The organism is Nocardia exalbida NBRC 100660 (genome assembly GCF_000308575.1).
Taxonomy (GTDB): Bacteria; Actinomycetota; Actinomycetes; order Mycobacteriales; family Mycobacteriaceae; genus Nocardia; species Nocardia exalbida.
In genome coordinates this window covers 173014-230684 of record NZ_BAFZ01000002.1, presented here as the reverse complement: position 1 = coordinate 230684, position 57671 = coordinate 173014, and the positions used below count along the sequence as shown (strand labels likewise).

Annotated in this window: 39 protein-coding genes (2 of these 39 only partly in view); 14 read left to right on the top strand and 25 right to left on the bottom strand. The window is 67.6% G+C overall.

Translation table 11 applies throughout. The annotated features are described in order from the left end of the window. Positions 1-3064: the 3' portion of an arabinosyltransferase domain-containing protein gene (locus ON29_RS01510; RefSeq protein ID WP_040864259.1), read on the top strand. It extends 284 nt beyond the left edge of the window; 3064 of the gene's 3348 nt are visible here — the last part of the coding sequence; its start codon lies off the left edge, out of view; the stop codon is at positions 3062-3064. A gap of 53 nt (positions 3065-3117) precedes the next feature. Here the strand turns inward: ON29_RS01510 and ON29_RS01505 are convergent, their stop codons facing one another. Continuing rightward, the gene (locus ON29_RS01505) at positions 3118-4050 is read right to left on the bottom strand and encodes an NADP-dependent oxidoreductase (protein ID WP_040864258.1); all 933 of its coding nucleotides are present in this window, start codon (positions 4048-4050) and stop codon (positions 3118-3120) included. A gap of 99 nt (positions 4051-4149) precedes the next feature. On the opposite strand from ON29_RS01505, the gene ON29_RS01500 reads away from it, so the two are divergent. Both ON29_RS01500 and ON29_RS36315 read left to right on the top strand, forming a co-directional pair. After that, positions 4150-4551 (top strand): winged helix-turn-helix transcriptional regulator, encoded by a 402-nt coding sequence (locus tag ON29_RS01500; RefSeq protein WP_040864257.1) that lies wholly within the window; start codon positions 4150-4152, stop codon positions 4549-4551. An 85-nt stretch (positions 4552-4636) separates the two neighbouring features. After that, positions 4637-4795, top strand: a complete 159-nt coding sequence (locus tag ON29_RS36315) for a hypothetical protein (protein ID WP_168434190.1) — start codon at positions 4637-4639, stop codon at positions 4793-4795. Between the two features lie 78 nt (positions 4796-4873). On the opposite strand, the gene ON29_RS01495 is transcribed toward ON29_RS36315, so the two are convergent. The 3 genes from ON29_RS01495 to ON29_RS01490 form a co-directional block, all read right to left on the bottom strand. Then, positions 4874-5461 carry a Uma2 family endonuclease gene (locus tag ON29_RS01495; protein WP_040864256.1) on the bottom strand — a complete coding sequence of 196 codons (588 nt, stop codon included), beginning with the start codon at positions 5459-5461 and terminating at the stop codon, positions 4874-4876. Between the two features lie 51 nt (positions 5462-5512). Next, positions 5513-5656: a hypothetical protein gene (locus ON29_RS35530; protein WP_157172625.1), complete on the bottom strand. Its 144-nt coding sequence runs from the start codon at positions 5654-5656 to the stop codon at positions 5513-5515. 140 nt (positions 5657-5796) lie between these two features. Beyond that, a complete protein-coding gene (locus ON29_RS01490; RefSeq protein WP_040864255.1) occupies positions 5797-9162 on the bottom strand; it encodes an arabinosyltransferase domain-containing protein in 3366 nt (1121 codons plus the stop codon). A 184-nt stretch (positions 9163-9346) separates the two neighbouring features. Between ON29_RS01490 and ON29_RS01485 the strand changes: the two genes are divergently transcribed. Further along, the gene (locus ON29_RS01485; protein WP_040864254.1) at positions 9347-9844 is read left to right on the top strand and encodes a peptidylprolyl isomerase; all 498 of its coding nucleotides are present in this window, start codon (positions 9347-9349) and stop codon (positions 9842-9844) included. 68 nt (positions 9845-9912) lie between these two features. Here the strand turns inward: ON29_RS01485 and ON29_RS01480 are convergent, their stop codons facing one another. The 16 genes from ON29_RS01480 to ON29_RS01405 all read right to left on the bottom strand — a co-directional run bounded on the left by ON29_RS01480 (position 9913) and on the right by ON29_RS01405 (position 36159). Next, on the bottom strand, positions 9913-11457 hold the full coding sequence (locus ON29_RS01480) for an acyl-CoA carboxylase subunit beta (protein ID WP_040864253.1): 1545 nt from the start codon (positions 11455-11457) through the stop codon (positions 9913-9915). After that, entirely contained in the window at positions 11454-16739 is a 5286-nt protein-coding gene (pks13, locus tag ON29_RS01475; RefSeq protein WP_040864252.1) for a polyketide synthase Pks13, read from the bottom strand. Before pks13 ends, ON29_RS01480 begins: the two co-directional genes overlap by 4 nt. Positions 16740-16849: 110 nt before the next feature. Beyond that, a complete protein-coding gene (gene fadD32 / locus ON29_RS01470; protein ID WP_040864251.1) occupies positions 16850-18772 on the bottom strand; it encodes a long-chain-fatty-acid--AMP ligase FadD32 in 1923 nt (640 codons plus the stop codon). A gap of 189 nt (positions 18773-18961) precedes the next feature. Beyond that, entirely contained in the window at positions 18962-20005 is a 1044-nt protein-coding gene (locus ON29_RS01465; protein ID WP_083863172.1) for an LLM class F420-dependent oxidoreductase, read from the bottom strand. Between the two features lie 170 nt (positions 20006-20175). Next, positions 20176-21111, bottom strand: coding sequence for a cutinase family protein (locus tag ON29_RS01460; protein ID WP_051174780.1), 936 nt, complete (start codon positions 21109-21111; stop codon positions 20176-20178). Between the two features lie 47 nt (positions 21112-21158). Then, a complete protein-coding gene (locus ON29_RS01455; protein ID WP_040864249.1) occupies positions 21159-21683 on the bottom strand; it encodes a DUF732 domain-containing protein in 525 nt (174 codons plus the stop codon). Between the two features lie 115 nt (positions 21684-21798). Beyond that, the gene (locus ON29_RS01450; protein WP_051174761.1) at positions 21799-23598 is read right to left on the bottom strand and encodes an alpha/beta hydrolase-fold protein; all 1800 of its coding nucleotides are present in this window, start codon (positions 23596-23598) and stop codon (positions 21799-21801) included. A gap of 222 nt (positions 23599-23820) precedes the next feature. Continuing rightward, positions 23821-24861, bottom strand: coding sequence for an alpha/beta hydrolase (locus tag ON29_RS01445; protein ID WP_245548770.1), 1041 nt, complete (start codon positions 24859-24861; stop codon positions 23821-23823). Positions 24862-25749: 888 nt separating this feature from the next. Then, complete coding sequence (locus ON29_RS01440) at positions 25750-26811, bottom strand: alpha/beta hydrolase (RefSeq protein WP_040864248.1); 1062 nt, start codon at positions 26809-26811, stop codon at positions 25750-25752. 303 nt (positions 26812-27114) lie between these two features. Further along, positions 27115-28182, bottom strand: coding sequence for an alpha/beta hydrolase (locus tag ON29_RS01435; protein ID WP_051174760.1), 1068 nt, complete (start codon positions 28180-28182; stop codon positions 27115-27117). Positions 28183-28406: 224 nt separating this feature from the next. Further along, positions 28407-30338 (bottom strand): arabinofuranosyltransferase AftB family protein, encoded by a 1932-nt coding sequence (locus ON29_RS01430; RefSeq protein ID WP_083863170.1) that lies wholly within the window; start codon positions 30336-30338, stop codon positions 28407-28409. A 4-nt stretch (positions 30339-30342) separates the two neighbouring features. Beyond that, entirely contained in the window at positions 30343-31269 is a 927-nt protein-coding gene (locus ON29_RS01425) for a decaprenyl-phosphate phosphoribosyltransferase (RefSeq protein WP_040864246.1), read from the bottom strand. Position 31270: 1 nt separating this feature from the next. After that, positions 31271-31831 (bottom strand): phosphatase PAP2 family protein, encoded by a 561-nt coding sequence (locus tag ON29_RS01420; RefSeq protein ID WP_051174779.1) that lies wholly within the window; start codon positions 31829-31831, stop codon positions 31271-31273. Between the two features lie 74 nt (positions 31832-31905). Then, positions 31906-33840, bottom strand: a complete 1935-nt coding sequence (locus ON29_RS01415) for a glycosyltransferase (protein WP_040864245.1) — start codon at positions 33838-33840, stop codon at positions 31906-31908. Between the two features lie 7 nt (positions 33841-33847). After that, entirely contained in the window at positions 33848-35074 is a 1227-nt protein-coding gene (glf, locus tag ON29_RS01410; RefSeq protein ID WP_040864244.1) for a UDP-galactopyranose mutase, read from the bottom strand. Between the two features lie 362 nt (positions 35075-35436). Continuing rightward, complete coding sequence (locus ON29_RS01405; RefSeq protein ID WP_040864326.1) at positions 35437-36159, bottom strand: SDR family NAD(P)-dependent oxidoreductase; 723 nt, start codon at positions 36157-36159, stop codon at positions 35437-35439. A 108-nt stretch (positions 36160-36267) separates the two neighbouring features. On the opposite strand from ON29_RS01405, the gene ON29_RS01400 reads away from it, so the two are divergent. After that, entirely contained in the window at positions 36268-36900 is a 633-nt protein-coding gene (locus tag ON29_RS01400; protein ID WP_040864243.1) for a TetR/AcrR family transcriptional regulator, read from the top strand. A gap of 49 nt (positions 36901-36949) precedes the next feature. Here the strand turns inward: ON29_RS01400 and ON29_RS01395 are convergent, their stop codons facing one another. The 3 genes from ON29_RS01395 to ON29_RS01385 all read right to left on the bottom strand — a co-directional run bounded on the left by ON29_RS01395 (position 36950) and on the right by ON29_RS01385 (position 40768). Then, a complete protein-coding gene (locus tag ON29_RS01395) occupies positions 36950-37615 on the bottom strand; it encodes a hypothetical protein (protein WP_157172624.1) in 666 nt (221 codons plus the stop codon). A 151-nt stretch (positions 37616-37766) separates the two neighbouring features. Beyond that, on the bottom strand, positions 37767-38525 hold the full coding sequence (locus ON29_RS01390; RefSeq protein WP_040864241.1) for a MerR family transcriptional regulator: 759 nt from the start codon (positions 38523-38525) through the stop codon (positions 37767-37769). 710 nt (positions 38526-39235) lie between these two features. Beyond that, a complete protein-coding gene (locus tag ON29_RS01385; RefSeq protein ID WP_245548768.1) occupies positions 39236-40768 on the bottom strand; it encodes a SpoIID/LytB domain-containing protein in 1533 nt (510 codons plus the stop codon). Between the two features lie 442 nt (positions 40769-41210). Here ON29_RS01385 and ON29_RS01380 point away from each other — a divergent pair, with 442 nt between their 5' ends. Next, positions 41211-43571: an N-acetylmuramoyl-L-alanine amidase gene (locus tag ON29_RS01380; RefSeq protein WP_040864324.1), complete on the top strand. Its 2361-nt coding sequence runs from the start codon at positions 41211-41213 to the stop codon at positions 43569-43571. Positions 43572-43643: 72 nt separating this feature from the next. Here ON29_RS01380 and ON29_RS01375 read toward each other — a convergent pair whose 3' ends face one another. Beyond that, a complete protein-coding gene (locus ON29_RS01375; RefSeq protein ID WP_083863167.1) occupies positions 43644-44483 on the bottom strand; it encodes a Cof-type HAD-IIB family hydrolase in 840 nt (279 codons plus the stop codon). A 155-nt stretch (positions 44484-44638) separates the two neighbouring features. Between ON29_RS01375 and ON29_RS01370 the strand changes: the two genes are divergently transcribed. The 8 genes from ON29_RS01370 (at position 44639) to ON29_RS01335 (ending at position 56334) form a co-directional block, all read left to right on the top strand. Next, positions 44639-45616, top strand: coding sequence for an ABC transporter permease (locus tag ON29_RS01370; RefSeq protein ID WP_040864240.1), 978 nt, complete (start codon positions 44639-44641; stop codon positions 45614-45616). Beyond that, a complete protein-coding gene (locus ON29_RS01365) occupies positions 45613-46533 on the top strand; it encodes an ABC transporter permease (protein WP_040864239.1) in 921 nt (306 codons plus the stop codon). Before ON29_RS01370 ends, ON29_RS01365 begins: the two co-directional genes overlap by 4 nt. Next, complete coding sequence (locus tag ON29_RS01360) at positions 46530-48398, top strand: ABC transporter ATP-binding protein (protein ID WP_051174758.1); 1869 nt, start codon at positions 46530-46532, stop codon at positions 48396-48398. Before ON29_RS01365 ends, ON29_RS01360 begins: the two co-directional genes overlap by 4 nt. A gap of 13 nt (positions 48399-48411) precedes the next feature. Continuing rightward, on the top strand, positions 48412-50097 hold the full coding sequence (locus tag ON29_RS01355; protein WP_040864238.1) for an ABC transporter family substrate-binding protein: 1686 nt from the start codon (positions 48412-48414) through the stop codon (positions 50095-50097). Then, the gene (locus ON29_RS01350; protein ID WP_040864237.1) at positions 50094-51794 is read left to right on the top strand and encodes an ABC transporter family substrate-binding protein; all 1701 of its coding nucleotides are present in this window, start codon (positions 50094-50096) and stop codon (positions 51792-51794) included. Before ON29_RS01355 ends, ON29_RS01350 begins: the two co-directional genes overlap by 4 nt. A 39-nt stretch (positions 51795-51833) precedes the next feature. Beyond that, entirely contained in the window at positions 51834-53504 is a 1671-nt protein-coding gene (locus ON29_RS01345) for an ABC transporter family substrate-binding protein (protein WP_040864236.1), read from the top strand. A gap of 38 nt (positions 53505-53542) precedes the next feature. Further along, positions 53543-54163 carry a hypothetical protein gene (locus ON29_RS01340; RefSeq protein WP_063825230.1) on the top strand — a complete coding sequence of 207 codons (621 nt, stop codon included), beginning with the start codon at positions 53543-53545 and terminating at the stop codon, positions 54161-54163. Positions 54164-54618: 455 nt separating this feature from the next. Then, positions 54619-56334, top strand: coding sequence for an nSTAND1 domain-containing NTPase (locus ON29_RS01335; RefSeq protein ID WP_157172623.1), 1716 nt, complete (start codon positions 54619-54621; stop codon positions 56332-56334). 578 nt (positions 56335-56912) lie between these two features. On the opposite strand, the gene ON29_RS01330 is transcribed toward ON29_RS01335, so the two are convergent. Next, positions 56913-57671, bottom strand: partial view of a nucleotidyltransferase family protein gene (locus tag ON29_RS01330; RefSeq protein ID WP_157172622.1) — the 3' portion only. 414 nt of this gene lie beyond the right edge of the window; 759 of the gene's 1173 nt are visible here — the last part of the coding sequence; the start codon falls outside the window, past its right edge; its stop codon occupies positions 56913-56915.

Here is a 57671-nt window from a genome sequence, read left to right as displayed (position 1 = left end):
GAGCAAAGGTCTGGTGGTCTCGGTCGCCGACGGCGTCCTCTCGGCGGTGCTGCGGGACATCCCGCTGCTGTCCGCGCCGCTGGCGGAGGTCGGGTCCTGCGCGACGATCGGCATCGAGTCGAACGCCGCCGCGACGACCCTCGAACTCACCGGCGTCACCCGCCAGGACGGCACGCCGTTCCGGACCACGATCGGCCGGGACGTGCGACCGCAGCTGGTCGGCGTGTTCACCGACCTGGATGCCGGTCGGCTCGCCGGAGCGCAGGTGCACGCGGACATCGACTCGCGTTTCTCCTCCACACCGACGCCGCTGAAGCTGGCCGCCATGCTCGCCGCCGCTGTGTTCACGCTGATCGCACTCGTCGCACTGCATCTGCTGGACACCACCGACGGGCGCAAAGCGCGGCGGTTCCTGCCCGCGCACTGGTGGCGCGTCACCCCGGCGGACGGCGTCGTGCTGGGCATCCTGGCGCTGTGGCACGTCATCGGGGCGAACACCTCCGACGACGGCTACATCCTGAACATGGCGCGAGCCTCCGAGCACGCGGGCTACATGGCGAACTACTACCGCTGGTTCGCGGTCCCCGAGGCTCCGTTCGGCTGGTCCTACGAGGTACTGGCCTGGATGGCCCGGATCTCCGACGCGAGCCTGTGGATGCGGCTGCCCACCTTGCTCGCGGGGGTGGTCTGCTGGCTGGTGATCAGCCGTGAGGTGCTGCCCCGCCTCGGCGCCCGGGCGCGCCGCAACAAGGTGGCGCTGTGGACGGCCGGGTTGGTGTTCCTCGCGTTCTGGCTGCCCTACGACAACGGGCTGCGCCCCGAACCGCTGATCGCGGCGGGGGCACTGCTCACCTGGTGCTCGATCGAACGCGCCATCGCGACCGGCCGGTTGCTGCCCGCGGCGGTGGCCGTGCTGATCGCCGCGTTCTCCCTTGCGGCGGGCCCGACCGGTCTGATCTGCATCGCGGCGCTGATCGCCGGGTCGCGACCGGTGCTGCTGATCATCATCAAACGTGCGCGCGGTGTGATCCCGGCCCGCACCGGACCCGACGCGGACGCGGCCGCCGCGGGTTCCGCCGAGGCCGCGGCAGCGGTGAACGCTCCCGGGACCGTGCGCAAGACCTCCCGGGCGGCGACGGTCTTCCGGTTCGCCGCGCTGCTCGCCCCCGGCCTTGCCGCGGGCACGCTGGTGCTGGTGGTGATCTTCGCCGACCAGACGCTGTCGACGGTGCTGGAAGCCACCCGGGTCCGCACGATCGTCGGCCCGAACGTCGCGTGGTTCGACGAGCGCACCCGCTGGGATTCGCTGCTCATGCTCTCGCCGGACGGTTCACTGGCGCGGCGGTTCGGCGTACTGGTGATGCTGCTGTGCCTGCTGGTGTGTGTGCTGCAAGTGCTGCGCAAGGGCCGGATTCCGGGCACATCGCGCGGTCCTTCGGTGCGCATTCTCGGCATCGTGTTCGCGTCGCTGTTCTTGATGATGTTCACCCCCACCAAGTGGACGCACCACTTCGGCGTGTACGCCGGACTGGCCGGATCGCTGGCCGCGCTCGCGGCGGTCGCGGTGGGCACCACCGGCATTCGTTCGCCGCGCAACCGCGCGCTGTTCGCCGCCGCCGTGCTGTTCCTGCTCGCCGTGACCTTCACCGGCTCCAACGGGTGGTGGTATGTGTCCAGCTACGGTGTCCCGTGGTGGGACAAGGCGCCGCTGATCGCGGGCAAGGGACTGTCCACGTTGTTCCTCGGACTCAGCGGCGTCGCGTTGCTGATCGCCATCTGGCTGCACTACCGGGAGCCGTATCGGCGCGAGCGGGCGATGGCGCCACGGCGTTTCGACCGGTGGGCGTCGGCGCCGCTGACCGTAGCCGCCGCACTGCTGGTGGTGTTCGAGGTCGCCTCGCTCGCCAAGGCCGCGGCCACGCAGTACCCCGCGTACTCGATCACCAAGTCGAACGTGGAATCGGTCGGCGGGGATTCGTGCGCGCTGGCCAACGAGGTGCTGGTGGAGACCGACACCGCCGATTCGCTGCTGCAACCCTTCACCGGATCACCGGCGGACGGATTGGCCGCGCAGAACAAGGGTTTCACTCCGAACGGGGTGGCGAGCGACCTCACCGCCGACGCCGAGGAGACGGTCTCCGGCGGCGCGAACTCGTTGGACAAGGATTCCGAGAACAAGACCAGCAAGACCACCGGCGCGGGCACCGGAGGCGGCACCACCGCGCAGGCGGGCATCAATGGCAGTACCGTCGCGCTGCCGTTCGGCCTGGACGCGGCGAAGACCCCGGTGCTGGGCAGCTACCAGGACGGCGAGCAGCAGCAGGCGAAGCTGACCACCCAGTGGTACCGGCTCGACCTGACCGACAGCATGCGCCACGACCCGGCCTACCAGGTGCTCGCGATCACCGCGGCGGGCCGGATCCGGTCGGTGGACGCCGACGGCGTGCTCACCTACGGACAGGAACTGCATCTGGAGTACGGCGTCCGCGGCGCGGACGGCGAGGTGCGCACGCTCGGCTCGATCGATCCGCTGGACATCGGCCCCGCGCCGTCCTGGCGCAACCTGCGGGTGCCGCTGGATCGACTGCCGGGGGAAGTGAACGCGGTGCGGCTGGTCGCGATCGACAACGACATCACGCCCAAGCAGTGGCTGGCCGTCACCCCGCCCCGGCTGCCCAAGCTGGCCACACTGAATTCCGTGGTCGGCTCGCAGGATCCGGTGCTGCTCGACTGGCACGTCGGCCTGGCCTTCCCGTGCCAGCGGCCGTTCGACCACAAGGACGGCGTCGGCGAGATCCCGCGGTGGCGCATCCTGCCCGACCGGGTCGGCTCCGACGCCTCCAACGCCTGGCAGGACGACATCGGCGGCGGCCCCCTCGGCTGGACCGGCCTGCTGCTGAAGTCCCAAACCGTCCCCGCCTACCTCGACCACGACTGGGCCCGCGACTGGGGCTCCCTCGAGAAATTCACCCTCTACGCCCCCGACGCCACCCCCGCCACCATCCACATCTCTCCCCGAACCCGTACCGGCCTCGACACCGACGACCCCATCCGCATCCGCTGACCGGCATCCGCTCTCCACGGGTGGCACGGGACATGCGCCACCCGTGGTCGAGGTCACGGGACGAGGACGAGGCGGCCGCGTAGGCCGCCGGAGGCGAGGCGCTTGTGGGCGGCTTCGACGGAGGTGAGGGGAAGGGTTTCGGCTACGCGGAGGGTGAGTTCGCCCGCGTCGACGTGGGCGACCAATTGGTCGAGTTGCGCGCGATCGGCGCGGACCAGCACCGTGCGGACCACGGTTGCGCGCAACGGGATCGGGGTGTTCGGGACGCTGATGGACACGAACCGTCCGCCGCCGCGCACCGCCGCGAGCGTCGTGGGGCCGAGTGCGGCCGCGTCGAGTGCGGCGTCCACTCCGCCGGGGACGAGGGCGCGGACGGCATCCGGCAGGGCGGCCTGGCGCGGCACGAAATCGGTGGCGCCCAACGCGCGGACCGTGTCCTCGTCGGCGGGCGAGGCCGACGCGATCACCCGCACGCCTCGCGCGGCGGCGAGTTCGACGGCGAAGCCGCCGACCGCGCCCGCCGCGCCGGTCACCAGCAGCGTGTCGGTGGGGGCGAGATCCAGCGCGTCGAGTGCCTGGATCGCGGTGAGGCCGTTGAGCGGGATGGTGGCCGCTTGCACCGGAGGCACGGAAACCGGAGCGGGCGCGACGTTTCCGGCCTCCAGGACCACATAGTCGGCCTGCGCGCCGAGCGAGACGTCGAGCCGGTCGCTGATGCCGATCACCGCCTGCCCCACCGTGAACCCCGTGACGCCGGCACCGAGCGCGTCCACCGTGCCCGCGACGTCCCAGCCGACGCCCCATCGGTCGCGCGGCGCGGCGAACGGCGTGCCGCCCACGCCCGCACGCACCATCAGGTCGACCGGATTCACCGTCGCCGCCGCGACCGCGATCCGGATCGCGCCCGGACCCGGTTGCGGCGTCGGCACTTCCACGATCTCCACCTCGGCTTCCGGTCCCGGCCGGTGAACCACTACTGCGCGCATGACGTTCCTTCCTCTCGGCTGTCGACCAACTTACGAGGCGCTACTATCTGCTGGGTAGTAGTTACCCGAGAGTGCGTTAGAGGTGGCGAGGTATCCCCGATGGCTACGAAGACCGCGGCGCAGCGCCGTGAACTGGCCAAACAGCATTACGACGCGTATATCGCCGAGTGCCCGACCCGGCAGCTGCTGGACCGGATCAGCGACAAATGGGTTAGCCTCGTGCTCGCCGCGCTCGCCGAGGGCCCGTTGCGCTACGCCGAACTGAACCGGATCATCGCGGGCGTGAGCCCCAAGATGCTCACCCAGACGCTGCGCGGGCTGGAGCGCGACGGCTTGGTGGAGCGGCGGATCACCGCCGAAGTGCCGGTCCGCGTCGACTACGAACTCACCCCGCTCGGGCACAGCCTCCAGCCGGTCATGAGCGCCGTCAAAGCCTGGGCGGAGGCGCGCATGGACGACGTCATCGCCGCGCGGGCACGCTACGACGGCAGCTTTAAGTAAACCGGTTGTCCGGTCTGAAAATGTGCTCCCACCTGTGGCTAAACATCGCAGGACGAATCGGTTCGATGGCCTTAATCTGATTGCCATGACAACGGCATTCGATGAAATGGATCTGCGCGATCTTGTCGGACTGCTCAGCGAAGAGGAACAACGGGAGCTGCGGCCTGCGGTGCTGCGCGTGCTCGGCCGCCTCCCTTCGCAAGAGGTGCTCCGGCGCGAGCTCGGTCTTCGACTGAAGGTCTGAGCGCCCGGTTCGCACCGGCTGAATACGGCAGGGCCGCCGCGCAGGGTTCACCTGCGCGGCGGCCCTGTGTTCGGGTATTTATCCCGTAGCCAGCTCGCCGAAAGCGACATCGACGGGTATCGGCACGTCCACGGTCAGTCGACGGGTGTGCAAGCACACGAGGTGATACCGGCCTTCGGACAGGCGGTACTCCTCGATCTGCTCGATGCCATCGGCGGGCTCGGTGAGAAAGACGATGAGGTAGACCGGGATACCGGCCGCGGCATATGCGGCTTTCTTCTCCACCGTGTCGGTGTGGTGAGAACTATCGGGAGAAACGATCTCCACTACGAGCACAGTGTCATCGGCATACAACCGTGCGTCGTCGTCCAGACAGCGATACACGACGACATCCGGTCGACGGAGGCTGAGCGGGACGTCGCTGAGCCGGACGTCCACGTCGGTATCGACCATCAAGCACGGCTCCGGCTTCCGCGCCGCTTCCATGTGCGCGGCCATTCGCCTGGCCACGCGATTGTGCAGACGTGATGGACTTTCGCACTTCACGATATGGCCGTCGATTACCTCGATGGTCCGGCAGAACTCAGCGGGCAGCAGATCGTAGTCCCGCGCAGTGATCTGGTCGGGGATCCAGCGGTACCAGTCGCTGGGTGCACCGCTCGTCATGCCCTGAGACTACCGGCAGGCTTGGGCAGATCACGGTACGTATTGCACCGCTCACTGTCCGATGTCGGTCCCTCCGTCCAACTCGTCCCGCGCCGAGTCGATCGCGGCGGCAATGGCGTCGTGTGGGACGCCGGGGCGATCGTCGCCGAACTCGGCCAGCCAAGCCGAGGTCGCGGTCTTTTCGAGCCGAGCCATACGAGGAGTATGCACACCCGAATGTCTACACGCGCACGGGTGGGGTGGCGCGGGCGCCACGCGGCCGCGCCAGGAAAGGACAGGACCGCCGCGCAGGATCAGCGTCCTACGCGGCGGCCCTGTCAAGGTGGTCTGCGCGATCAGAACACCCGCAGACTACCCGGCGACCAGAGCCCGGAACGAGTGGTCGTACCGGTCTCCAGCTTCGCAGGGACGGCGTTGCGGTCGTACTGGTCGTAGCGCTCCAGCGAGCCCCAGTCGCGCGCCCAGTCGTCCTTCAGGTAGGTGGGCACGGTGACCGACTTGGCCAGCATCTGGGAGAAGCCGAGCGGGCCGCCGAATTCCTCGGCCTGCCAGGTGTTCGTCGAGCTGATGGCCAGCGGGCGGTCCGGCAGGATGCGGTAGCCGGGCACCTCGGCCACGCCGTTCTCGTGGTCGAACGGACGCTGGCACGGGAATTGCAGGCCAACCGCCCAGTCCAGCAGGATCGGCTGCTGGGAGCCCAGCAGGCTGTTGAGCGTCTGCAACTTCGGCATGCGCGGCGGCGTGAACGCCAGCCACTGGTCCCCGATCAGGATCGGGTCGTTGGCGACGATGCGCACCGCGTCGGCGTCGGGCGCGATCTCGTCCAACGGCACCCGCAGGTTGCGCCAGGACGGGAACGGGCCGATGTCGCGCGGCAGATAGGTGCCGAGCTTCTGCACGCTGCCGTCGGGCAGGTGCTTGCCGTAGTCGACGGTCAGCGATTGGCCGTACTTCATTGCGCCGGTGTCGTCGAAGGAGAGGATGCGACCGGCGGCCGAGATCACCACCAGCGGCTTGTCCGCCGAACGAGCGGGCAGCCCATACCAGCTCGAGGTGACATTCGCGGGCTGCTGCACACCGTTCTGGTAGCTGCCCAGAATCGGCGTGGTGGCCGGGTCCAGACCGAACGGGAGGGCGACGGTGGAGCCGTTGACGCCGAGCGCGCCCTGACCGCCGCCGGTGCCCGCGCTCTGGCCCTCCGCGAACGCCGCGCCGACCGACTGGGTGGAGGTGTTGCCGGTGCCCGGCTTCACCTCGACACTGTCGGCGGACAGATCGTTGGGCACGCCGTTCGGAGCGAAGCCGACCGGGTCGACGCCGGCCAGCGGGTCGGCCGGATCGGTCGGCGGATGCGCCGGATCGATGATCGGCGCGAGCCTGCCGCCGTTCGGGTCCGGCTCGACCAGCACGTCGTTGGCCAGACCGCAGGTGCTGCCGCCGAGCGCGTCGAAGTTCGACCGCGCCAGCGAGTACGCCGGATACTGCGCGACCGCGCCCTTGACCAGCGAGAGCACCTCGAGCGCGACCATCAGCGCGGCGACCACGGTCAGCGGGATCGCGGCGAACCGGCGGATCCGCCTGCCGCGCGCCGTCTTCGCCGAGGGCTGCGGCGCGGTGTAGTCCTCCCGCAGCGTGTACCAGCCGACCAGCGCCAGCGCCAGGCCGAACAGCATGAGCATGACCGTGTTCGACTGGTAGCCGTGCAGCGAGATGCGCTTGTCGAACCAGGGCACGCCGAAGCTGGACACGTACCAGTAGCCGTTGATGCCGGAGAACGCGATCGCGAGCACGAACAGCAATCCGGCCAGGAAGATCGCCCGGTTCTTGCGGGCCCGCAGGGCGCTCGCCGAGACCGCGACGGCGGTGACCGCCGCCAGCGAGCCCGCGATGCCCGCGTACGCGCCGAAGTGGTGGGTCCACTTGGTCGGGTTGAACATCATGAAGAAGATGGTTCCGAAGACCACGCCCATCAGCCGCCAGGTCGGCCCGCTCGCGATACCCGGCACCTGCCTGCGCCGCAGCAGCACGAGCATGGTGGTGAACAGGCACAGCAGCATCACCAGGAAGGCGAAGCGGCGCGACAGCGAACCGTCGACGGTCTCCACGAACAGGTAGTAGTAGCGCAGGTAGTCCTCGTACCAGGCCAGGTTCGGCCCGGTCACCTGACGCACCCGGTTGGCCTCCTGGATGCCTGCGAAGGTCTGGTCGCTGTAGACCACGGTGAGCACGAGAACGCCCGCCGCGGCGATCGGCGCGAGCAGCGGGAGCGTCGAGCCCCACCGCCCGGCGCCCAGCGCGGCGAAGTGCCGGTGCTTGCGCACCACGATGCGCACCATCGGACGGATACCGGCCAGCAGCGCCGCCACGCACATCAGGCCCGTCGGCGCGGCCGCCAGGGTGAACGCGGCCACCAGGATGGCCACCGCGGCGGGCAGCAACCGTCCGGTCGCGATGGCCCGCTCGATCGACACCCAGGTCAGCAGCGCGCCGAGCGCGACGACCGGCTCGGAGCGCAATCCGTTGTCGAACGGCAGCCAGAACGCCAGGAACACCAGTCCGCCGGTCCACAGCGCCACCTTGCTGGTGCGTACACCGCGGCCGAGGCGGGGCACCACCTCGCGGCTGATCACCAGCCAGCAGAGGATCGCGCAGGCCAGGGCGGGCAACCGCACCCAGGGGCTGGCCGTGGAGATCTCCGAGAAGACCTGGATCACGTAGTAGTACCAGCCGAACGGCGCCTCCGGCACGCCGTACCAGCGGAAGTAGTTGGCCATATAGCCCGCGTGCGGCGCCACCCGCACCATGCTGAGGATATAGCCGTCGTCGGAAGTGTTGGCGCCCGCGAAATGCCACAGCAGCAGCGTGCCGATCACCGCGCCGTCCGCCCAGGTCGGCTTCAGCCAGTTCGCCGGAAGGAACCGGCGGTGGCCGCGCCCGTCACTGCTGTCCAGCCGGGCCAGCGCCGCCAGGGCGATCAGCGTGCACAACACCGCCGCGATCATCGCGATCAGCTTGATCGCGGTCGGGCTGGACGAGAAACGAGTGTCCACCGTCATGTCGAACGACAACCCCGCGGGCGCCGCGCCCTTGAGGTCGGAGAACACACCCACCACCTGAGGCCGCAGATCGCCGCCGAGCTGCCCCTCCACCGGCACGGTCACCAGCTCGGTCGTGCCGGGCGCCGCACCCTCGACCGGCCGCTCCACCTGCTTGGTCAGCCCGGCGAACGCGGCGTAGGTGCGCTCGCTGTCCGAGCTGATGGTCAGCGACGTGCACTCGCCCATGCGGCTGCGGTCGGCCGACACCACCACAGCGTTGCGATCGATCACGTCGACCGAGGTCTCCGAGACCCGCACGAACATCGCCTCCAGCGCGGCCCGGTCGCCCTGCGGCGGCGCGGTGGCCAGCAGCATGCCGCCCCGCTCGGGCAGCTGGGCGATGGTCTCGCACGGAATCGTCGCCTTCAGGTCGATCGGGACCTGCGACATCAGCGGCGCCTGCACGTTGCCGAGCGTCCCGCTCTGCGGCCACTTCAGCACCGCGGTCGTCTGCGTGACCGGCAGGAACGGAGTCGCCAGCGCGAACAGCGCGCCGAGCAGACCGGCGAGCAATGCGATGAGCCGAGCGGTCCGGAAATCGTTCGGGGTCACCACCGGGGCGGCGGGGGGTTTCGTGAGAACAGCGGTTGCGGCGTCGGGCACGGTTGGCAATGCTATCTGCCCGTCTGTCCGCGCGGGCGTCGCGTCGCCGGGAGAAATCGCGGGTCCTCAGTATGTTCGAAGCCGACTGCCAGAATGTTGTGCCGACGGGCCGGAGAAATGGCGCCCGGCGACCAATCGACCCCGTCCTGCTGACCGCTACCGACCACAATGGAAAGGTGGGCCTATGACCAAGGTGAATCTCTCGACGAACTACGGACCGATCGTCCTCGAACTGGACGACCAGAAAGCGCCGAACACGGTGCGCAATTTCGTGGACTACGTGAACGCGGGCCACTACAACGGCACGATCTTCCACCGCGTCATTCCCGGCTTCATGATCCAGGGCGGCGGCTTCGAGCCCGGCCTGCGTCAGAAGGGCACGCAAGCGCCCATCCAGAACGAGGCGAACAACGGTCTGAAGAACAACAAGTACACCGTCGCGATGGCCCGCACCAACGACCCGCACTCGGCCACCGCGCAGTTCTTCATCAACGTCTCCGACAACGACTTCCTCAACCACTCCGCGCCCACCGCGGCGGGCTGGGGCTACACCGTCTTCGGCGCGGTGACCGAAGGCACCGATGTGGTCGACAAGATCGCGGGCGTCGCCACGGCCTCGGCCGGCGGGCACCAGGACGTCCCGGTGAGCGACGTCGTCATCGAATCCGCCACCGTCAGCTGATCATTCGGCGCCCATGACGCGAATCGGGCCGCGCCCCAGCGGGGTGCGGCCCGATCGTGTTCCGCGGCCTACAGCGGCAGCAGGTGATGCTTGCGCGGGTTGCGGGCAATAGCCTTGTCCCGCAACAGCTGGAGCGCACGACGGATTTCCAGCCGGGTCGTCGCGGGCTCGATGACCGCGTCGACGTATCCGCGCTCGGCGGCCACCCACGGGGTCGCCACGGTGGCGTTGTAGAAGTCGATCATCTGCTGGCGGATCGCGGCGCGCTGGTCCTCGGGCGCGGCCTCGATCTGCTTGGCTCCGATCAGGCTGACCGCGCTCTCCGCGCCCATGACGGCGATCCGGGCGGTGGGCCAGGCCAGGTTCACATCGGCGCCCAGTTGCTTGGAGCCCATCACGGCGTAGCCGCCGCCGTAGGACTTGCGGATCACCACGGTGACCTTCGGCACCGACGCCTCCACGTAGGAGAACAGGAACCGTCCGCCACGCTTGATGACGCCGATCTTCTCCTGTTCCACACCGGGCAGGAACCCGGGCGTGTCGACGACGAACACCAGCGGGATCTCGAACGCGTCGCACAGCCGCACGAAATGCGCGGCCTTGTCCGAGGCGCGGGCGTCCAGCGCTCCCGCGTACACCATCGGCTGGTTGGCCACCACGCCGACGCTGCGCCCGTCCACCCGGGCGAATCCGGTGATGACGTTGCGGCCCGCCGACGCGCCGACCTCGTGGAAGGCGCCGTCGTCGAAGATGCGCAACAGGATCTCGTGCATGTCGTACCCGGAGTTGTCGGAGTCCGGGACGATCGAGTTCAGCTCCAGGTCGCTGTCGGTGGTCTCCGGCTCCAGGCCGGGATTCACGACCGGCGCCAGCTCCTGGCAGCTGGTCGGCAGGTAGCCCAGGTAATCGCGCACCCACTCGAACGCGGCCGCCTCGTCCTTGGCCACGTGGTGGATGTTGCCGTACTCCGCCTGGCTGCGCGCCCCGCCGAGTTCCTCGAGGCTGACGTCCTCGCCGGTGACCTCCCGGATCACCTTCGGGCCGGTGACGAACATGTACGCCTCTTCGGTCGCCACCACCACGTCGGTGTTGATCGGGGCGTAGACGGCGCCACCCGCGCACTTGCCGAGGATCATCGAGATCTGCGGAACCAGGCCGGACAGCGGCTCCTGGCGGCGGCCCAGCTCGGCGTACCACGCCAGCGAGGTCACCGCTTCCTGCACGCGGGCGCCGCCGGAGTCGTTGATACCGACCACCGGGCAGCCGACCTTGGCCGCGTACTCCAGGATCCCGGCGACCTTGCGGCCGAACATCTCGCCGACCGAACCGCCGTAGACGGTCTGGTCGTGCGAGAACACCGCCACAGGCCTGCCCTCGACCAAGCCGTGCCCGGTGACGACACCGTCGCCGTAGAGCGCGGCGGGATCGCCCGGTTTGCGTACCAGCGCGCCGATCTCCACGAAGGTTCCCGGATCGAGCAGCATGTTGATCCGGTCGCGGGCGCTGGGAATGCCTTTCTTCGCCCGCTTGGCGATCCCCGCTTCACCCGCGGGCTCCTGCGCCAAATCCAGGCGCTTGCGCAGGTCGGCGAGTTTTTCGGCAGTCGTGCTCACTTGGCCCCTTTCGCCTCGATCGCGGCGAGCTTCGCGGTCAGGTCGGCCCCGATCTTCCCGATCCGCGGTTCGTCGATGATCTGCAGGTGGTCGCCGGCGATGTGGACGACCTCCAAATTCGGGATGTACTCGTCCCAGCCGCCGTTCGGCACCCGGTCGGCGAAGCGTGGCTCGAGCTCGATCATCCCGTCGTGGTAGCGATCGGCGAGGTAGAGCACGACGTTGCCGTCGTAGTGCGTGGGTTGGGTCCGGGCGAGGTGACGGCTATCGATCCACGAGGTGCGCTGGTGTTCTAGCACGCCGCCGGGGATCTTCGCGCCGCTGATCTTGATCAGGTCGCTGATCATCTTGAACTGCTCTTCGTCCGACGCCGCCGCCAGCGTCTCCAGTTGTTCGCGGTCCAATTCACCGTCGACGCCATAGGTCTTCTTGGCGAACGCCTGGTAGCGCTCGATCCGCCGCACGCGCTCCTCGGGACTGTTGTCCTCGCCCTGAGTCGGAATGGCCAGATCGATCAAGCCGACCGTGCGCACGTCCGCGCCCTCGGCGCGGAGCAACTGCGCGGTCTGCATGGCCAGCACCGCGCCCAGCGACCAGCCGTACAGCACGAACGGCCCGTCGCCCTGGATCTTGCGCAGCTCGGGCAGGTACTGGCGCGCCCGCTCCTCGATCGAACCGTCGACCCGCTCGAGGCCGTACATCGGCGTCTCGGCGGGCAGCCGCTTCAACAAGGGCTCGTACACCAGTGTGTTGCCGCCCGAGGGGTGGAACACGAAGACGGGCACCGCGTTCGAGCCCTCCGCGCGCGGCCGCAGCGGACGGACGAAACCGTCCACATCCGCGCCGCTGTCCTGTAGGTCGCGGACGATGTCGGAGAGCTGCTCGATGGTCTCGCAGTCGAGTACGTCGTCGACGGTGACCTCGGCCTTGACCCGTTCGGTCAGGCGCGCGGCCAGTTTCTCCGCGGTGTCCTCGTCCAGGATCGGCAGGGTGTTGAAGATGCCTCCGGCCGATTTCCCGGTGACCACCGCCCAGGTGGCGAAGGTCAGGCGCTCGGCGGCGTCGCGCGGCGGAACGTCGTCCTCGTCGGCGGGTTGCTGCGCGCCGCCGAAGACGGCCGCGGGCGCGGCCGGTGCGACCGGTTGCGTGGCGGGAGTCGCGTCGGCTTCGGCAGCCTTTTCCTGGCTCGCGGGAGCGGGAGCGGCTGCCGCAGGGGCCGAATCCGCCTCGGTCGCAATGGTTTCAGGCGTACCGGCCACCGCGGCGACCGGGTCGGCGCCGGTGGCCAGGGCCGCACGGGCCGTGGCGATGAAATCGGCGTCTACAGCCATCTCGCCCGTGCCGCCCGCCGCCTTGTCGGCAGCCTGCTGGTCGGCCATCGCCTGCACCTCGTCGCGGTGCTCGATCGCGTACCGCAGCACCTTGCCGACCTCGTGCAGGCTCGCGTCCCGCACGGCCTGCACCTGCAGCTGCGGGATGTCGAACTCGTACTCGACCCGGTTCTTGATGCGCATCGCCATCAGCGAGTCCAAGCCGAGTTCCATCAGCGGGATCTCCATCGGAAGATCCTCGACCGCGTAACCCATGGACTCCGCGACGATCAGCGCGAGCCGCTCTTCGACGGTCTGCGTGCCGTTCGGATCCCACCGGTCACCGAAGGTCTCCACGACCTCGAGGTCGGCGTCGCTGCTCGTCTGCGCGGCGATCGCCGGGACCGGCTCGGCCGCGACGGGTTCCGGCAGCGGGGCGCCGGAGGTCACCACGGCGTCGAACACCAGGCGGAAGGCGTTGCCCTCCTTGGCGTGGACCTGCACCGAGGCGCCGCCGGGATGCGGGGTGAGCGTGGTGGTGAGCGTGCCCGCCGCCGGGATCGGCGCGTGCGGAATCGACGCGCCCAGCGAGACGTCGCTGAGCACCTGCGCCGACGCGGCGCGCACCAGTGCGGCGAGATCGGTCACCGAGGACGCCTGGACCTCCCAGACGTGCCTGCCGTCCGGCAGCGCGACGTGCGCGCCGGGCAACCGGCCGTTACCGCCCGTGGCCAGCCGGACATTCGGCCAGTACTCCTTGCGCACGAACGTGGTGCGCGGAATGTCGGCGTACTCACCCGGACCGAGCAGCGAGGACAGATCGACCTTGTGCCCGTGCACGTAGAGCTGGGCGAGCGCGGCGATCACGCCCGCGGACTCGTCCTCTTTGCGCTTGAGCGTGGGGATGAGCTGCGCATCGTGCACGCCCGCGGCGAAGGTGGTGCCCAGTACCTGCATCAACGCGACGGAATTCGGCGCCAGCTCCAGGAAGGTGGTGTGGCCCGCGTCCACCGCGAGCTTCACCGCGTTGGTGAAGTACACGCTGTGGCGCATGTTCTTGACCCAGTAGTCCTCGTCGTGGATCGGGTCGTTGCCCGCGCGGAAGAACTCTTCCTTGTGCACCGTCGAGTACAAGCCGGTCTTCAGCTTGGTCGGCTCGATGCCGGCCAGTTCCGCGGCCAGCTCGCCGAGCAGCGGGTCCATCTGCGAGGTGTGGCCCGCGCCGCGGGTCTGCAGCACCCGGGCGAACTTGCCCGCCGCCTCCACCTGGGCGACGATCGCCGCCACCTGATCCTGCGGGCCGCCGATCACCGTGTTGGTCGGCGCCGCGTACACCGCGACCTCGACGTCCGGGTAGTCCGGCAGCAGGCTCGCGACGTCCTCGGCGCTGTACTCGATGAGCGCCATGTTGCGCACGTCGTCGTCGCTGATCATCTGCTCGCCCTCGCCCATCAGGCGGGAACGGGCGCAGATCACGCGCACCGCGTCCTCGAGCGAGAGACCACCGGCGATGTACGCGCCCGCGACCTCGCCCATGGAATGTCCGACTACCGCGTCGGGTTCGGCGCCGTGCGCACGCAGCAGCGCGGCCAGGCCGATCTGGATGGTGAAGATGCCGACCTGCGAGGTGCCGACGTTGTAGTCCTGGCTGTCGTCCAGGAACAGCTCGCGCACCGAGTATCCGGCCTCGTCCTGCACCAACTCGTCGACCTCGTCGACGGCCCCGGCGAAGATCGAGTTCTCCAGGTAGAGCTGCTTGCCCATCTTGCGGTGCTGCGCGCCGAAACCGGCGAGCACCCACATCGGGCCCATGGCCGCGGGCGCGTCGGCGGTGAAGACGCCCGTACCCGGCTTGCCCGCCGCGATGGCGCGCAACCCGGCGACCGCCTCCTCGTGCGTCTTGGCCAGCACCACGCCGCGCGAACGCCAGTGGCTGCGCTTGGCCAGCGACCGCGCCACGTCGGCGAGCGGGGTCTTCGCGCCCGCCTCGGACTCCAGCCAGTCGGCCAGTTCGGCCGCGGCACGGCGGCGCCGCGAGGGCAGGTAGCCCGAAACCGGCAGGATCTGCGGCAGCGGTTCGGTGCGCTCGGCGGTCCATTCGGCAGGGGGCGCGGCGGCTTCGGCCGCCTCGGCCACGGCGACGAGGGCATCGGACGCCGCGAGCGTGTCGGTGGTCTCCTCCACCGCGTCCTCGTCCAACCGGGTCTCGAGTTCGGAGAACGGAGCCTGGGTGTCGGCCGCGGCGGCAGGTACGTATTCCTGGACGACGACGTGCGCGTTGGTGCCGCCGAAACCGAAGCCGGAGACGCCGATGGTCGCCGTGCCGCTGTAGCGCGGGAACTCGGTGGGCTCGTCGACGACCTTCAGGTGCGCCTGCTCCCACGGAATGTACGGGTTCGGACCGGCATAGCCGATGTTCGGCGGAATGACGTTGTGCTGCAACGACATGACCACCTTCGCCAGGCTCGCCGCACCGGCGCCCGACTCCAGGTGACCGAAGTTGGTCTTGGCCGAACCGAGCAGCGCGGGCCTGTCGGCGTCGCGGCCGCGGCCGACCACCCGGCCGAGCGCGTCCGCCTCGATCGGGTCGCCGAGCAGGGTGCCGGTGCCGTGCGCCTCGACGTAGTCGACCGAGGACGGCGCGATGCCCGCGTCGCGATAGGCGCGGCGCAGCACCTCGGCCTGAGCGTCGGGGTTCGGGGCGAGCAGGCCGTTGGACCGCCCGTCGTTGTTGACCGCCGAGCCCTTGATCACGGCGTAGATCGTGTCGCCGTCGCGCTCGGCGTCGGCGAGGCGCTTCAGCACCACCAGACCGCCGCCCTCGGAGCGGACCATGCCATCGGCGTCCTTGGAGAACGCCTTGATGTGCCCGTCCTTGGCGACACCGCCGTTGGCGTCGAAACCGAGCGTGGCCATCGGCGCGAGCAGCATGTTCACGCCACCGGCCAACGCCAGGTCGGCCTCGCCGCCGCGCAGCGCCTGCACCGCCTCGTGCACCGCGACCAGGGTCGAGGAGCAGGCGGTGTCGATGGACACCGACGGGCCACGGAAGTCGAAGAAGTAGGAGACCCGGTTCGGGATGATCGAGCTGACGCTGCCCATGATCGCGTACGCCTCGGCCGACACCGGCACGTTCGGATCGCGCTCGCTGCCCAGCCCGAGCGCCGCGAGCAGCATGAAGTCGTTGCCCGAGGAGCCGATGAACACGCCGACCGGCTCGCCCTTGAGATCACTGGCCGGAATCCGCGCGTGTTCCAGCGCCTCCCAGGTCAGTTCCATCGCCAGTCGCTGCTGCGGATCCACACGCTCGACCTCGACCGGCGACATGGCGAAGAACTCCGCGTCGAAGCCCTTGACGACGTCCTGGTCGAGGTAGCCGCCCCGGGTGTTCGCCTGCGCGATCGCCTCGGCCAGCTGCGGCTCGGCCAGGAACTCCGACCAGCGTCCCTCGGGCAGCTCCCGGATGCCGTCACCGCGGCCGATGAGGAAATCCCAGGTCGACTCCGGGGTGTCACCCGCGCCGGGCAGCCGGGTGGACAAACCGACGATCGCGATGTCGTGCGCCTCGCCGGGACGGTAGCCCGCGGTGTAGAAGGCGTCGTCCGCGGCTTCCTCCGGAGCTTCCGGCTCGCCGTTGACGATCCGCTCGGCCAGCGAGGCGATGGTCGGATGCTGGTACACGACCGTCGCGTTCAGCATCACGCCGGTCAGTTCCTCGATGTCCCCGCCGAGGGCGATGGCGTCACGCGAGGCGAGCCCGAACTCCTCCATCGGCCGGTCCACGGTGATCTGCTCGATCGCTTGCCCGGTCGCCTCGGAGACCCAGCGCCGCAGCCACTCACGCAGCTCCGCTACCGACATGTCGGTCTGCGCGCCACCCTTCGCGGATTCGGCCGGGGCCGCCGCGTCGGCGCCGGTCTCGACGGGCGTGGTGTCGGTCGTCTGGGTGGGCGTGCCCTCGTTGTCAGCCATCAATTCCTCAAGCTACCTGTGTCCGTACCGGGCGTACCGTGAATTGACGCCCGGCGCGTGGGAAGGTCGGCGCCGAGCGTCGATGGTCGGTCCGAGGCCGCCCCTGGCAATTACTCTTCCGGTGCATCGGGGAAAGCCTGCTGGGTGTAACCACCCCGCAGCGTTCCCTCCAGATAGGCCGCCCGGCACGCACGGCGGGCGATCTTGCCACTGGACGTGCGCGGGATCGACCCCGCGGGCACCAGCAGCACATCTCGAACGGTCACGCCGTGGCGCTGGGAGATCGCCGCGCGCACCGCGTCGGCGATGGGCAGCGGATCGGCCTTGCCCGCACCCGGACCACGCTCGCCGACGACCACCAGTTGCTCGGAGGCGTCGTCGGCGTCGAACGCCAGGCCGGAGTGGCTGCCCTGCTCGAACACCTCCGCCGGGAGCTGGTTGGCCGGCACCGAGAACGCCGCGACGAAGCCGGGCCGCAGCGCGGTGCTGGCTTCCTGCGCGGAGAACTCCAGGTCCTGCGGGTAGTGGTTGCGGCCGTCCACGATCACCAGGTCCTTCACCCGGCCGGTGATGTAGAGCTCGCCTTCGAAGTACACGCCGTAGTCGCCGGTGCGCATCCAGTTCGCATCCGGCTCGGTGCCCTCGGCGTGGCTGCCCTGCGGCAGACGCTCGGTGACCTTGTTCTGGAACGTCGCCGCGGTCTCGTCGGGACGACCCCAGTAACCGATGCCCATGTTGTTGCCGTGCAGCCAGATCTCGCCGACGTGCCCGTCGGGCACCTCACGACCGCCACCGGACTCCACGGACTCCACGGACTCCACATCGATGATCGTCGCCCACTGCGACAGCGCGACATAACCGCAGGACACCTGCGCGATCGCGTCCTCGTGGCCCGGGTCGACCTTCACCATGCGTCCCGCGTTGAGTTCCTTGCGGTCGACGTAGGTGACCTTGGCCTCGTCCTCGGCCTTGGTGGCGGAGACGAACAGCGTCGCCTCGGCCATGCCGTAGCAGGGCTTGATCGCCGTCTTCGGCAGGCCGTAGGGGGCGAACGCCTCGTTGAACTTCTTCATCGACGAGGTGGTCACCGGCTCGCTGCCGTTGATCAGGCCGATGACGTTCGACAGGTCCAGCGACTCGCCGTTCTTCGGCAGGCCACGCGCCGCGGCGTGCTCGAACGCGAAGTTCGGTGCCGCGGCGAAGGTTCCGGCGCCGTCGGAGATCGCCGCCAGTTCCTTGATCCAGCGGTAGGGACGGCGCACGAACGCGCTCGGCGACATGATGGTGATGTACTTGCCGCCCACCGCGGGCAGGATCACCGTCAGCAGACCCATGTCGTGGAACAGCGGCAGCCAGGTGACGCCGCGCGAGTTCCAGTCCAGGTTGATCGCGTCGACCATCTGCAGCAGGTTGGTGCCCACCGCGCGGTGGGTGATCTCCACACCAGCGGGCACCCGGGTGGAACCCGAGGTGTATTGCAGGTAGGCGATGTCGTCGATCGCGATGTCCGGGCGCACCCAGCTCTCGCCGACGCTGTCGGGGATCGCGTCCACCGCGATGATGCGCGGGCGCTGGGCTGCGGGCAGCGAGCGGAAGAACTGGCGGACCCCGGCAGCGGAGGAGCTCGCGGTCAGGATCGCCGAGGGCTCACAGTCGCCGAGCACGGCGTGCAGGCGATCGGTGTGACCGGGCTCGTCCGGGTCGAACAGCGGGACCGAGATGGTGCCCGCGTAGATCGCGGCGAAGAAGGAGATCACGTAGTCCAAGCCCTGCGGCGCGAGGATCGCGACCCGGTCGCCCGGGTTGGTCACCTGCTGCAGTCGAGCGGCCACCGCGCGCAGCCGGATACCGAACTCACGCCACGTCAGCTCCTGCGCCTCGCCGTCGCGCTCGCGCGAGTAGTCGATGTAGCGATACGCCAGGGTGTTCGCGTCGTTCCGGGTGTGCTTCTCGACGTGATCAACCAGGGTGTGATCCTCGGGAATACGGATGTTCCCGGTTTCGTCCAGGTAGTCGTCGAAAGTCTCTTCCATTCCTTCTTCTCCTCCGAGGCACACGCAGCAAGACGGCGAATCGCCGCTATTACCTGTGAGGCCCCGACTCGCTTTCGCCCGCGGGTGCTCCAAGTGCAGAGCCAGCCTGCAGATTTTGTGCGGTCTGCGCGGTGACCGCTTATCGGCTAGATGTACTCAAACCAGAGTCATGTTACAGAGAAGACCGGCTCACTCGTCCCGCAGCAGGGGAATAACGGGGGCGAACGCGTCCATCTGGGTGGGGAATACACCGACGTAGGACATCGAGGTGAGCTGCCGCACACGGCGGATCTGCTCGGCGATCTCCTCGAATGTGCCGATCGCCACGTAGGGCGAGTTCAGGATGTCCTCGACGGACAGCTGAACATCGACTTCCAGGTTCGGGTGCAGTCCCCGGTCCAACGCCGACAACGCCATCTCCGCGGTCTTCTCGCGATCGTCGGTGATCACGACCGCGGTGACGGCCCAGTTCAGTTCGATGTCGGCGAACCGGTCACCGGCGGCCTCCTTGATCAGATTCACCTTTTCCACGGCCTTCTCGATGGTGATGCCGGAGAGCAGGCCCTTGCCGTTCTTGGTGGTCACCGGAACGACGGAGATGATGTCGGCGTGCTTGGCGGCCAGGCGCAGCATCTTCGGACCGCCACCGCCGGTGCAGATCGGCGGGCGCGGGCCCTGCCGCGGCCTCGGGGTGCCTTTGATGCCCCGGACCTGGTAGTGCTTGCCCTCGAAGGTGCACTCCTGGCCGCGCAGCAGCACGTCGAGAATGGTCAGCGCCTCGTCCAGCTTCTCCAGCCGGACACCGGGCGATTCGTAGGCGATGCCCGCGTTGTCGAACTCCTCCTTGATCCAGCCCGCGCCGAGGCCGACCTCGAGTCGGCCCTTGGACAGCACGTCGATGGTCGCCAGGTCCTTGGCCAGCACGACGGGGTGGCGGAAACCGTTCGCCAGCACCGAGGTGCCGAGCCGGATCTTCTCGGTGGCCTGGGTCAGCGCGCCGAGCGCGGCGATCGGCCCGATCTGCTCACCGAGGTGATCGGGCACCACGAAGGTGTCGAAGCCGTATTCCTCGGCCTGCTGAGCGGTCTGCACGAACTTGCGCGCACCGCCCTCCTGCTTGTTTCCCTCGCCGGCCGCCGCGAAGCGGAACGGACGCAACGGAGTGCCCAGCGCGGACAACGCAGCATCCGCGTCACGGCTCGCCGTGGTGGCCGGTGCGGCGGCTTCTGTCATGAACTCATGCTCCTGGCTGTAAGGAAAATACGGGCGCGACGCCCGCCCGGGGTCTGCGCTGCGGTGGTGCCCGGCGTCGCGATCACCAGCGCACTTTACAGCGTGCTACCCAACTCGAGTTGCGCTTGTCACGCCAAGGGGGTGCGGGGTATCTCACGGGCTGTGAATTCTCACGAATGGGCCGGATGCGGCGCTGCCTCGATGAGGCCCGCCGCCCAGTTGGTGGTCCACTGCGTCGCGGTGGTGCCGTCGCCGTCGACGACGTAACTGTTGTAGAGGGTGTGCACCGGGTTGCCCGCCGCCCGGACCAGCGTGTTCACGCTGCCGAGGACGTTCCACGGACTCAGTGCCTCCCGTGGCGCATCGCAGATCAGATCCCCGGGCGCGCACATGGTGTAGGTGCGGTCGGCCAGCGCGCCGAAGCCCCCTTGACGCGGACCCGTCATCGTGATGCCGGGCACGTTCAACCCCTTCAACGCGACTTCGGCACCCACGCCGGGCACCGGTGTGCCGATCTGGATCGCCTGACCCGGGCCGCTCTCGCCGGTGCGGCGTCCGTCGGCGATCAACGTCACGCCGAGCACCAGATCGGCGGGCACCGGGCCGTCGCCCGCGCCGATCCGCGCGGCGACGTCACCCACGATCACCGCACCTTGGGAGAACCCGGCGAGCACGTAGGTGGTCAACGGGCACTCCTGATGCCGTGCGGCCATGGCGTCGACCATCCGCGCCGTGCCCTCGGACCGGCTGTTGTTGTAGGACTGCTGGCCGTCCGGCGGGATCGCGATCGGATTGGAGAACTGCGCGACGTAGGGAACGGTGTACACGTCCACCCGCTCGCTGGGGAACCGCTGGGCGATCGGACCGGAGACGTTGAGCATCAGCGACACCGGGTTCGCGGTGGGATTGTGCGGATCGTCGAAGCTGTTCGACTCCCAGGTGCCGGGCACCGAGATCATCTGCACGTCGGGACAGCTGGCCGGCTGCGAAGTCGGCCGCTCCGGCGGCTTCGGGCCGGGGCCGGGCGGGCGCAGACGCCCCGCCAGCAGATACCACAGCAGCAGGACCACCAGGACGATCAGCAGCACTACGCCGATCACGACCAGACATCCCGCCGGCCTGAACCGGCGGGAGGTCGAACGGGAACGCGAACTCACTGGCAGTACGTGGCGCGAGCGGTGGTGATGTAGATCTGCCCGGCCTTCTCCACCGGCATCTTGGCCGGGTCGAAGGACGGATCGGAACCTGCCATGGCGTTGACGAAGGTCATCAGATCCTGATCGGACGCACCGGCGGCGGTGCCCTGGCAGACGTACGCGCCGATGCTCAGCGCGATGTCCGGGGTGGACGGGGTGACACCCTGCTTGGCCAGCTCGTCCAGGAACCGCTTGTCCTTGTCGGTGAGCTTCGAGGTGTCCGCGGGCGGGACGGCTTCGGTCGGTACCGGCTGCGGACGCTCGGGGGCCACCGTCGTCGTGGACTGCTCCGGCGCGGGAGCGGGCTGACCGGTGTCGGCGGGCGTCGATGCGGCCGGCGACGTCGTCGTCGCCGTCGTGGTGCGGGCAGGCGTCGACGGAGTGCTCGTCGCGGTCGAATCATTGTCGCCGCACGCGGCGAGCAGGCCGGTCGCGGCGAGCGCCACGACTACGCCGAATACCTTTCCACGGGTCCGATGCATGAATTCTTGTCCTCGATCTGTCGCTGAGCGGGGGTCGGGTCGCCCACCAGGCTAGCTGGGTCGGCTTCGCCGCGCCTTCGGCCGGTGCCGTCGGGAGTCGGACGATCCGAGCGTCTCAGAGGCTGTGGACTTCCGGTTTGCCGTCGCGCACCGTGATGAAGCCGCCTTGGAAGTTCTGCTGCATGCCGTCCGAGATGGGGAACTCGTCGCCGGTGGGGTAGCCGAGTTTGCCGTTCTCGTAGCCGGTCTCGCGCCAGGCGTCCAGCACCGGGCCGTTGCGCACCGCCCAGGCGCCGGAGACGGGGCTCCAGTAGATGTTGCCGCCTTCGAATCGGCTGAACCGGCCCAGTTCCTTCAGCGCCTGTTCCTCGTCGACCGGGAAGCCGAGCGGACTGTTCTCGAAGCCGAGCTGGGCGTACTTGCCGAGGATCAGACCCTGGACACGATGCACGCCGGTGGCTCCGCTGTAGTAGAACGGGCCGTTCTCGAAGGCTTGCACGACGCCGTCGCGGCTCGGTGTCTTGATCTCCGGCGCGACCGGATAACCGGCGGGGCCGCGTTCGAACCCCTGCTTGCCCCATTCCTCCAGGATGGCGCCGCGGACCACCTGGGCGCCGGTCTGCGGCGTCCAGTACAGCGAGCCGTTCTGGAAGGACTGGTACTTGCCGCGACCATCGTCCAGCGCGCGCTCCTCGCCGGTCGGCAGGCCGAGCGGTCCGGTGGGTCCCCCTGCCGCCTGGTAACCCGCACCGAACAGACCACCGACCGGATACGCGCCGCTGCCCGGCGTGTGGAATACCCGGCCGCCCGCGAAGTCCTGAGCGGTGCCTCCCGCCACCGCGTACTCCCCGGTGAGGCATTGGCGCAGCCAGCCCGCCGCGGCGGCCACCGGGCCGATCGCACCGCCCGGCTGGCAGTCGGGCTTGCCCTGGTCGACGCCCAGCGCGGAGGCGGCCTGGGCCCAGGACTGGCGCATCTCGAAGTCCCAGTACGGCCAGGAGTGGGTGCCGGACGGGCGATAGTTCACCTGCGCCGGGATGGCCAGCTTGGACAGCTTGGTCACGAAGTTCTGCGAGGTGAGCCGCGCGAGGATCTCCAAACCCATGCCCGCGATATTCGTGCTCACCCCGGGTATGCCGAGGGCCTGGTCGAAGGGGCCGATCGCGCCGCTGCCGCTGGAGATGTAGAGGCTGACGCCCCGCAGCTTGTCGGCCAGCATGTACGGGTCGTGCGCCTCCCACTCCGGTCCGGTCTGCGGACCCCACATGGCGGCGGAGTCGAACCCGCCCGCGTCGCGCATCGCGAACTCGATGGCCTGGGGCATGCCCAGCGTCGTGGTGGTCAAGAAGCCGGAGTACGAGGCGGCGTGCCGCACGAAGCCGGGGTTGCGGGCGGCCAGGAGCATCGCGGCGGTGCCGCCCATCGACAGCCCTTCCATGCCCCGCACGCTCGTCGCCCGCCAATGGCTCTCCAGCAGCGGCGGAAGCTCCTTGGTCAGGAAGGTTTCCCACTTGTAGGTGCGGCCGTTGTCCGGCTCCAGCCAATCGGTGTAGAAGCTGGACTGCCCGCCGATGGGCAGCACGACGGTGACGTTCTTGTCGGCGAAGAAATCGACCGCTCCCGCCTCCTTCGTCCAACCGTTCTCGTCGTCGGTCGCGCGCAGGCCGTCGAGCAGGTACAGGACGGGGAACCGGGCCTCCGGGCGGGCGTTCCAGTCCCTGGCCAGCAGCAACTGCACCTGGATCGGCGCACCCATGGACGGCGAGGTCACCCACAGCGCGACGCGACGGTCGCTGAGCCACTGGACCTTCTCCAGCACGGGCGCGGCCACGGCCACCGTGGGTTCCGCAGCCGCGGGTGCCTCCACGGACGTGCCCGCGGCTAGGGGGACCACCAGTGCGGTGGCGAGCAGCATCAGCCGCTCGCGTGCCGAACGAGCGACGAGACGCCCGCGTATGCCACAGCTACCGCGCGTAATCCCTGCCACAGAAGCTTTGTACTCCCGTTATAGCGACGTTTACGGGAGACACGCGCTGCCTAGCAAACTATGTTCGCTGCCCCGCGATCAGCACTGGCCCCGAACGCAATTCAGGCCGCACCGAAACGGTGCGGCCTGACTGCGAGAAGGTGGATCAGATCACCAGGCGCCGGTGGCGTCCAGGATCATGTTGCGGGAGGCGAACAGCTGGCCCTCCCAGTACTTCCAGGAGTGGGTGCCCGCGGCCGGGAAGTCGAACCGGGCCGGGATACCCAGCGAGCTCAGGCGAGCCTGGAACGCGCGGGTGTTGACCAGCGAGAGGGCTTCCAGAGCCATCGCGTTACCGGTGTTGAACACGCCGACCGCCGAGTTCGGCTGGTCGAACTGACCCGGCAGACCGCTGGCGGCCGAGATGTACATCGGCAGGCCCTTCAGCTGCGGCGCGAACACGAACGGGTCCATCCGCAGCCACTGCGGGCTCCACGGCGCGGCCATCGAGTCGACGTTGAAGCGGCCCGCGTCCAGCATCGCGACGCGGATCGCCTCGCGCATGCCCGGCGCGGAGATGTTCAGGTAGCCCGAGTAGGAGGCGGCGAACTTGAACTGGTCGCGGTGGTAGGCCGCGAGAGCCAGCGCAGCGCTACCGCCCATGGACAGGCCGACGACCGCGTTGTTGGTGCGCGAGACGCCGTAGCCCTCCAGGAAGGCCGGGAGCTCCTTGGTGAGGAAGGTCTCCCACTTGTAGGTGGTCTTCTGGCCGTTGAGGTTCGACGGCGCGTACCAGTCCGTGTAGAAGCTGGACTGGCCGCCGACCGGCATCACCAGGGTGATGTTGTCGTTGCCGAACTGCTGCAGCGCGTTGGTCTCGAACGACCACGCGTTGCGGTCGTCGCGGGCACGCAGGCCGTCCAGCAGGTAGAGCGCCGCGTTACCGCCGCGCGCGGCCCACTGGACCTGGACCTTGATCGGGCCCATGCTGGACGGGACCATCAGGTCCTCGAAGCCACCCGCGGGCGCTCGCAACACCGGCGCGTGCGCCGACGGCGCCGCGGTGGCGAGCGTCGGGGTCGCCAGGCCCGCGGCGATCGGTAGCGCCAATGCGGCGGCACCGACAGCCAGAATTCGATTACGCCAACCGCGAGGCGCGCCTCGTCGTCCCGACTCTGTTCTCTTCGGCGCGGCCGCCCTGCCGAAACGCATGAATCCTGCTCTCTTTCTGCTGTTGTGGTGCCACCTCGCCACCCGAAGGGCGAAGCGGCACCCGTGTTGCCAACGAGACGCGCGTCACGGACATGGTCCCGACAATCCGATCCCCGTGACGGCGCTACAACGATCTGGTCACACTTGCGCTCGCTGGACGATATTCGACGGTCCTGGCTTTAGCAAGATCCGAGGTCTTTCCACTGGCCGAAATCCGTCCGTTTGCGCAAGGTAATGATGCGGTGACCTTATCGCGTTCTCGCGGTGATGTCGTCTTGGATCGCAAGATATTCGCGCTCCTGGCGGGAACTGTCACCGACCCGAGATCTTCGCGATCCCGGCGGCCGGCTCGCCCCCGAACCGGCGCACCGCGCATCCCGGTCGACGACGCGAAGACCCGGCAGGACCGTTGACCGAGATGTGATCGGCCCCGAGATCTGCCGTGATAGCCGCGAGAATGATCGCGAGCAAACAGTTCCAGCTCTGGAGATCCTACAACAGCGATTTCTCAGCAAACGAAACTAGGGCAGTTGCGCCCTCCCCACCCGCCCCTGAAACCCCCCTACTCTGCCCAACCCCCTACCCCCGACTTCGGCTGCCCAGACCCCCCATACCCCCTAGGGCTCACCCCTACGGCACCCCACTCACCGAGAAGCAACACGACTGCACAAACGCGAACAAATGTTCCCGAACTACGGGTGCATCACAAGCGCGAGATCCCCACTCACTCGACCTCCCCGGGCTGCGAGTCATACGAGCGCCGTTGGCGGCCCGGCTCGCGCCGGAGCGGACGAAGCGCATGCGCCGCAGGGGCGAGTCTCGTCCGCTCTGGCGCGAGCCGAAAAGGGGGCCGCGAACATCCAGCGCCGCAGGCGCTGGAAATCCAACTCACCCGATGTTCGCCGACATATCCGGAATCATTCGCATGGCCTCGTCGGACCAGTTGTTCCAGGCATGAATACCGAACGGCGGGAAGGAGTACACGGCGTTGCCGCCACCGAGCGTCGCCATCCGGATCTGGAACGCGCGGGTGTTCGCCAGTGCCAGGCTCTCCAGACCCATGCCGTTGAGGGTGCTGAAGCTGGGCGGGTCGGTGGCCGAGGGCAGGCCACTGGCCGCGGCGATCCACAGGCGGGTGCCGTTGCGGACCAGGTTGGGGGCGAACACGAACGGGTCCATCCGCAGCCACTGCGGACTCCACGGCGGGGCCATCGAGTCGACGTTGTAGCCGCCCGCGTCCAGCATGGCGGCGCGGATCGCTTCGCGCATGCCCGGCGCCGAGTTGTTCAGGTACCCGGAGAACGAGCCGGCGAAGCTGAACTGGTCCGGGTGGTAGGCGGCCATGGTCAGCGCCGCGCTGCCGCCCATCGACAACCCGAAGGCGCCGTTGCGATTCGGGTTGAACCCGAGCCGGTCGCGCAGCGCCCAGCGCAGGTTGTTGGTCAGGAAGGTCTCCCACTGGTAGCGGTAGCTCTTGCCCGGCCCGCCGGCGAACCCGTCCAGCCCGCCGGAACCGGTGCTCGAGCCGCTACCCGCCGGGATGCCCAGGAACTCGCTCGGCGCGATCCAGTCGGCGTAGAAGCTCGACATGCCGCCGACCGGCATGACCACGTTGATGTTCTGGCTCGCCAGGACTTGGGGGATGTTCGTCTCGATTTCCCAGCCGTTCAGCGATTCCGGCGCCCGCATGCCGTCGAGCACGTAGACGACGCGATTGGTGTTGCCGTCCGCCGCCCGTAGGATCCGGGTCTTGATCGGGCCCATGCCGGAATCGACCCAGAAGTCGAAGGCCGCGGGGTCGAAGGCCGCCGATGCCGTGGCGCCGGTGCCCGCGATGGTTGTGCCGAGCGGCAACAGCAGCGCTACGGCGACGCCGAGGGCGGACCGTCGCAACCACGAACCGGATGTTCGAGACCCCTCGGGCCCGCGCTTCCCGCGCGCACTACGCATCACATTCGACCTTTCCCTCGAGCGGCCTCGTCTAGCAAACTTCCAGCGATCAATACCGAGCCTTCATCGGCCACCGGGTCGCAACGTCCACCGAGAAATGGACGAATCGAACTCGGTGCATGTCGTTGGAGTATCAATCGGGAACGAATGCCTTCATGTTGCTGGATGGTGATCCAGACCACAACTACCGAAGCCCGTTTTCTTCGTATTCGTTGCCGAATTACCCCCGGACGATCCGGTAAACGACGAAAAGACCGCTCCGTGCCGTTGGCGCGGAGCGGTCTTTTCGTCGGGATTGCCGAGCTACCCGATGTTGGCGGACAGGTCGGGGATCATCCGGTAGACCTCGTCGGCCCAGTAGTTCCAGTTGTGCACACCGACGGCCGGGAAGTCGTAGGTGACGTTGTTCGCGCCCAGGGTGAGCATGCGGACCTGGAACGCGCGGGTGTTGGCCAAGGCCAGCGCTTCCAGCCCCATCGCGTTGACGGTGTTGAAGCTCAAACCGTCGGCCCCACTCGGCAGACCGCTACCGGCGGAGACCCACAGGCGGGTGTTGTTCGCCTTCAGGCGCGGCGCGAACACGAACGGGTCCATCCGCAGCCACTGCGGGCCCCACGGCGGTGCCATCGCGTCGATGTTGTAGCCGCCCGCGTCCAGCATCGCCACGCGCAGCGCCTCACGCATGCCCGGCGCGGAGATGTTCAGATAGCCGGAGTACGAACCGGCGTAACGGAACTGGTCGGGGTGGTAGGCCGCCAGAGTGAGCGCGGCGCTGCCGCCCATGGACAGGCCGAACACGCCGTTGCCGTTCGGGTTGAAGCCGAGCCGGTCGCGCAGCGCCCAGCGCAGGTTGTTGGTGAGGAAGGTTTCCCACTTGTAGGTGCTGGTCTTGCCCGGTCCGCCCGCGGAACCGGTCAGCAGGCCGGAGCCGGAGTTCGCCGAACCGGTGGACGACGACCCCGCGCTGCCCAGGCCGAAGAAATCGCTCGGACCGTTCCAGTCCGCGTAGAAGCTGGACGGTCCGCCGACCGGCATGACCACGTTGATGTTCCACTTGGTCAGCTCGCGAACGACCTCGGTATCGATCTCCCAGCCGCTCAGGTCGGTGCGCGCCCGCATACCGTCCAGCGCGTAGACCACGCGCCCGGTGTTGCCGTCGGCGGCGCGGAAGACGCGCGACTTGATCGGCCCCATCTCCGAATCGACCCAGAAGTCGAAACCGTCCGGGTTGAACGCGGCGGACGCCGGGGCGGCAGGGCCTGCCACCGACACCCCGAGCGGTAGCAGAACCGCCAATGACACCAGCACGGACCGCTTGAGCCAGGACCCTGCTCTTCGAGTATTAAGACGACGCCCGATCACGCCTCGCATCAGTTTGAACCTTTCGTTTCACAGCGACAGCGGCAAGCCGTCCACACGGTAACCCGCCGATGCCCTCAACCGATGGACGCCACGGCCGGGCATACGGTCGTAGCGTATATCGGTATCGACACGGTGGCGTTACCAAAAAGAGATAAAGCGGCGTACGCCACTTTATCGGACTCGCACAAGGCCCTGGTCGGCGTGCATGACCGAGCCCGGTGCGTGCCACGGATTCAGCGCGGCGCGACCGGTTGCGGGAACGGATCGGCCAGTCCGCACCGCTGGATCTCGTACTTCGGCACTCGATCGATGCGGTACTTCGCGAAACGCAGCGAGTTACGCAGGTTGTGCCGGAACCGCTCGAAGGTGAGCGGGTCGCGCGAGGAGATCAGCAGTGCCTGGGTGTCCGGGCAGGACATCGCGGTCCGTGCCTGGGTCACCCACTTCTCGTCCAGATACCAGGGCATCCACGGTTTCCTGTCCACCATGCCCGCGTCCACGATGACCCAGTCCGGGTACAGGCTCTTGTCGTGCCCGATCCGGCCGTCGGTGAGGCGGTCGGTGTGCGCCGCCAGCGGGTAGGCCAGGCCCATCGGATCGATCACACGCACGTCCAAGGGGACGTTCATGCTGGTCATCCCGAGGTTCAGGAAGTAGACCGTGTGCCCGGCGCCGCCGTCCGGAATGGGCTGCGGCGGCGGAGCGACATACCAGAACATGAACGAGGGCGAGTTCAGCAGCAGGCCGCCGTTCGGGGTCGCGGTGATGTCGTCGACCATGGCGCGGATACGCGGATAGTCCAGGTAGTCCTCGGCCAGTATCGGGTGGTCGTGCCCGGTGTTGAGCACGTAGTAGACGCGCTCGTCGACGATGCCGGTGGAGGTGATCTTGGTGCCGGTCTTGATCGCGGTGGTGTTGGCGGCGAACAGCGCCCAGCCCGCGACGCCGACGAATGCCACGGCGATCACCGCGAAGGACCAATCGGCGGCGGTCGCCGCGCGCACCCCGCCCCGGGGCGCGCGGATCGGGATGACCGCGACCGGGAGCAGCAACAGGAACAGCTGCGGCAGCAGCATCCGGCCGTGCATGAAGTCGCCGCCGACTCGCAGCGCGTACAGGGTCAGCAGGAAACCGCTGACGAGGACCGCGGTGACCACCGCTCCCGGGGAGCGCAGCCACTGCCGGACCCGCTGGATCGACCAACCGCCCGCGTCCGCCGAACCGGCGTCGGCGGTCCGTGTGCGCGCGGCGAGCACACCGGCGAGCAGCAGCACCAGCAGCGGCGCCCACAGGAAGTACGGACCGACGAGGTCCCAGAGGTAGGTGAAGCCCTGCCCCCACTTGGCTCCGCCCGCGTCCTTGGCGACGGCGGTGTTGGGGTAGGGCAGACCGTAGTAGCCCATCCGCCAGATCTGGTAACCCAGCGGAACCAGCCCGGCCACCGCGACGATCACCGCGCGCAACACGATCGGCCGCAGCTTGCTCTCCGGCATGGGGGCGAAGAAGATCATCAACAGCGCCAGCGCGCCGACCAGGGTCATCTCGGGACGGATCAGCGGGGCGAGCCCGGCGAGGAAGACCAGTCCGAGCAGGCCGGGCAGACGCACCGACTTCGCCTGGCTCCAGCGCATCAGCTGCCACCACAGCAGGCCGATCCAGCAGATCACCAAGCCGCTTTCCAGGCCGGAGGTGACGTAGTCGCGGGCCGGGGGCAGTGCGATGTAGACCAGTACGCCCGCGGGCAGCAGCAGCCCGGTGCCCGCGCCACCCCACAGCCGCGCCGATCCGAGCATGGCGAACACGACCGCGGCCAGCGACACCGTGAGCGCGACACCGAGCACCACGTACTCGAGCCGCGCCTGGGTCAGCCAGCTGAAGAACCAGACCAGGTAGGTCCACGCGGTGCTGGTGTTGGTTTCGACGCGTTCGCCCTCGTTGAAGACGGGGCCGTTGCCTGCCAGCAGGTTGCGGACGGTGCGCAGCACGATGAGGCCGTCGTCGGCGATCCACCGTCGCTGCCAGCCTCCGACCGCGAAAAGAACAACGGTGAGCGCGATCCCACCGACGAACGTGGCTTCGGATAGGCGCGTGAACCGCGACGCGGAGCGGGTCTGCTCATCGGCTTGCCGCTCCGCCGCGTGTTCCGTTCGCTCCGCTACCAGCATCTCGTCAGGTGAGATAGACAGCGACACCTACCGCTCCGATCCAGGCGATTGCGAGGAACTGCAGGATGCGGTCCCCCAGCGCGATCTCTTCCGGCTCCCCGGCCTCGCCACCATCGACGTCGACCGCGTAACGCAGGATTGCGATGGTAAACGGGATCATCGAGATCGCGAACCAGTTGGTGTCTTTGATGCCGTCCTGCTGGAACGCCCACAGTCCGTAGAACACCACGACCGCCGTCGCGGCCAGCGTCCAGATGAAGCGCAGGTAGGTGGGCGTGTAGTACTCCAGCGACTTGCGGATCTTGGCGCCGGTGCCCAGCGCGATCTGCAGTTCCGCGTAGCGCTTGCCCGCGGCCATGAACAGCGAGCCGAAGGCCATGATCAACAGGAACCACTGCGACAGTGCGATGTCGGCCGCCGCGCCACCGGCCACCGCGCGCAGCAGGAACCCGGACGAAACGATGCAGATGTCCAGCACGGCCTGATGCTTGAGGCCGAAGCAGTAGGCCAGCTGGATGCCGATGTAGACCGCCATCACCACGGCCAGATTCCAGGAGGCGAGGAACGATCCCGCGATCGACCCGGCCAGCAGCATGGCCGACAGCAGATAGGCCAGGTTCACCGGGACGATGCCCGCGGCGATCGGCCGGAACCGCTTGGTCGGGTGCGCCCGGTCTGCCTCCACGTCCAGCGCGTCGTTCACCAGGTAGATGCCCGAGGCCGCCATGCAGAACACCACGAACGCGATGCCGACATGCGCGAGCACGTCCACATCGGTGGCCGTCCCCGCGGCCAGCGGTGCGGCGAGCACCAGGACGTTCTTGACCCACTGCCGCGGACGGACTGCCTTGAACAGACCGCCGGCCAGCGTCTTGGGCGGGCCCTTGACCACCGCCTCGGCGAGGTCGGCGCCGGTCGGCTCTTCACTCATGTCAACCAAGGCTCTTTCTTGTGCGGTCACTGTCGAGTCTCTTTTCGGCGGCGAGCAGGGCGGCGGCGGACGCGGCGCCGAGCGCGGAACCGGCGAGCACGTCGGAGGGGTAGTGCACCCCGAGGACCACCCGGGAAAGCAGCATCGGGGGGACGAGCACCGCAGGCAAGGGTAGCCCGGTCAATCTGCCGAGCAACACGGCCGCCGCCGTCGTGGAGGTCGCGTGCGAGGACGGGAAGCTCAACTTGCTCGGCGTCCCCACGTTGACCTGCACCGACGGATCGTTCGGGCGCGGTCGGCGGACAACGCGCTTGATGACGATCGAGGCCGCGTGCGCGCCGACCGCGCCGACCGCGACCCCAGCCCACTGTCTGCGCCGCGGTTTGTCGACCAGCCATCCCGCGGCGGCGATGCCGACCCAGCCGAGCGCGTGCTCGCCGAAGTGCGACATGCTGCGGGCCGCGGACACCACGGCCGGCTTGCTGCCGAGGGTGGCCTGCACGGCATTGATGATCGCGACTTCCGGCGGCGCCTGCTCGGCCCTGGCCGGTCGCGCGGACACCGGGCCGCCGTGCCTGTTGGCGCTGTGCAACGGCGGCTGCACGGCCGCGTCGTCGGCGGCGCTCGCTCCGAGACTCACTGCTGTCCGTCCTTCGTGTCGATCCCGAAGACCTTCTCCCAGGCCGCGGTGCTGGTCAGCTGCGGGTGGGCGGCGCGGTAACGCTGCTGCATCTCCGGGAAGCGGGCGGCCAGCTCCTTGCGCAGGCGCAGGGCCTCCTTGAACAGGCCGAGCGCCTGGCGCGGATCGCGCTTGCGGTAGACGACGCCGCGGCCGTCGGCCGTGGTGACGGTGACGCCGTCGACCTGCGAGAGCAGGAACCAGCGCGCGTCCAGCGTCGGCACGTTCAGCTGCGGGGTCTCGTGGTGTTCGGAGTGCGCGGGACGGAAGTTGTGCACCAGGCCCTTGGCCAGGCGGACCACCTTGGCGATCGGGTTGGCCGGCTCGCCCACCGCCCCTACACCGATGTGGCTGGCCAGCGGCAGTTCGGTGGACGAGGGCAGGATCACCGCGTCCGGGTACTGCTTGCGCAGCTCGTGCACCGCGCCCAGCGCACTGGGCAGCAGCTGGAACAGCCGCTCGGGGCCTGCCAGGAAGTCGCGGATGGCGAGGTTCTGGATCGCGACCGTCGAGTACTCCAGGCAGAGCAGGTGTTTCAGAGTGGCCTTGATCGTATCGACGACCATGGCCCGCCCGTTGCCCGGCAGGTGCAGCGAGGCGACCACCAGACGATTGCGCAGGTGGAAGTACGCCTGCCAGTCGATGGCGTCGTCCTTGTCGCTCCAGGCCATATGCCACACCGCCGCGCCGGGCAGGGTGACGGTGGGGTGGCCCGCGACGCGGGCGCGCAGCCCGTATTCGACGTCGTCCCACTTGAGGAACAGCGGAAGCGGCTGACCGATCTTCTCGGCGACTTCGCGCGGGATGACGCAGGTCCACCAGCCGTTGAAGTCGACGTCGATGCGCCGGTGCAGCAGCTTCGAATTGTCCCGGTCCTTGAGCGGATACTTCGAGAAATCGTGGTCGTACTCGACGTTCGGCGCCGCGGTCCACATGAAGATGCCGCGGTCGACCACCTCGCCCATCGTGTGCAGGTGTGAGCGCTCCTGCAGGTTGAGCATCTGGCCGCCGACCAGCATGGGTGACTTGGCGAAGCGGGCGAAGGCCAGCGCGCGCAGGATCGAGTCCGGCTCGATCTCGATGTCGTCGTCCATGTAGACGATGTACTCGGCGTCGGTGGTCTTCAGCGCCTCGTACATGACCCGGCTGTATCCGCCGGAGCCGCCGAGGTTGGGCTGGTCGTGAATGGACAGGCGATTCCCGAGCGCCGCCGCGGATTCCGCGAAACCGGGCTCGTCGACGACCTTCCTGGTGCCCTGGTCCGGGATGATGACGGCCGCGATCTTCTCCAGCACCAGCGGATCCGAGCCGAGGGCGGCGAGGGTCTTCACCGCGTCGGTGGGCCGGTTGAAGGTGGGCATGCCGACCGCGATGCTGCCCTCGCCGGGCGCCTCGATCGGCGCGTACCAGCCGCCGGACAGCAGCGTGACCGCCGTGTCGGTGGTGATGTCGAACCAGATCCAGCCGCCGTCCTCGAACGGGGCCAGATCGGTCTCGAACTCGACGACCACCGAGTCGGCGCCGGTCGCCACCGCGAACTCACTGCCCTGCACGTGGATTCGGGAGCCGTCGGCCTTGGAGCGGTACACGTCCACCCGGCCGTGCCCGGCCAGTTCCAGCCGCAGCACCACCGACGACAGGATGCTCCAGCGCCGCCAGTAGCTCGCGGGCAGCGCGTTGAAGTAGGTGCAGAACGAGACCTCGGACTCCGCGCCGATCGACAGCGACGTGCGGGTGGTCGCGTGCGCGCGCCTGGCGTTGGTCTGCGACTCCTCGACATAGAGCGTGCGCACGTCCAGCGGCTCACCCGGCCGGGGCAGGATGATGCGTTGCAGCAGCGACTTCGCGCGGGTCTCGGTGGTCATGTCTTCCAAAATGGATTGGGAGGTCATCGGTCTCCTAAGCCTCCTGGTCGACCAGCGGCGCACCGTCCGCCAGGTGCGGGTGCAGCACGTTGTCGAACATGCTCAGCGCGCTGCCGATCGCCATGTGCATATCCAGGTACTGGTAGGTGCCGAGGCGGCCGCCGAAGACGACCTTCGCGGCGGCGGTCTCCTGCTTGGCCAGCTCCCGGTAGGCCAGCAGTTTCGACCGGTCCTCCGGGGTGTTGATCGGGTAGTACGGCTCGTCACCGGTCTGCGCGAACCGGGAGTACTCCCGCATGATCACCGTCTTGTCGCCGGGGTATTCGCGCTCGGGGTGGAAGTGGCGCGGTTCGATGATGCGGGTGTAGGGCACGTCCGCGTCGTTGTAGTTCATCACCGAAGTGCCCTGGAAGTCACCGACCGGCAGCACCTCGGTCTCGAAATCGATGGTGCGCCAGCCTAGTTCGCCTTCGCTGTAGTCGAAGTAGCGGTCCAGCGGGCCGGTGTAGACGACCGGCGCGTCCGGGTTCTCGGCGCGCAACTGCTCGCGCACCTCGAACCAGTCGGTGTTCAGCCGCACCTCGATCAACTCGGAGGCGGCCATGTTCTCCAGCCACTTCGTGTAGCCCTCGCGGGGCAGGCCCTCGTAGGTGTCGTTGAAGTAGCGGTTGTCGAAGGTGTAGCGAACCGGGAGCCGGGTGATGTTGCCCGCGGGCAGCTCCTTCGGGTCGGTCTGCCACTGCTTGGCGGTGTAGTCGCGCACGAACGCCTCGTAGAGCGGTCGGCCGATCAGCGAGATGGCCTTCTCCTCGAGGTTCTGCGCGTCCTTGGTCTCGATCTCCGAGGCTTGCTCGGCGATCAGCTTGCGCGCCTCCTCCGGCGAGAAGTAGCGACCGAAGAACTGGGAGACCAGACCGAGGCCCATCGGGAACTGGTAGGCCTGCCCCTTGTGCATCGCGAAGACGCGGTGCTGGTAGCCGGTGAACTCGGTGAACTGGGTGACGTAGTCCCACACCCGCTTGTTCGACGTGTGGAACAGATGCGCGCCGTACTTGTGGATCTCGATCCCGGTTTCCGGATCCGGCTCGGAGTACGCGTTACCACCGAGGTGGTGTCGCCGTTCGATCACCAGAACCCGTTTACCCAGCACGGTGGCGGCGCGTTCGGCAACGGTCAGCCCGAAGAATCCGGAGCCGACGACGATCAGATCGAACTGTGAGGCGGAATGGACGGAGTTACCCGGGGACGATGCGACGGTCACGGGAGCCCAGAGTATCGGAAGTCCCGGCCGCGTCCGGGCGGAGTAGGAAGTGCGCTGAGCGGCACCGTTCGCGGCACCCGATTTCACGCCCCCGACCTCCCGATTTCGCCGGATGTTTGCCGGAATGGACCCCGCGGGCAACCGCCGGGCTGTTTACTCCCCTGGCCGGCGATCGCGCTCGGTTCGCGATGCTCCGTGGCGGTGGGCCACCACGAACCGGTGCGCGACGAAGAGAACTCCCTTCTGGGCAGCGAGTCACCGAGGGGCCGCGTTCCTCGGTGATCGACTCGGTGCCCGCGGGCACCTTGGATGGATCCGAGGTGCCAAGGAGCCGTCCCGCGTCCGGATGCGCCCAACAGCCCTCAGGCCGGGAAACCGACGTCCAGCTCGACCTTGTCCCGCTCGATGTAGAGCCGCCAGTAGTGGTCGCCGAGTTCTTCGCCGCTGATGCGCACGATCTCGAGGCCGTCGGGAATCAGCTCCGGGTGCTCGTCGACGATCTGCGCGGCTCTGCTGCCCTCGATCAGCGCGCCGATGTTGAGCAACCCCACGTAGACGCCGGTGCCGCGCAGTTCCACTTCGAGTTGGCGCAGGTAGCCCCGCTGCGCGGCCAGCGCGATGCCGAAGTTGGCGAGGTAGGGCGCCACGAAATGCTCGGACGAGCCCGAGGAGAACAGCAGCGCTCCGTCGCCTCTGTCCACCATTTTCGGCGCCAGGGCCCGCGTCATCAGAATCGGTGAGTGCAGCTTGAGCGTGAGCGGCGCATCGAGGGAGGAGATGTCCACCGCCAGCGTCGAGGGCAGCCGGTCGCTCATGTTGCCCGCCGCGCCGTGCATCGCCACATCGATCGGCCCGAAAGTCGCCTCGATCTTCTCGATCACGCCCGTGACCTGCGCGGCGACGGTCACGTCCGCAGGGAAGGCGGCGGCCTCGATGCCCTCGGCCGCCAGTTCCTCGGCATGTCGGCGCGCCTTCTCGGGATCGCGCCCGATGACGGCCACACGGAACCCGTCGCGTCCGAATCGGCGGCCGGTGCCGACGCCCAGGCCGGGGCCGTACCCGAAGATCGCGATGGTCTTGGTCATTTTCACTCCAGAATTAAGTTGAGACATGGTTCAAGTTCGATATCGACGGTAACCTAACTTGAACCCATGCTCAACATATCTGCCACGGCTGATTTGTAGGATCGGCCTGTGGACAAGCCGTTACGCAGCGATGCCCAGCGCAACCGGGACGCGCTCGTGACCGCCGCCCGCGCCGTCTTCGAGGAACGCGGCCTCGACGCACCGCTGAAGGAGATCGCCGCCCGCGCCGGGGTCGCCATCGGCACCCTCTACAACCGCTTCCCCACCCGCGACGACCTCATCGCGGCGGCGGTGGAGGACCGTATCGAAGCGGGCGGCCGCATCGCCGAAGTCGCGCTGGCCATGGACGACCCTTGGGAGTCGTTCGTCTATCTGGTCGAGCAGGTCTGCGCTTTGCAAGCCGCCGATCGTCTGCTCAGCGAACTCGCCGTGCGGGTGGCCCCCAGCCGCGCCGTCGCGCAGGCGCAGGAATACGGCCACGGCTTGATGCGCCGGATCATCACCCGCGCCCAGGAAGCCGGGGTCCTGCGGGACGACTGGGTACTGGAGGACATCGCCTTCATCACCTGGTCGCACACCAGAATCGTCGAGGCGACCAGCCACATCGCCCCCGAAGCCTGGCGCCGCCACCTCGGCCTGGTGCTCGACGGCTTACGCGCGGAGGCCGCCCATCCCCTCCCGGTTCCCCCGATCACCGAAGACCAGCTGATGCACGCGCTCGGGCGCGACGACCTGGCCTAGTGGGCCTGTCGCCATGGCCCCGAGTGGCACCGAGCGCGCAGTCCACGCGTCAGTAGGGGGGTCGCGACTGCGGTGCGGGCGGGTGTTGGCCGAATTGGGACGCCGGTGGCTGGGCACCGGGCTGCGGAACCGGTAGCTCGAGACCGAACTGCGGCACCGGCGGCTGGAGACCGAACTGCGGCACCGCAGACGAGCGGCCGGGCCGCGGCAGCAGGGGTGCGGGTGAAGCAGTGAGGCGACCGAGCGGACTGGTCACGATCGCACCCAACGCGACCGTGCAGAGAGCTGCCCCGACGATCAGGTAGAAGGGCGAAGCGGCCGACCGCGCGGCCAAACCGTACTCACCGCCGTAGGTCGCCGTGATCAGGCCGCCGAAGAATCCCCATGCGGAGCCGATCAGCACCGCGGGCCGCCCAGCAGACTTGCCGAACAGCAGGAGGATCGCACCGGCGACCAGGACCACCGCCAGCAGCGCGGATACCCCCAGCAAGATTTCCTGCACCGCACGAATACGGGAGGCAGCCCACCAAGCGTCGAAATCCCTGGAGGCGTCCGGGATTCCGCTGGCCGGGCCGTTGAGTTCCCCGATGCCGAGCAATGCACCGACACCGATCCCGCCCGCACCGAGACAGGCCGCGATCACCGCCGACGCGGCGTGCCAAGTCGACGGTGCTCCACTGCCCTGTCCCCCGGGCGGAGCAAACGAATTGTTCATCGAACCCCCCTTCGATATCGAACCCTACTGCCCTCTCCCGACAGAAATCGACCCGAAAGCCGCCCTCGCACAGTGGTTTGGACGGCGTTCACAACCGGACGGACGACGGCCGGTACGCGTGCGTGCGTACCGGCCGTCGGAAGGTTGTGTTCTACAGCCGCTGCTCGGCGTAGACCTTCATCGCGTCGCGCACGAACTCCGCGGTACCCGCACCGTGCACGTCGTAGTTGACCGCGAAACGCGGATCGGCCACGTACATCTCGCCCAGGTTGACGAACGCCTCCTTCACCACCGGACGACCCTGCCAGCCGATGCCGATCCAGTCGTAGTGGCGCTGGACGATGGCCTGCACCTCGTCGCTGCCGGGGGTGAGCCCATCGGCGTGCGCGCGGCCGTAGTCGGCGGCGATGTCGAGATGGGTCTGCTGGAAGGTCTTCTTGTCCGCGTCGGACATCGAGCGCCACCAGCGGTCACCGCTCTCGTAGGCGTCCTTGCCCCAGCGTTCGATCACCTCGTCTTTGTACTTCGTGTGGTCGAAGCCGTCGAAAACTTCTGCTGCCACGAGTTGTTCACCTCTTTCCGTCTTGTGCAGCGTGGTGTGCACCGACTCGATCAGCCGCCGGATCCGATCCTGTTCCTGCCGAAGCAGGTCCAGGTGCGTGCGCAGCGCGGCGGCGGTGTCCTGCTCTCCGGCAAGGACTTCGGCGATGACCGGAAGCCCGAGGCCGAGTTCGCGCAGCAGCAGGATGCGTTGCAACCGCACGAGGGAGGCCTGGTCGTAGTACCGGTATCCGTTGGCGCCGATCCGGCTGGGCGGCAGCAGCCCCAGCTGGCCGTAGTGGCGCAGCGTGCGGCTGGTGGTACCGGCCGCCTTCGCCAGATCTTGGATGGACCATTCCTTGGTGACCACGACTTGTCCTCCCTCCTTCTCTCGTCGGTATGACCAGCTTGCAAGTTGACGTTACGTCAAGGTCAACCCCGATATCCGAGCGGATTTTCCGGCTCGGCGCAGGCTCCGGCAGGCGCGACCAGCACTGGCGACGGCACAAAACGAGCCGGGACCTCGATGGCACCGACTGTCCGGCCGAGCAGGGTTCCGCTTAGCGCGATCGCCGTGCCGGGCACGGGAGCGGGTGCGCGTGCGGCCGCTCACCACCCACCCCACCGGTGGTCCGCCCCCACCGGTCAGCTGCCAACCGGTCGCCACCCACTGAATCCACAGGTTGGAGGCCGAGGGACTGGTCGTGCGCAAACCGTGCGCGCCGGTCCGCGCCGGTCCGCGTCGGTGCGCGTTGAGCGCGGCGACGTCCGCGCACGTCGGTGCGCGTCGGTGCGCGTCGGTGCGCGTCGGTGCGCGTCGGTGCGCGTTGAGCGCGGCGACATCCGCGCACACGCGCAGGAATTCGCCGAGCCGTGGAAGATCGCAGCGCCGTCCGGCTCCCGCTCACCGAACAGGGCCGCTCGCTGATCGACGACTGCTGCTCGAGCACGTGATCGACCCCAGGGGCCGCGCGCCGCACTCGACGGCACCTCGCGCCAGCGACCGGTCGGACTACTGCCGAGTCGGCCGAGCCGCTGGGCGACACACCTCGGTAGTGATCATCGCGAGGGGTTTGCGAGCTAAGCCCCACCGCCCTGCGCGGAGGTGGCACCAAGCGGTGTTCCACCACCGGGTGCGATCGCACCGGATTGGGCGACGCCGCTAGCACCACGCGAGGCAACCCCGGGGTGAGCCGCACTGCCGGGCAACGCAACGTCCGCCTGAGCCGCACCGTCCGGCAAGACAACGTCCGCCTCAGCCGCACCGCCAGGCAAGACAACGTCCGCCTCAGCCGCACCGCCAGGCGCGGTGGCTGTAGGCGGGATTCCATCACCCGGGGCGGTGGCATCGGACCGAGCCGGATCGCGGGGTGCGATTGGGGAAGACATAGACCCACCACCGGGTGCGATAGCACCGGGCTGAGCACCGGGCGGCGGGACAGCGCCGGGCTGAGCGCCACGAGACGCCGTGGCGGGCTGATCCACACCAGCAGGGGCGATAGCGCCGGCCTGAGCCGCGCCAGGCGAGACGACACCAGGTGCGGTAGCGCCAGGCGACGCCCCGGGCGGGATTCGTGACGGCTCACCCGCTTCCGGAACCGCCTGCAACATGCGTGAGTAGTCCACGACCTGCGCGCCCAGTGTGGGCGTCACGATGATGACTCCGTTGGTGTAGAGCCGGTAGGTGCCCGCGCGACGCGGCAGGATCATCTCCGGCCCGAGCGGCGTACCGATCGTGCTGGTCGCGCCACCGATACGGCGGTATTCGGCATCTATCGCCGACTCGGTGACCGCCACCTGTTTGCGCGGATCCCCGGGTGGCGCGGTGGTGGTCGACTCGCCGGGCGCGGGGCCGACCTCGAGGGTCTGGATGTCCGCGGGTTTACCGCCATCGGGCGCGGCGGAGTACTCCGTGCGCAGGATCCGGCCGTCGCGCAGCAGGACCGCACCGGCCGTTGCCGACACGGCGGCCGCCGTCCTCGGATCCTCCTGCGCAGTGCCGGGATACCGCTGGCAAGCAGTGGTGTCACAGGTCTGCGCGTACGGATAGCGCTGTTCGGCAAGGGCATAGGAGCGCGCCGCGATCGCCTGGGCGCGCAAGGCCTCCGCCGCGCCCTTGTCCGCCCAGTTGGGCTGCACCTCCGCCGGGACCACGCCGAGTAGATAGTCCTCGACGTCCACCTGGTTGATCGTGCGGGCCGCCCCGTCCTCGAGGGCGACGCCGAGCGCACCGCGATACGCCGAACCCCCGCACAGCGTGAGATGTTCCGCCGCAGGGCGGTTCGGCCGGGAGTCGACGGGACGGATCCAGGGGTCGTCGGTCGCCGCCTGCCACAGCACGTCACCGTCGCAGCCCGCCGTAACGACCACGCTCGCTCGGCCACCCGGCTGCGGCGTCAGGTGCGCGACCTGACCGGGCGCCACCTCCCTGCCCGCCACGCGCAGGCCGGTGTCCGCGAAGGCGTCGAGAGCAGAGTCGTCCCGCGTCATGAGGCGAACCCGGACGGCGGTGGGCGCGATGGTGGTGAGCGTCGCGCCTGGGTAGTAGTGCTCGAGGATGCGTTCGGCTGCCCACCCCGCTCGCGCGTTCTCGAACGCGCCCACCTGGCTCATGCCGCGCCCGTGCCCAGGTCCTGCCAGAGGGCGATATGGAGCGTCCAGCGGACCGCCGGAGTGCACGAAGAGTGTTCCAGCGACCATTCCGAAGCCGATTAGCAACACGATCGATGGCGAGTGAGGGCACAGCTGTCGCCGATGCGGTCGCGCGACGCGCGATCGCTCCGAGAAAATGCCATTTAACAGCATTGTTCTGCTCTCGGTGTGCTCAAATTACGAGGCATACGTTCACTCCCGTGGTTTCCTCAGACGGTCGATCTCCATCTTTTCGGCACGTTCTGTAGATGCGATAGCAATCAACAAGCTACATTCAGGCAATCACATAATCCTCAACCAGAGGTTTAGTTATGTGACAAATGTGGCTATTGTGATCATTGCTACATCAGGAAGCAACCCTGAATCACTCATGATCCCCGGTTCGACCTGATTGGAGACGCTCGTGCGGTACCGCAAACCGAAACGTTCCTACGTGCTCCCGGTTGTCACCACCCTCGCGGTAGCTGCCCCACTGGGCACGCTGACGTTCGGCGAATCGACCGACTACCGCACCACCACCAACAGCGAACCGGCCGCCGTAACGGCCGAACTCGCCGAGGTCGCGCTCACCCAGGCGCCCGATATCGTGCTGCCGCTGCGCGAACTCACCGGGTTGAGCCTGCCTGATCTGCATCTTTCCGATCTGCGCATGCTTCCGATCGCCGAGTCCATTCCGATTCCGGATGGCCCGCTACCACCGGACGCGGAGCTGACGGAAGGAGTGCGACTACCCAGCTCGAATTCCGGCCAAACCTCCGGCCCGGAATTCACTCCGAATCGTTCGCCGGAGAGCCCGAATTCCCCAGCTCAGCCCATTTCCCAAGGCAGTGTGCGCTTCATCGCGGAGCCCGAGCGGCTCCAGCCGGGCACCACTCCCGACACCCCCGCGCTGTCTCCCGGCGCCGTGACCCCCGAGCTGATGAGCCAAGTGGGGGCACAGGTGAAAGAACTCTCCAGCGACACTCCGTTCAGCATGGTCGCGCTCACCGCCCGGCAGTTGGCCGACACCGCGGCCACGATCCGGGCTCGGCAGCCCGACGGCACGTGGGGGCCCTGGTACGACACCGAACCGGTCGACACCCACCGCACCGACCGCTCCGGCCCGGGTGTGACCGACGGCACCGAGCCGCTCTACGTCGGCGAGACGAACGCGGTGCAGGTCCTGGTCACTCGAAAGCAGGCTGCGGCAGGCCCGGTTCAGCCGGTGGCACAGCCCGCAACCAGCGCGGACGACGCGGGGCGACAACCCGCCCCGCGTTCCGACGACCCGGCCCCCCAGGCCGCGGACCTGACCGCCGTGCTCATCGATCCCGGTCGGGGCGCTGCCGACGGCTCGCTGCACAACGTCGCCGCGGCGCTGCCCGGCGGCGGACCGAGCGTGATCACCCGCGCCCAGTGGGGCGCCGACGAATCGATCCGCTGCGACGAACCGACCTACGACGACGGCCTCGGCGGCGTCACCGTGCACCACACAGCGGGCCGCAACGACTACAGCAAGTCCGAGTCGGCCGGAATCGTCCGCGCGATCTACACCTATCACGCGAAAACGCTGGGCTGGTGCGACATCGGCTACAACGCGTTGGTCGACAAGTACGGCCAGGTCTTCGAGGGGCGCTTCGGCGGCCTGGACCGCCCGGTGCAGGGTGCGCACGCGGGTGGGTTCAACGAGAACACCTCCGGTGTCGCGCTGATGGGCAACTACGAATCCGAGCAACCGAGCGAGGCGGCGATCGAGGCGATCGGCGCCTTCGTCGGCTGGCGCACCAAGATCGCCGGACTCGATCCCAAGGGCAACACCACGATGGTCTCCGAGGGCACCTCCTACACCCCGTATGCCCAGGGCGAGGCGGTCCAGTTGCCGGTCGTCTTCGCGCACCGCGACGTCGGCAACACCACCTGCCCCGGCGACGCCGCGTACGCGCTGATGGATCGGATCCGCGACATCGCCGCCGGTACGCCGGGTGCGTCCGGCGGCCAGGACAGTCGCCCCCCGGCATCCGGCGAATCCGATGTGGCGAACCTCGCCGCGCTGACCACGAAGCTGCTGAACATGGTGCAGGAGAACATCATCGCCAGGCACTGGTCCCAGTCCGGCGGACCGAACGGCCCGCTCGGCGCCGTCCGCTCGGACGTGCTGCCCGCCGCCGAGGGCCGGCAGTACGCGAAATTCTCCAACGGTTACGTCTACACCGCGGCCGACGGACAGGTCGTCGAGGTGCTCGGCACCATCCTGGACCGCTTCCTGCAACTCGGCGCCGACACGGGTATCCTCGGACTCCCGCTGCAGAACGCCTACCCGGTCCCGGACGGCCTGCGCGCCGACTTCGAACGCGGCTCGCTGATCCTCAACCAGCTCACCGGCATCGTCACGACGGTGTGGAAGACCTACAACGACACCTACCGGGAGGAAACCCACCGGAACCCGGTCGCGGCGCAGGTGAGCGCGCCGATTCCGCCGCACGCGCCTGCTCCGGCCGCATCGGTTCCGGGCAGCGCCCCAGGTCAGGGTGTTGCCCAAGCTCCGGCCGCCCAAGCTCCGGGCAATGCCCCGCTCCGAGCTGACACCCCGGCTGCTGTGCCCGCTCCGCCGATCGCTCCCGCAGCAGGGACTCAGGCTCCGACAGAGTCAGGCGCTCGCGCCCCGATCGGTCCGTCCCCGGCAGAACCCCAGCAGGTGGCCACCATCGAGCCGTCATACGGTCCGGCACCCGCGGTTGCCGACCCAGCCGAAGCCGCATCCCCATATCCCTCACCCGAGGACTGATCGCGAACCACTCGGCAGGTCACACTGATTCGGAGCCCGCGCCACGGCGGGGGCTCCGGCTTTGTACCACCGCTACATCCACCAGCGTTCGAGAATTCGCGCGACTCCGTCGTCGGAGTTCGATTCGGCGATCTCGTCGGCGGCGGCGATGGCCTCGGGGTGGGCGTTGCGCATCGCGACGCCGTGGCCCGCCATGGTGAGCATGGGGACGTCGTTGGGCATGTCGCCGAACGCGACGATGGTGGACTCGTCCACGCCGAGCCGCTGCGCGACCACCGCCAGCCCGGCGGCCTTGGTGATGCCCGGCGCGGACAGTTCGATGAGCCCGTGCTCGGTCGAGTAGGTGATGTCGGCTCGCTCACCGATCAGCGGGGCGAGCACGGTGCGCATGTCCGAGCTGCGCGCGCCGGGTAGCCGGATCAGCATCTTGATGGCGGGCGCGTCGATGACCTCCTCGCGGGCGACCGAGGTGTCGTCCGGGTTGAGCCAGGCGTGCTCGTACTGCGGCGAGCTGACGAATTGCGGGGTCACCGCGTCGTGCGCGCGCTCGCCGACGCGTTCGGCCGCCAGACCGCAGCCCGGCAACGCCCGCTCGGCGACCTCGGCGAGCCAGGCGAGCGTCGGCACGTCCAGTGTCATGCTGGCCAGCACCCGGTCGGCGGCGCTGTCGTAGATCACCGCACCGTTGCCGCACACGCACAGCGGGGCGTAACCCAGGCCCTGCACCACGGGATCGATCCAGCGTGGCGGACGCCCCGTGGCCAGGACGAACGGCACACCGTCGGCGATCAGGGCGCCTACCGCTGCCTTGGTCCGCGCGGTGACCCGCTCGTCGTGATCGATGAGCGTGCCGTCCACATCGGTGGCGACCATCTTCGGCTTGGGCAGGTGCAGGGGCATCACCCATTCCATCCTGCCGGACGACGCCCGTCCGGTCCTGCGGGCCGGTGTCCGGCCGAGCCTCGGACATGCCCGGATGTCGTGTGGCACGCGCGCCGCCGACCACGTCCTTATGATCGGGGACTAATACCGACGCTGGCCCGTCCAGCCGAAAGACCAGAGGACTGATGACCGGCTTCCTGCTACGACGCGCGCTCAACTATGTCGTGCTGTTGCTGCTGGCTTCGTTCCTGACGTTCAGCCTGGCGTCACTGACGTTCCGGCCGCTGGACAGTCTCGAACAACGCAACCCGCGCCCGCCACAGGCAGTGATCGACGCCAAGGCCGAGGAGTTGCATCTCAACGACCCGATCCCGCAGCGCTATATCACCTGGCTCGCCGGTATTCCGCACGGTGACTTCGGCACCACGCTGGCCGGTCAGCCGGTCAGCCGGGAACTGCCGCGGCGGGTCGCGGTGAGTCTGCGCCTGTTGATCGTCGGCTCCCTGGTCGGCACGGTGCTGGGCGTACTGATCGGCGCCGCGGGCGCGATCCGGCAGTACAAGTTCAGCGACTACTTCACCACGGTGGTGTCGCTCCTGGTCTTGAGCACACCGGTGTTCCTGCTCGCGACGCTGCTGAAATACGGTGCGCTGGAGATCAACTCGCTCACCGGGTCGCAGATCTTCCTCTATACCGGCGAGACGTCGGCGAACAAGATCGAAGGGTTCGGGCCGCAGCTGCTCGACCGCGTCCAGCACCTGATCCTGCCCACCACCGCGCTGGCCCTCGGCGCCATGGCGGGCTACAGCCGGTATCAGCGCAACGCCATGCTCGACGTGCTGCAGAGCGATTTCATCCGCACCGCTCGCGCCAAGGGCCTCACCCGAAGCAAGGCGCTGTACAAGCACGGCCTGCGCACGGCGCTGATCCCGATGGCCACACTGTTCGCCTACAGTCTCGGCGCCCTGATCACCGGCGCGACGTTCACCGAGAAGATCTTCGGCTGGCACGGTGTCGGGGAGTGGCTGGTCGACTCGATCAACGCGCAGGACCTGTACGTCGTGGTGACGGTGACCGCGTTCGCCGGCCTGGTCGTGCTGGTGTCGGGTCTGCTCTCCGACATCGTGTACGCGATTCTCGACCCGAGGGTGCGTGTGGGATGACCGAAGCCGAAATCATCGTCCAGGGCGCCCCGGAAGTCACCGCGACCGGACGGCGCAGGCTGGTCTTGCGGCGCTTCCTGCGTAACAAGCCCGCCGTCGCGGGTGGCTTGATCCTCATCGCGCTGTTCGTCGCGAGCTTCGCGCTGCCGCCCTTGCTGGCCTACGACTACCAGCAACTGGACTACACCGCCCTGCTCAAACCACCGAGCGCGAAACATCCGTTCGGCACCACCCAGATCGGTCAGGACGTGCTCGCGCAGACTCTGCGTGGATTGCAGAAATCGCTGGTCATCGGCCTGTGCGTCGCGCTGTTGTCCACCACGATCGCGGCCACCGCCGGTTCGCTGGCCGGATTGCTCGGCGGCTGGACCGATCGCGCGATCATGTGGCTGGTCGATCTGCTGCTGGTGGTCCCGAGTTTCATCATCATCGCGCTGTTCGCGCCGCGCACCAAGGGCAGCGGTTCCATCCTGCTGCTGATCGTGCTGTTGTCCTGCTTCGGCTGGATGATCTCGGCAAGGATCGTGCGCGGCCTGACATTGAGCCTGCGTGACCGCGAATTCGTCCGGGCCGCTCGGTACATGGGGGCGCCAACCCGCACGGTGATCCTCAGTCACATCATCCCGAACATCGCCTCGATCCTGATCATCGACACCACCCTCACCGTCGGCTCGGCGATCATGGCCGAAACGGGGCTGAGCTTCCTCGGTTTCGGCGTGCAGCCGCCGGACGTGTCGCTCGGCTCGCTGATCGCCGCGGGCACGAAATCAGCGTTGACCTATCCGTGGCTGTTCCTGTTCGCGGGTGGTCTGCTGATCATCACCGTGCTGTGCGCCAACCTCGTCGGTGACGGACTGCGCGACGCGTTCGATCCCGGCGCGAAGCGGGCTCGGTCGAAGAAGAAGGCGAAAGCATGACGAGCGCAGGAGAAACCGAGAAGACGGCCTCGACCGCGCCGCTGCTGGAGATCACCGATCTGCGGGTGTCCTTCCCCAGCGAGGAGGGCCGGATCGACGCGGTCCGCGGCGTTACTTACACGGTGTCCGACGGCGAGGTGCTCGCCATCGTCGGTGAATCCGGTTCGGGGAAGTCGGTGTCCTCGCTGGCGGTGATGGGATTGCTGCCGGAGCAGGCGCGGATCACCGGTTCCATCCGCTTCCGCGGACGCGAACTGCTCGGGCTCGGTGATCGCGAATTGTCCAGGCTGCGCGGCAGTTCCATCAGCATGGTGTTCCAGGACCCGTTGTCGGCGCTCACGCCGGTGTACCGGGTGGGCGATCAAATCGCCGAAGCCCTGCTGGCGCACGGCAAGATGGGCAGGCGCGAAGCCGCGAAGCGGGCGGTGGAACTGCTCGACCTGGTCGGCATCCCCGATCCGGAGGTGCGGGCCAAGGCGTTTCCGCACGAGTTCTCCGGTGGCCAGCGCCAGCGGGTGGTCATCGCGATGGCGATCGCGAACGATCCGGCGCTGATCATCTGCGACGAGCCCACCACCGCGCTGGACGTGACGGTGCAGAAGCAGATCTTGAATCTGCTGCGCAAGGCGCGCGACATCACCGGCGCGGGCGTCATCATGATCACCCACGACATGGGCATCGCCGCGACCCTGGCCGACCGCGTCGCCGTCATGTATGCGGGCAGGATCGTCGAGACCGCCACCGCGGCGGACCTGTTCAGCGCGCCGCGAATGCCGTACACCGTCGGCCTGCTCGGTTCGATTCCGCGCATGGACGGTCCGCCGCGGCAGCCGCTGATCCCGATCGTCGGCGCGCCGCCCGCTATGCACGCCCTGCCGCCCGGCTGCTCGTTCGCACCCCGCTGCCCGGTGGCGATCGACGAATGCAGAGCCGCGGAACCCCCGCTCGAGGCCGTCGAACCCGGGCATACCGCCGCCTGCATTCGCACCGCAGAGGTCGGCGCCGACGACTTGTTCGAGGCCTACCGCCGCGAGATCGCCGAGCCGGAGGCCGTGGCGGAGGTGGAGTCCGATGTGGTTCTGCGCGTCTCGGATCTGGTGAAAGTCTTCCCGATCACCTCGGGTGTAGTGCTGCGCCGCCGCACGGGGGAGGTCAGGGCAGTCGACGGCATCAGCTTCGAGGTCCGCGGCGGGCGCACCTTGGCGCTGGTCGGGGAGTCCGGCTCCGGCAAATCCACCACGCTCACGCAGATTCTCGATCTGATACCGCCGCAGTCGGGCGCCATCGAGATCATGGGCAACGATGTCGCGTCGCTGAGCAAGGCGCGCAAGCGGGAGATTCGCCGGAAGATGCAGATCGTCTTCCAGGACCCCACCGCCTCGCTGGACCCGCGCCTGCCGATCTTCGACGCGATCGCCGAGCCGTTGCGCATCGACGGGCGACCGCGCGCCGAAATCGTCCGCCGGGTCCCGCAACTGCTCGAGCAGGTCGGGCTGCGCCCCGACCATGCCGACCGCTATCCCGCGGACTTCTCCGGCGGCCAGAAACAGCGCATCAGCATCGCCCGCGCACTCGCACTGGACCCTGAGCTGCTGGTGTTGGACGAGCCGGTCTCCTCGCTGGACGTCTCGATCCAGGCGGGCGTGCTCAACCTGTTGCGCGATCTGCAGACCGAGCGCGGCCTGTCCTACCTGTTCGTCTCGCACGACCTGTCGGTGGTGCGGAATCTGGCCCATGACGTCGCCGTCATGTATCGCGGCAAGATCGTGGAATACGGCCCGGCGGAGCAGATATTCGCTGATCCTCGGCACGAGTACACCAGGGCGCTGATCGACGCGGTGCCGGTTCCAGCAGTCAGCCGATAGTCAGGAGAGCGCGATGCGGATCCGTTTGGACCGAATGCGGTGGACCGCGGGCTTGGCGGCGTTCGCGCTGATCGCCGCGGGCTGCGCGACCGGCACCGACGATTCGGCCGCGGGACTGTCCGACGCGCTCGGCACCACCAGCGACATCAATCCCAAGAACCGCCACGAGGTGCGCGAGGGCGGCAATCTGCGCCTGGCGACGACCAGCTTCCCGGCGAACTGGAACACCCTGTCCAATGACGGGAACGACGGCGAGATCGCCGACATCGAGCGCCCGCTCATGCCGCGCGCGTTCGACGTCGACGCGGCGGGCAACCTCACCGTGAACAGGAACTACTTCACCGATGTCGCGCTGACCGGCACCGATCCGCAACAGGTCACCTATACCATCAATCCCGCGGCGGTCTGGTCCGACGGAACGCCGATCACCTGGGAGGACATCGCCGCGCAAGCACACGCGCTCAGCGGGCGGGACAAGCGCTTCTTGATCGCGATCACCAACGGCTTCGAGTTCGTCGACAAGGTCGAGCGCGGTGTGGACGACCGGCAGGCGGTCCTCACCTTCAACCATCCCTATGGGGAATGGCGCGGACAGTTCGCGGGCAACGCCTCGCTTTTCCCGAAATCCGTTACGGCGGACCCGGAATCGTTCAACAAGGGACTCGTGGACCGTCTCGGCTCCAGCGCGGGCCCGTTCGTCGTCCAATCCACCGACCGCGTCCAGGGCCGGATCGTGCTCGGCCGTAATCCCAAGTGGTGGGGTGAAACGCCGAAACTGGACACCATCACCTACAGCGTGCTGGATCACGCGGCCTGGGCGAGCGCGCTGCAGAACAACGAACTCGACCTCGTCCGGCTCGCCTCGATCGATGAGGTCAAGACGGTCCGCAACACCAGTGGGCTGGTCATTCGCCGCGCCCCGGGTAACCGCTGGCGCCACATCACCTTCAACGGCGCGCCCGGCTCCATTCTCGCCGACGCGCGCCTGCGCGTGGCGATCGCGAAGGCCATCGACCGGCAGGGCATCGCGACCGCGACGCAGAACGGCCTGGTCGAGAATCCGAAGCCGTTGAACAACCACATCTTCCTCCAGGGACAAGACGGGTATCAGGACAATTCGGCGCCGGTAGCGTACGACCCGGACCAGGCCGCACGGGAACTCGACGCGCTCGGCTGGAAGCTCAACGGCGACGTCCGTGAGAAGGACGGCCGCAAACTGGAAATTCGCGACGTGATGTACAACGACCCGCTGTGGGTCCAGATCGCGCAGATCATCCAGCAGAATCTGGCCCGCATCGGCGTGCGGCTGACCATCGACACCAAGCCCGGCGCCGGTTATTTCACCGACGTCATCATTCCCGGTGATTTCGACGCCGCACAGTTCATCTTCTCCGGGGACGCCTTCGCGATGAGTTCCATCCGGCAGATCTACTACTACGACCCGAACGATCTGCAGGGCAACTACGGTCGCATCGGTTCGCCCGAACTCAACGCCCTGATCGAACGCACGCTGACCGAACTCGATCCGAAGAAGGCGATCGAACTGGCCAACGAGGTCGACCGGAAAGTGTTCGAGGAAGGACATTCCCTGCCGCTGACCCAGTCCGACGGCAGTTTCGGCGCCCGCGCGGACCTCGCCAATATCGGCTCCCCCGGGCTGGCGTCCTACGACTACACCGAGATCGGATTCGTGAAATGAGACCAGTACAGCCCACCCGCAACCGCCCGCGGCGGACACGAACCGTGATCGTCCGGGCGCTCACCGTGGGCACGGCGCTCGCGCTGCTGGTCGGCTGCGGCTCGGGCGACAGCGCGGTGAAGTCGGGTTCCAACGCGCTGGGTTCGACCAACGACATCAATCCCCAGGAGCCGAGCGCACTGCGCGACGGCGGCAACCTGCGTCTGGCCATCACGAGTTTCCCCGCCACGTTCAATTCGCACCACGTCGACAGCGACTATGACCTCTCCGAGGTGGTCGACTGGACATTGCCGGGGCCGATCACCTCCAACGCCGCGGGCGAATTGTCGATCGACCACAATTTCTTCACCGACATCGCGCTGACCGAGACCAACCCGCAGCGAGTGGTCTACACCATCAACCCCAAGGCGGTCTGGTCCGACGGCAGCCCGATCACCTGGGAGGACCTGCGGTCCCAGGCGGAGGCGCTGAGCGGCCGCAACACGGAATACCGGGTCTCCGCGACCCAGGGCTACAGCAGGCTGGCCGGTGTGGAGCGCGGCGTCGACGACCGCCAGGCGATCGCCACCTTCGGACAGCACTACGCGGATTGGCGGGGCCTGTTCAGTCAGCTGATGCCGAAGGAATCGACCGAGACGCCGCAGGCGTTCAACGAGCGTGACCGCAACGGGCTCGCCAAGTCGGCGGGACCGTTCGTGATCACCTCCGTCGACCGGGCACAGCAACGCATCGTGCTCAGCCGCAACCCGAAATGGTGGGGCGAGACGCCGAAACTCGACACCGTCACCTACAGCGTGCTCGACTACTCGGCCCGTCTGAACGCCTTGCAGAACAATGAACTCGACGCCATCGATATCTCGGGCATCGAGGAGGTCAAGTCCGCGACCAACTCACCGGGCATCATCGTGCGTCGCGCTTCGCGCCCGTCCAATTCGCACATCACGTTCAACGGAGCGCAGGGGTCGATTCTCGCGGATCCCCGCCTGCGCGTCGCGATCGCGAAGGCGATCGACCGTCAAGGCGTCGTCACGGCGCTGCAGAACGGGATCGTGGAGAATCCCAAGCCGCTGAACAACCACATCTACCTCGACGGGCAGAAGGGCTACCAGGACAACTCCGCGGTGATCGCCTACAACCCCGACGAGGCGGCCCGCATGCTGGACGAACTCGGTTGGAAGCTCAACGGCGACGTTCGCGAGAAGGACGGGCGGAAGCTGGTGATCCGGGATGTGATGTTCCAGCAGGACACCTGGGTGCAGATGGCGCAGATCATGCAGCAGAATCTGGCTCGGGTCGGGGTGAAACTCGAAATCCAGACCTTCCCCGGCAACGGCTTGTTCACCGATGTCATCGACCCGGGCAACTTCGACATCGCTCAGTTCAGCTGGCAACGAAGCATTTTCCCGCTCGGCGCGCTGCCCCAGATCTACGCCTACGACCCAGCGAATACGCTCAGCAACAAGGGACGGATCGGGTCTCCCGACCTGAACGCGCTGATCGAGCAGACCATCTCCGAACTCGACCCCGAGAAGGCGATCGAGCTTGCGAACAAGGCCGACCGGATGATCTTCGAGCTGGGTCATTCGGTGCCCGTCGCGCAATCGGCCGGCAACGTAGCGGTCCGTGCGGGCCTGGCCAACTTCGGCGCCTTCGGGCTGGCTTCCACGGACTACCTCCGGGTGGGCTTCGAGAAGTGAGGTCGTTTCCGTAGGACGCAACGAGCAGGAAGGATCACCATGCGGATTACCTCTGCGTGTGCCCGGCTGGCCTTATCGCTGGTCGTCGTAGGGCTGGCAGTCACCGGCTGTGGCGGTGACAACGGAGTGACCCCGGGCTCCAGCACGGTCGGCAGCACCAACGACATCAACCCGAGGGACCCGAGCGAACTGCGCGACGGCGGCAACCTGCGGCTGGCACTCTCCAATTTTCCGGAGACTTTCAACTATCTGCACGTAGACGGCGGAACGGAAACTGTCTTCTACATCGCCGAAGCGACGATGCCCGCCGCCTTCGTCAGCGACGCGGCGGGGCAGCTGAGCGTCGACCACAACTTCTTCACCGATATCAAGCTGACCGGCAACAGCCCGCAGCAGGTGGAGTACACCATCAATCCGAAGGCCGTCTGGTCCGATGGCTCGCCGATCACCTGGGAGGATCTCCGGTCTCAGGCGAATGCGCTCAGCGGTAAGGACAACGCGTTCCTCGTCTCGGCCACCGGTGGTTTCGAACGGGTCGGCAAGGTCGAGCGCGGCGCCGATGACCGGCAAGCCGTGGTGACCTTCGATCAACCATATGGCGAATGGCAAGGGCTGTTCAGCCCGCTGTACCCGAAGTCGGTCACCGCGACCCCCGACGCCTTCACCAACGCGGCCAGGAACGGGCTGCCGCAAAGTGCGGGCCCCTTCGTGGTCACCTCCATCGACCGCAGCCAGAATCGCATCGTGCTCGGGCGCAATCCCAAGTGGTGGGGCGATACGCCGAAGCTCGATTCCGTCACCTTCAGCGTGCTCGACCATTCGGCCTGGCTGCCCGCGATCCAGAACAACGAACTCGATATCGCCTACATGTCCGGCATCGAGAACATCAGCGCGGCGCGCAATGCCGCGAACGTGGTCATCCGGCGCACGCCCGAGCCGACCTGGTCGCACATCACGTTCAACGGAGCACCCGGTTCCCTGCTGGCCGATCCGCAGCTGCGAATCGCCATCTCCAAGGCGATCGACCGGCAGGGAGTGGTCACCGCCTCGCAGCACGGCGTCGTCGACGATCCCAAGCCGCTGAACAATCACGTCTTCGTGTCGGGGCAGAAGGGCTACCAGGACAACGCGGCGCCCATCGCCTACGACCCGGACGAGGCGGCCCGCATGTTGGACGCCCTCGGGTGGAAACTCAACGGCGATGTCCGCGAGAAGGACGGTCGCAAGCTCGAACTCCGCGACGTGATGTACCAGCAGGATCAGTGGGTGCAGACCGCGCAGATCGTGCAGCAGAACCTCGCGAGGGTCGGAGTGAAGCTGAGCATCCAGACCGTGCCCGGCACCGGTCTGTTCACCAACGTCATCGACCCCGGTAACTTCGATCTGGCCCAATTCAGCTGGAACGGCAGCGTTCTCCCGCTGAGCGGACTGCGGCAGATCTACTACTACGATCCGAACAACCTGCAGGGCAACAAGGCGCGGATCGGTACCCCCGAACTCAACGCGCTGATCGACCGGACACTTTCCGAGCTCGACCCGGACAAGGCCATTCAGCTAGCCAACGAATGCGATCGGATGATCTTCGAAGAGGGTTACTCCGTCCCGCTGAACCAGGCATCGGGCACCTACGCCGTTCGAACCGACCTGGCGAACTACGGCGCCTTCGGACTGGCCTCGCGGGATTACACCAAGGTCGGCTTCCTGAAGTGAGTTCTGGATCGGGCCACCCGCTGGCCTATCCGGTCACGGTGACGCTCGGCGCCCTCGCGGTCTGTGCCGCTTGGGCGCCGTTCGGCACGTTGGATCAGGTGGCGGGGATCGCGGCCGTCACGCTCGGCATCATCTCGTACACGGGATACCGGCTCGTCATGGCATTCGGCCTGCTGCCGTTCCGGCGTTCCGGCTCAGCGCAGACCGTACGAGTCACACGCATCCGGCAACAGCACCGCCTGACCAACCGGTCGTGGTTACAAATCGAAGGAACCGACCGTCCGTACTGGCTTCCAGTGTATTTCGACCCGACGCTGGCCACCCTCCCCGGAGCCGATGCGAAGCTCACCGGCCGCACGATTCATCTCGGCGAGCAACGCCTCTACCCCTCCGGCCGGATCCGCGACGCCGAACCTCCCGGCCGCCTGATCGATAACCCCAGCCGCGCCGACCAGGATGCTGTCGCCAACACCGCGATGGCCATGCGCCTGCGCCGCCGCCTCCTGCTCGATGCCCAATCAACCGTCGCCGCGCCCATCGCCGCCCTCCTATGGGTCTATATCGACGACGGCGGCCTGCCCGCTTTCGTCGCCGCCGCTACCGTCGCCGCCACCACGACGATCTGGCTCTCCGCCATCCAGGGATCCGACCCGACCTGATATCCCACCTCCATACGGATTCGGTTCGCTGTGTGACAGCGCTTGGCGCGCGTGGGTTATCCACAATCGACCGACCGGTGCGGGGAGGTGGGTCGCGTCTGGTGGACGGGTGCCGTGGCACGGCCGACTACTTCGATGCCGAGGGCCGGAACGCTAGGGCACAGCTCACGGCCACCGCAACTGCAGGATCGTGTCGCAGACAACGACCGCGCAGGTCATACGGAGGCAAATGCCGTCCGGACCGGACAGAGAACGGTGCAGGTTCGTAGCGGCGTACCGCGATGGCGACCGGCTGGTCGCAGCTCCGCACCCTCGGGGCGCAGTGCTGGCGGGAGCGAAAACATCCGCCCTTCGGTGGAACTGAATCAACCCCGCCGTCGTCTAAGCCTGTTGTAGAGACACAACCGATCCAGTCGTCAACGACGACGCGGTCGTCACACTCTTCGGGGGAACACATGAAGCCGGCATCATCCGCCATAGCCAGTTACGCCACCCATGGCACGTCCGCGCGCGAGGAATTCACACGACGACTATCCGCCTTGCATCGGGACGCGGGCGCTCCCTCGTTACGGCATGTCGCCACGCTCGCCCAGCAGCAGGTGCGCGATGCCGACGGCGAGACCCGTTCAGCACACGCGACAGCCCAGAGGATCAGCGACTGGCTGAACGGACGCAACGTTCCGGCGCGGTTCGAATCACTGGTTCCGGTGCTGAACGTCTTGGGCGCCCGGGCACGACGCCGGGCCGGAACAACGACCGAGACAGTGCATCTACGCGCCTGGAGGTCGTTGTGGGCAGCGGCGCGCAGCGCCCCGGTCACCGCATCTGGTACCGCGACCGAGCCGCCGTATCCGGATGCCGATGGGTTCTTCGAACGGCACGATCCCGCCTTCTTCGGGCGACAGCGCGCCATTGCGTCCATCCTGAAGATGATCCGAACATCAGCATGTGCGCAACGCGATGCCGATGTCATCGTGCTGACGGGCGCTTCTGGGATCGGCAAGACCGCGCTGCTACGCGGGGGTGTGATTCCGGCGCTGAGCGCGGAATCGACGCAGTGGGCGGTCGCGGTCACTGCAGCAGATCACAATCCGCTCGGTTCGCAGAAGCGCATATTCCGTGCCACAGATAGTTTCAGCGGATCGGGTTCTGATCTCGATGCCGTGCGGCGTTGGGCCGGTGACCGTCGGCTGCTGCTGATCGTCGACCAATTCGAGCATTTGTACCAGCCCGAGGTCGATGCCACGGTCCGCGAGGCGTTCCTGATCTGGTTGAAGCAGGTGTCGACATTCGCGTCGGTCCTCGTTGCGGTGCGTTCTGACCAGCTCGTCAACTGTTTGCAATGTCCGTGGCTTGCGCATGCCGTACAGCACAACAGCTTCACACTGAACCACCCACATCGTCAGGAGCTGATGTCGGCCATCGTCGGGCCACCACGCACACGCGGAATCGCCGTCGATCCCGCTGTGGCAGAACTACTCGTCACCGAACTCGAAGGAGGCCGACCGGGCAGCGACCGGCCTACCATCAACGCCGGTGTCCTACCTGTGCTGTCGGCGACCATGCGATCGATGTGGGCCTGTCAGTACGGAAGTCGACTGGAACTCGCGGCCTATCATCGGGTCGGAGGCGTGGCCGGAGTGGTTGGTCGAATAGCCGAACAGCTCTGGGAGGCGTCGACTTCGGCAGAACAGCGCGATATGCGCCACATTCTGCTCGCATTGGTGACCGTCCATCGCGACAGCACCGTCACCCGCTACCGGACACCGACCAAGGAACTCGCTCGCATCGCCGCTCGCACCAGCACCGGTCCCGAGCTTGTTCACCGCTTGGTGGATGCGCGGCTGATCACCCTGGAGTCCCAGCATGCCTACCTTGTGCACGACGCACTGCTGGAGTGGGAACGGCTGCGCGGCTGGATCACCGAGAATCGGTCACAACTCATCTGGCGACAGCGCATCGAAGACGACGCCGCGGAATGGGCGGCCGCCCGTCGAGACCCTGGCCTACTCTATCGAAGCACCCGGCTGACCACCGCAATCCATCATGCCGACTCCGCGGTGAGCACCATCGCCACCGCGTTCCTCCGCGCATCTGCCAGAGCAGAACTGGAGGCACAACCAGCTCAGCTTCTCCACGAACCCGAATATCCGGCGAAGACCCAGCCGTGAGCACAGCCATCGGAACCCACCCCTCAGCCCCTTGATGAGGCCGTTTCAACATCACTCGCATGAACAGAAGATAAAACGAGCGACAGGAGTTCTACATGAGCAAGAATATTGGACGCCCCATTGGGATAATCATATTTTTAGGAATGACCCTTCCGGGTCCGATCGCTCTCCTGAATTTACCTGCACTACAACCAGAAGTACAAACTCCGACGGTAAGTTACATTGCCGAGGGATCCCCACCTCCCTGTGAGAAGCTCGATCCTCCGTGGCCACCTAGGTGCGTATAACAATACCCGAGCCTCCGTGTTTTCGTGCCCGCCGGGCAATGTAATTGCTACTCCGGCCGGCGGGTAACGGAGCCTGGGTTAATGGACAGAGCGCCGGTGCCCAGGGTGCTCATATTGTCGGCGCTTGGACAATCCGGAAAAGCCTGGGGTAGGTGGTGTCGCGGTCGCTGAGACCACGTCCACACGGGCGTAATAGCCCGACCGAGACACCACCGACTCCCGGCACATGAACGCCCCATCGAATTCACCTCGCCGCTGATTTGCGATAGCGGCGCGATTCCGCCAGCAGAATCACCATGCGAGATCTTCGAGACGAATGGTTCCACTGGGGACAAATTCTGCTGCCCGCCCCGAAAATAGCCGGTGCTCCAGAGTGTCGCACCAGGTCAGGACCTTGTCGCTCGGGCCGAGGCCGGTATCGAGAAGATGTTCGGGGAGTGGATCACCGATGACAAGCTCATCGCATATCGTCGTCCCGAACATCTTATCAGTGTGCTCATAAATCCACTTGACCGGAAACACTGTGCGACTGTCCATCATGATACGGCGAGCCTCGGACTTCGACTCGGGTGTCATGATTTTCCACAGCTGGATGACATCTCGATACTGCGCCAGTGTAGACCCACCCTGAAGGGCATCCCGCGCAATCCATGTCTCCCGGAAAAGGTGCAGAACGGTAAATAGCCAGAGGAAAGGGCGGGAGAGTGAACTGATAGTTCCGGGAACGCCTCGAGCGCAGGCGAAATCTTCCTGCGGAAGTACCGTCATCGGATTAGCCAGCGCGCTACCCATATCAACCTGCCAGGGAGCCTGGAACCAGGTTAGACTGAACGCGAAATCAACCATGACAAATGACACCAAAGGGTCGTCTCGCATTTTTACCGCATGAGGCAGATGATCGGGGTACATCCGATAGATCAGCTCGTCTTCCCTGCTGAGCGGGTTGATTCGATGATTGTAGCGGTCATAGGTTCCGAATTCGAATCCGAGATCCCGCAATGCCGACGTGGCGGCATGCTTGTTTTCGGGATGGATCATGAAATCGATATC

Coding starts and splice junctions, on each gene's coding strand:
- ON29_RS01505 (WP_040864258.1), bottom strand. CDS start 4,050: ATGCGCGCAGTAGTGGTTCACCGGCCGGGACCGGAAGCCGAGGTGGAG.
- ON29_RS01500 (WP_040864257.1), top strand. CDS start 4,150: ATGGCTACGAAGACCGCGGCGCAGCGCCGTGAACTGGCCAAACAGCAT.
- ON29_RS36315 (WP_168434190.1), top strand. CDS start 4,637: ATGACAACGGCATTCGATGAAATGGATCTGCGCGATCTTGTCGGACTG.
- ON29_RS01495 (WP_040864256.1), bottom strand. CDS start 5,461: ATGACGAGCGGTGCACCCAGCGACTGGTACCGCTGGATCCCCGACCAG.
- ON29_RS35530 (WP_157172625.1), bottom strand. CDS start 5,656: ATGGCTCGGCTCGAAAAGACCGCGACCTCGGCTTGGCTGGCCGAGTTC.
- ON29_RS01485 (WP_040864254.1), top strand. CDS start 9,347: ATGACCAAGGTGAATCTCTCGACGAACTACGGACCGATCGTCCTCGAA.
- pks13 (WP_040864252.1), bottom strand. CDS start 16,739: ATGGCTGACAACGAGGGCACGCCCACCCAGACGACCGACACCACGCCC.
- fadD32 (WP_040864251.1), bottom strand. CDS start 18,772: ATGGAAGAGACTTTCGACGACTACCTGGACGAAACCGGGAACATCCGT.
- ON29_RS01465 (WP_083863172.1), bottom strand. CDS start 20,005: ATGACAGAAGCCGCCGCACCGGCCACCACGGCGAGCCGTGACGCGGAT.
- ON29_RS01455 (WP_040864249.1), bottom strand. CDS start 21,683: ATGCATCGGACCCGTGGAAAGGTATTCGGCGTAGTCGTGGCGCTCGCC.
- ON29_RS01450 (WP_051174761.1), bottom strand. CDS start 23,598: ATGCTGCTCGCCACCGCACTGGTGGTCCCCCTAGCCGCGGGCACGTCC.
- ON29_RS01445 (WP_245548770.1), bottom strand. CDS start 24,861: ATGCGTTTCGGCAGGGCGGCCGCGCCGAAGAGAACAGAGTCGGGACGA.
- ON29_RS01440 (WP_040864248.1), bottom strand. CDS start 26,811: ATGCGTAGTGCGCGCGGGAAGCGCGGGCCCGAGGGGTCTCGAACATCC.
- ON29_RS01435 (WP_051174760.1), bottom strand. CDS start 28,182: ATGCGAGGCGTGATCGGGCGTCGTCTTAATACTCGAAGAGCAGGGTCC.
- ON29_RS01430 (WP_083863170.1), bottom strand. CDS start 30,338: ATGCTGGTAGCGGAGCGAACGGAACACGCGGCGGAGCGGCAAGCCGAT.
- ON29_RS01425 (WP_040864246.1), bottom strand. CDS start 31,269: ATGAGTGAAGAGCCGACCGGCGCCGACCTCGCCGAGGCGGTGGTCAAG.
- ON29_RS01415 (WP_040864245.1), bottom strand. CDS start 33,840: ATGACCTCCCAATCCATTTTGGAAGACATGACCACCGAGACCCGCGCG.
- ON29_RS01405 (WP_040864326.1), bottom strand. CDS start 36,159: ATGACCAAGACCATCGCGATCTTCGGGTACGGCCCCGGCCTGGGCGTC.
- ON29_RS01395 (WP_157172624.1), bottom strand. CDS start 37,615: ATGAACAATTCGTTTGCTCCGCCCGGGGGACAGGGCAGTGGAGCACCG.
- ON29_RS01385 (WP_245548768.1), bottom strand. CDS start 40,768: ATGAGCCAGGTGGGCGCGTTCGAGAACGCGCGAGCGGGGTGGGCAGCC.
- ON29_RS01375 (WP_083863167.1), bottom strand. CDS start 44,483: ATGGAATGGGTGATGCCCCTGCACCTGCCCAAGCCGAAGATGGTCGCC.
- ON29_RS01370 (WP_040864240.1), top strand. CDS start 44,639: ATGACCGGCTTCCTGCTACGACGCGCGCTCAACTATGTCGTGCTGTTG.
- ON29_RS01365 (WP_040864239.1), top strand. CDS start 45,613: ATGACCGAAGCCGAAATCATCGTCCAGGGCGCCCCGGAAGTCACCGCG.
- ON29_RS01360 (WP_051174758.1), top strand. CDS start 46,530: ATGACGAGCGCAGGAGAAACCGAGAAGACGGCCTCGACCGCGCCGCTG.
- ON29_RS01355 (WP_040864238.1), top strand. CDS start 48,412: ATGCGGATCCGTTTGGACCGAATGCGGTGGACCGCGGGCTTGGCGGCG.
- ON29_RS01350 (WP_040864237.1), top strand. CDS start 50,094: ATGAGACCAGTACAGCCCACCCGCAACCGCCCGCGGCGGACACGAACC.
- ON29_RS01345 (WP_040864236.1), top strand. CDS start 51,834: ATGCGGATTACCTCTGCGTGTGCCCGGCTGGCCTTATCGCTGGTCGTC.
- ON29_RS01335 (WP_157172623.1), top strand. CDS start 54,619: ATGAAGCCGGCATCATCCGCCATAGCCAGTTACGCCACCCATGGCACG.